Here is a 43,044-nt window from a genome sequence, read left to right on the forward strand (position 1 = left end):
GTTTGTCCCAGCAAGAGCAACATCAAGCTGTTCTAATTGTTCCCAACTGACATTGGAAAGAAGAACATAGGAAGTCTCGACATTACTAGGTTGTTCCAAAACAAGGGAAGACATAAGCTAGAGTATAGAGTTGCTTGTTTCTATAATAAAATCTAATATTAATCTTCAATAGAACGGTGTTGAACATAGGCAGTGTTGACTAAACATAGTCATTGTTTCTGTTGCTATTGTTCAACTCTTTACACTGCTTTGGTGAAACCATCTTTACTTTAGCGTAGGTCAATCATAGCTAAGGTAGCCGCCAAATTTTTATGCTGTTATCCATACTACCACGGGCGAGAGTTTTACCATCTTGACTGATGGCAACAGAACTAAACCCGTCGGAAGAAGATGAGAGAGTGCGGATTTCTCTTCCTATTGCGAGGTTCCAAATTTTGATAGTTTGGTCTCCACTAGCACTGGCAAGTGTTTTGCCATCTGGGCTGATGGCAATGGAACTAACAGATCCTAAATGACCTATAAGGGTGCGGATTAGCTGTCCTGTTGCAAGATTCCAAACTTTGATGCTTCTGTCAGCACTAGCACTGACAAGGGTTTTGCCATCTGGACTGATGGTAACAGAATTAACTCCGTCGGAATGTCCTTCGAGAGTGCGGATTAGCTGTCCTGTTGCAAGATTCCAAACTTTGATACTTCTGTCAGCACTAGCACTGACAAGGGTGTTACCATCTGGGCTAATGGTAACAGAATTAACCCCGTCGGAATGCCCTTCGAGAGTGCGGATTTCTTTCCCTGTTTCAGGATTCCACAATGTGATGCCAGAGTTTTTGTTACGACTAGCACTGACGAGAGTTTTACCATCTGGGCTGATGGCAATAGAATTCACTGAGTCGGAATGCCCTTCGAGAGTGCGAATTTCCTTTCCTGTCGCAAGATTCCAAACTTTGATAGTGTTATCACGACTAGCACTAACAAGAGTTTTACGATCTGGGCTGATGGCAATAGAACTAACCGACTTGGAATGCCCTACCAGAGTGCGGATTTCCTTTCCTGTCGCAAGATTCCAAACTTTGATGGTGTTGTCACGACTAGCACTAACAAGGGTTTTACCATCTGAACTAAAGACGACGGAACGAACTGACTTCACATGACCTGTGAGAGTTCCTGTTAGGAACATTTCGCTGGTTTTACCAGTTAATTCAAGAGCAATTACAGATATTGGATTAGTCGGAAACAAGCGATAACGGACATAAGCATATATTTGAAGTCCCACTAGGGTAATAACAGCACCCAGCAGTAATTGTATTGCTAACTTAGTATTTTTAGCTGGCTGTGGTGATACTTTGGAATTACCTGATAGCTCTTCTGAGATTTCTGGTATGGGTGCTTGAGTTTTAGAATCTGCTATGGCAGGTGGCTGTAACGTTGGGAGTGAATTTACTGGTAGTTGTGTTGCTGGAAAGTCTGCAAAGTCTGGCTGGATTTTGGTTATAGAAGGCTTTGGTGGTGGATTTAAATCTTTTAATAAGTCCTCCACTGACTCATAACGCTGATGAGATTCTTCTTGCAATAACTTATCTAGAATCCGTCCAAATTCTTGACTCACACTTTGCCGCAAATGATCTCTCCAACTAAAAACCCAACCATAACCTTGTCGTTTCCATAATTCCCAAGGATGAATTCCACTCAACAAATGAAAGCAGGTTGCACCAACACTATACAAATCACTGGCTGGATGAGCTTCACCACCCTGCATTTGTTCCATTGGTGCATAACCAAAAGAACCAATTTGAGTTCCGCCTTGCGTTATGGTTGTTGCGGTCAATTGCTTTGATGCACCAAAGTCAATGAGTACTAACTTGCCGTTATTGTGACGAATAATATTCTCTGGTTTAACATCGCGGTGAATAACTTTTTGGTGATGAACTGTCTTGAGAATATCTAGCAAATCTAGCAGGACTTCTCTAACTTTTTCTTCTGTGAAATGTCCTAGTTGTTGTAATTCTTTTAATAAATTCTGTCCTTCAATAAACTCCTGTACTAAGTAAAGGCGTTTATCTTCATTAAAATACGCTAACAGTGTGGGAATTTGCGGATGTTTACCTAACTGTTGTAGTCGTTTTGCTTCTTGTTCAAAGAGTTCTGTCGCTTTTTTCAGTGCGCCTGTTCCCTGGACTTGCGGTGCAAATTGCTTGATGACGCAACGCTCATTGAGCTTGTCGATATCTTCTGCTAGATACGTTTTACCAAATCCTCCGCCACCTATTGATTGAATTGGACGATAGCGGTTTCTTAATGCGATTAATGGGCTACCACAGCTAGAGCAGTGTATTACGCCTTCGGAATTGGGTGGGTTGTGGCAAGCTGGATCTAGGCAGCAGGTCATAACTGTGCATCTATCGGGAGGTATAGTTATTATCGCTTAAGCATGGCCTCATCTGAGTAGTTACCGCAAAATAATTAATAAATGGATGTCAAAATGGTTAAGTCAAGTCAATATTATGCTTGTTAAATGTTGGTTCATGCTGTTGCTTCATTAAACGCACTAGCGAGACTTATGATTACTTAGGTCACAATTGAGAAACAGACAATAAATCCCACAAACGAGCAAGCGCAAGCCTGTGTACGTGTCTGCCAAATTTTATCAAACACCTACAAAGACATTCACCTCTTTCGTTTTGATGTCTTAACTAGAGAAATATATATTCTGGCAGGCGAGAATATTCAAATCATCGTACCCTCTAGTGGATTTTGCAGGTTTTTAAGTGAAACCGAACTTTGAAGCAAGGGAGCATCCACTTTTGGAAGAAACACCGGGCGATTGGAAATCGCGGCTACACAAACCAAGTCCGCCTAAGCGGACTATCTCAAAACCCGCGCAGGCGGGTTTAGTTTGTATAGCCCCAGACTTCAGTCTGAGGGCTATTTGCCGAAAGTGAATGCACCTTGAAGCAATGACTAACAAAGAACTGACAGCTTATGTACTTACACACAGGGATGATGATGAAGCTATTCGGATCTTATTTAGTCGCCGTAACCCTCCAGACTCGGAAGCGACATGGTACGGGCCAATGTTTGCTGAAGATGGTACGCCAATTGAAGAGAATATTCGGATAGCGGAAGAAGCAATTAGACAACGTATTGAACAAGCAGAGAAAAGAAAACAAGATTCTCAAAGTTAGGTTATCCGCCAAATACTTGCGGCCAAGTTGTCACAATAAAAACGGCGACTGCGGCTATTGCTAACAAACCTTGAATCAAATTTCCGACTAATGTACCGACGACAATTCCAATACCTGCTTTCACTGCTGGCCATAATTCTCGGCGGTAAATAAATTCACCGACAATTGCACCTAATAGTGGCCCCAGTAACATTCCGAGTAACGGCCCGCCAAAGGGTAAAGCTGGTAAGAATCCCAAAATTCCTAATACTAACCCTACAACTGCGCCAATTTGTCCCCATTTACTAGCACCTGCTTGTTTTGCGCCGATATAACTGGCTAAAAAATCAACGCCTACACTTAATAGCAAAACAACGACTGTAACTATTAACGGTATCTTAATCGCTGCAAAAGAACCGCTAACAATTCCCCAAATAATAATGGCAGTTAAAATTAAGCTGCTACCAGGAATTGCTGGCACTACAGCACCAATAATTCCCACAACCATTAAGGCAATTAGTAACCAATAAATAATTTGCATAAGTAGTTTTTAATTATGAAGCATCAACGCTGATTTGTTGGAGAGTTACGGCTAATTTATCAGCAATGCCAGCAATCCAATTTTCATCTTGTTTGGTGTAACTTCTGGGTGCATTGGCTCCTAAAATCATCGCACCTTGATTGCTAATTGGTTGACAAATTACTCCTTGAGTATTTTCAGGTAAGTAATCAAATTCTATTCTGCCAGGGTAGAGGTTTAATGCTACTAAATAAACTGGCTGTTGTTTTTCGATAACCCGGTTAAAAATTGGCCCTGGTACGACTTCTGATTTAGAACCCAGAATACCGCGACGTAACAAAACTTTGCCTTGATATACAACTACCAGCGATCGCGTGACGGTATTCGTTAATATCAAGTGAGATGCCCAGGCTAGTTCTGTTTTCACGGCTTCTGGTAAGTCTTCTGACAGGATAAAACCTTCTTCCCCAATCAGTTCCACAACTTCAGGCGATCGCGGCTGTACTTGCTGCCAAATTAACCCTGTTAAAATTAACACAGCACTCAAAATTACTCCCAACACATCGCCACGGGATTGGGATTCTGTGAGTTCTGGTGTTAATACACGGTTAATCAGCAAAAGTATAGCGCCTAACCCACCAACAACTAGGGGTAAACGGCGCAGAACTCGATTGGGATCATCAGGTTTAGTCATCTTAAGTGCTGAGTGCTGAGTCACCGAAGTTTGCTCAACGCGGGGAACCCGCGCACGCAACTTCTCGCTGAGTGCTGAGTAATGAACGATAAGATTTCATACTTCACACTTCATACTTTCCTTTACTCTTCTCCAGGTTCGATTATGCGTTGAAACAGATAGCCTGTACCGCGTGCAGTCAGGATTAATTCTGGGTTACTGGGATCATCTTCTAATTTTGCCCGTAACCGAGAGATATGCACATCTACCACCCGCGTATCTACATGGCGTTCTGGTGTGTAGCCCCAAACTTCTTGCAAAATTTCAGAACGAGAAAAAGCTTCGCCAGAACGACTGACTAGCAATTCTAGTAAGCTGAATTCCATTCCTGTCAAGCGAATACGTTCATCGCCTTTGTAGACTTGCCGTTTGTTGGTATCGATTTTGATATTCCCTACGTGAATTACTCCAGAACTGGGAATTCCCGACGCACCTGTTTTATCGACACGGCGCAAGACTGAGCGAATCCGCGCTTCTAGTTCTTTGGGAGAGAATGGTTTAACTACGTAGTCATCAGCACCTAATTCTAAACCCGTGATGCGATCGGCAACGTCCCCCAAGGCTGTTAGCATAATAATAGGGACATCTGATTCCTTACGTAATTCTTGACACACGCCGTAGCCATCGAGCTTTGGCATCATCACATCCAACACTACTAAATCAGGATCAGATTTGCGAAAAGTGTCCAACGCTTCTTCACCGTCGCCAGCCGTCACCACATCGTAGCCAATCATCGAAAGGCGCGTTTCTAAAATCCGGCGAATGCTGGCTTCATCGTCTACCACCAGAATTTTTTCTTTATGACTTTCCAAGTTTCTCAACGCTCCTTAACTAAAATTTTTCATGATTAATTTTTAATACCATAATATTAAGATATCATTCCCACAATTGATTTGAAAAATGCGGTAGAACCTACTTTTCTTTGACTTTAGATTTTTGTAAGAATTAAGAAAAAATTAAGAATAATTAACTTAATTAAGATTTAAGAATGCCTAAGCCTAAAACCTTTTACATTTGTAACGAATGTGGTGCAGAATCTCCCCAATGGTTTGGTAGATGTCCTAATTGCGGAACCTACAATTCTTTAGAAGAACAAATTGCGATTCAATCTTCTGTGGATGTACCCACAAGAGGCGGAGTCGGCAGTTGGCATAAAGAGCAAAATAATGGTAAATCTAATGCTAAACCAGCAAAACCACGAGCTTCGCTGACTTTTGACCAAATTAGCGATCGCCAAGTCACTCGCTGGGAATCTGGCTATGGAGAATTAGATCGAGTCTTGGGTGGCGGCGTTGTTCCCGGTTCAATGGTATTAATCGGTGGTGATCCGGGAATTGGGAAATCGACATTATTGTTGCAAGTATCCAACCAACTGGCGCAGAGATACCGTATTCTCTACGTTTCTGGGGAAGAATCAGGACAACAAGTCAAATTGCGGGCTTTGCGTTTAGGTGTGTCTAAACCGATGAATGTAGTTGGGAATGGTAATGGTAAACAAGCTGAATCTGAGGAGGATACAGAAGAAGCAGAAACATCGGCGACTCCAGAAGTAGTAGAAGCAGAAAACCCTGAAGGGATAAGTGCAGACTTGTATGTTTTACCAGAAACTGATTTAGAAGAAATTCTGCGTGAAATAGATTCCCTCAGACCGAATGTCGCAATTATCGATAGTATTCAAACAGTGTTTTTTCCGGCGTTGACATCTGCGCCCGGTTCAGTAGCCCAGGTGCGGGAATGTACCGCCGCTTTAATGAAAGTGGCGAAACATGAAGATATTACGATGTTAATTGTGGGACACGTCACCAAAGAAGGTGCGATCGCCGGGCCGAAAGTTTTAGAACACTTAGTAGATACAGTGTTGTACTTTGAAGGCGATCGCTTTGCCTCCCACCGCTTATTAAGAACCGTGAAAAACCGTTTTGGTGCGACTCACGAAATCGGTATCTTTGAAATGGTAGAACACGGACTGCGAGAAGTTTCTAACCCTTCAGAGTTATTTTTAGGCAATCGTGATGATCCCGCACCTGGGACAGCCATTGTGGTGGCTTGTGAAGGTACACGCCCGATTGTGGTGGAATTACAAGCCCTTGTTAGTCCGACAAGTTACCCTTCTCCGCGACGGGCTGGAACTGGAGTAGACTACAACCGCTTAGTCCAAATTCTCGCCGTCTTAGAAAAACGTGTGGGGATTCCTATGTCTAAATTAGATTCTTATGTTGCTTCGGCGGGTGGATTGAGTGTAGTAGAACCAGCCGTAGATTTAGGAGTAGCGATCGCTATTGTTGCCAGTTTTCGCGATCGCATTGTTGACCCTGGTACAGTTTTGATTGGGGAAGTCGGCTTGGGTGGACAAGTCCGCGCCGTTTCCCAAATGGAACTGCGGTTAAAAGAAGCAGCTAAATTGGGATTTAAAAGAGCGATCGTCCCGAAAGGTACAAAATTTCCCGACCTTAACCTAGAAATCTTACCAGTATCCAAAGTAATTGATGCAATTATCGCCGCCATCCCCCATCAAACCCTAGAAGATAGCGATTTCGAGACCGATGATGACGAATAGGTAACTTTCTTCCCCACTCCCTAGCAAATATGACAGCCACCATCACCCAAACCTACCAAATCACTTGGGAAAAACTACCCGAAGATTACATTCTGCCCGATGAACCAGTGGACAACATCAACCAACCAGCCTTAGCCGCAGCCTTAACCCAAAGCCTAGAACTAGCGGGAAAACTCCCAGCTAATGCACTAACACCAACAAATTACGGCATTTGCGCCACTTTAAACGGTGCAACAGTTGTCAAAGCACCAGATTGGGCATATATTCCTAACATTACAGTCAGCAGAGAAGAAATAATTCGCAGTTACACGCCGCAATTAGAAGGAGACATCCCCATAATTGTGATTGAATTTCTTTCTGATAAAGATGGTGGAGAATATTCAATTAAACCAACTTATCCCCCTGGTAAATGGTTTTTTTATGAGTGCATTTTAAAAGTACCAAACTATGCAATTTTTGAACCAGCCAGTGGTAATTTAGAGGTTTATTTGTTAGATAACAACACAGGTAGGTATGCCATACAAAGTCCTAACGAAAACCAACATTACTTGATAGCCGACATAAATCTTTACCTTGGTGTATGGCAAGGTACACATGAAAATCGTACAGGTTATTGGTTGCGCTGGTGGGATGAAAATGGACAATTATTATTTTGGGGTTCTGAGTTAGTTGAACAAGAACGCCAACGCGCTGAACAAGAACGCCAACGCGCAGAAAGACTAGCAGCACAATTACGAGCAGCAGGTATTGAACCACAAGATTAAATTTTTGGTCAATACTTCATAACATAAATTTAAATCCCACACCCCACTCTTCCTCATCTGAAAGGTGGGGTTTACTATGTCTGTATGATTTCAGTTCTGGAAACTGCTTAATTGATATTGGATCTATAGCCATCCTCGATAATTTGCGCTCACAAATTAAATAGGATAGTGAAACTTATTTTGCATTGAGCAACAAAAATTACCTCTAAATTCAGTTGTTCAATTACTAACAATCTTAATTCAGTATTCATTATCGGTTTTCAGGTCAATATGCAGTTATCTAAAAACAACAAGAGCGGATATTTAGCAGTAATTATCGGTAGTTTTATCGGTGCTGTTCCACTTTTATATCTGGGCGGTTATTTAGGTAGAGAATACGTAATTAAATTTATGCCTAATGCCGAATTAGAAGGTATTATACCACCTTTAATGGGTCAATTTTTAGGTTGGTGGATTGGAGAAGTACTTGGATGTTGGATAGCTTTACGCTGGCAGAATTATAGAAAGGTAAATAAAACAGTTAAATTATTAGCAATACTAACTCCGATTGGGATAATTATTTGGGTTGTAACTTTTCTTTTTGCATTTCAATTCCTCAATCGTAGTTTTAGTGATACGGAAATTTTGCAATTACAAAATCAAATCAGACCAATATCTGTCGGTTTATGGATAATTGCTTTAGCATGGCTGGCGAGATTTTTAACAAAACCCCTGCCGCGCGATCGCTACACTTATGAGTAAGCAACCATCCGTGAGAAACAAGATCCCCGACTTCTTTGAGAAGTCGGGGATCTGAACAAACTCAATTTTCTGAGAATTGGACGTAACGCATTATCTTTCTCAGTGTGTTAAACTTTACTATACAGCATCCTAAAATTTAAGGTTTACTTTAATAAGTCATCTCTTAGTTATCATCTAGTTCTGCAAATAAACTTTCTAAGTCTTGACGACCACTAACAATTCGCAAAATAGTGACTCCATCATCAATAACTTGATACAAAATGATATAGCCTTTCCTAGTCTGCTGAGGTACAAATTTATCTGCGTCCATCTGCGGTTAATTAGGGCTTGCTTGTACTTCACTAGAATAAGAAACGCTATATATCCATTTAGTGGTAAGCCACGCAATGAATCTTTAACATGAGCATAGCTACGCCCCATATTGGGAAATTGAGCCAATTTTTGACACTTATTATGAAATTACCTAAAGATTCTTTCGCCAGCTTCCAAATTTTTATCAAGAAAGTAATTAGCAATATCATTTAGATCACGACTGGCAGACGGCGCAATAATATATCGACTCATTCCGTACCCTCACGCGCCTTTTGAAACCTGTTGAGTATTTCCATGACTACTGTTTCTCCATCCAAACCTTCCCCTCGTTCGATTTCAGCAATTGCAACATCAACTTTATAGCGAGTTTCTTCTATCCACGAAATGTAGTCAGTATTTAGTTTCTCTAGCAGTTGAAATGCTATATCAATAACCTCATCTGCATTAGTAAATCTACCACTAGCGATTTGAGCTTGTATAAATTGCTCATGTTCAGGCTTGAGTTGGATATTCATAATTGTTGCAATTAGCTTTATTTAAATAGTACTAATTCCAGAAACAGTTTAGGAATTAAAACAACTGTATAACCCCAACTTTTCATAGAAGTTGAGGTTATAAGCTAATCTATCAGATTCAAATCACGGCGATACAGTCAATTTCTACCATGACATCTTTTGGTAAACGCGAAACTTGGACACAAGCACGCGCTGGTGCAGTATCTTCAGGGAAGTACTTAGCATAAACCGCATTTACAGCAGCAAAATCATTCATATCAGCTAAAAATACTGTTGTTTTGACGACATTGGCAAAAGTCGCCCCAGCAGCTTTTAAAATTGCTTCTAAATTTGCTAATACTTGCTCAGTTTGCTTTTTGACATCATCTGTGTAAACAACATCACCAAGTCGGGGATCGATCGCAATTTGTCCAGCCACAAATATCATTTGTCCAGAAGCCGCGATCGCTTGATTATATGGCCCCACTGGTGCAGGTGCTTGATCAGTATTAATAACTTGTCGTGTCATAGATATTACTTTTTCTGGTGATACTACCTGTTTACCGACTTCTACCTCAGAGGCGATCGGTTTGTAAATTTCTCCATCAGGCATTATCGCACCAGTTAGGTCAGCATCTATAAAGCTGGCTCCATAAATATTCGCCCCGGTTAAATCAGCCTTCCTCAAATTTGCACCGTTGAGATTTGCCCTGATTAAATCTACTTTGTGGAGTTCTGCTTTTTCTAGATTGGTTCCTTGTAGTTTAGCTGTCCTAAAATTTACACCCTTGAGATTTGCTGCACCCAGATCAGCTTGCGATAGATTCATCCCTGACAAGTTATGGTTAGATAAATTGACACCTCTAATTTTTGCTTCCTGAAAATTGGCATCTTGAAGCTTTATAGTAGATAAATCTACTTGGCTAAAATCTGCTTTCTCTAAATTTGCACCGTTTAGATTAGCATTCTTCAAAATTGATCTAACAATTTTTGCTTCATTTAAGAAAGCATTAAAAAAGTTAGCCGATTCAAGTTTGCTATCACTTAAATTAGCATTATTTAGATTAGCATTACTAAAATTAGTACTATTTAAGCTTGATTGACTTAAATTAGCATTATTTAGATTAACATTACTAAAATTGGCACTATTCAATACGGCTTGACTTAAATTAGCATTATTTAGATTAGCATTACTAAAATTGGCGCTATTTAAGCTTGATTTACTAAAATCAGTATTCTCTAAATTAGTATCACTAAAATCAGTACTATTTAATTGTGATTCACTCAAGTTTGTACCATTTAGATTGGAATTACTAAAACTAGCATTATCTAAGTTTGCTTTGCTTAAGTCAGCACCTCTTAGTTCTGCATAACTTAAAATTAAACTCCTAGCATCATGCAAACTATTCAAATTTGCATTTCTTAAAGATGCTTTAGTAAAATTTGCTTTTTGCAGAATAGCATTACTTAAATTGACATCATCTAAATCTGCCCCTGTTAAATCAGCATTACTCAAGTCTATTCCACTCAAATCAACTCCTTCGAGATTTACACCTCGAAGATTTTCATTATGAAATTTTCTTTCCCCTGCGGCGTATTTTCCTAACAGTGTCTCAGCATCCATAATGCACCATTGAATACCACTGACACAGTATAATCGCTATGATTCTGTGTCACCAGTATTCTTTCTTCTCTTCCTTCGCGCCCTCTGCGCCTTTGCGGTTCGTTAAATCCCTAACCTGGGACGTATACCATAATGCCGATAATGCCAATAATCGCGCAGAATGCGGTCATGATCAAAACATAAATTAGTCGGTACAAGCCAAGACTCAAAAACACCTATACCCTTGGCATCATCTCCCGCCTTTGGTTCTCCGGTAGCCGTAGCCAAAAATACTATGCTAATCGTATGCTGACGCGGGTCACGATTGGGGTCAGAATATACCAAAAATTGTTCAATTAACTCAACCTTTAAACTGGTTTCCTCTTCAGCCTCCCGTTTAGCTGCGACTTCCACAGGTTCACCATAGTCAACAAAACCACCAGGAATTGCCCAACCAAATGGGGAATTAAGCCTTTCAATTAACACTATTGGCCGATGTGGTCGGTCAATTAATTCAATGATGATATCAACCGTTGGCGCAGGATTGCGGTAAGTCATAGTTATTGGTCATTAGTCATTAGTCATTTGTTATTAGATCATTAACTAAGGACAAATGACTAATGACTAAGGATACAAGACAAGAACTTCCTGTTCTGTGGTAAATTCAATGCGATCGCCCAGCGTATCCTCCAGACTTATACTTGAAATTACATAAATATGCCTTTTCCTAGATCAAGTGGCATTTTACTGCATCCTACTTCTTTCCCCAGCCGATTTGGTATTGGTGATTTAGGTTTAGCAGCCTACAAGTTTATTGATTTTCTCCGCGAGAGTTACCAGCAATATTGGCAAGTTTTACCTTTGGGGCCGACTGGTTACGGTAACTCTCCTTATGCTGCTTATTCTGCAATGGCGGGTAATCCTTTCCTCATCAGTCCCGAAAAACTCCAAGAACAAGGTTTACTCGCTGAACCAGACTTTGCAAATTTGCCAGAATTTCACACATCTCAGGTAGACTACGACAAAGTAATTGCCTTTAAAACCCAACTACTCAAAATAGCCTGCAAAAATTTTCAAAGCCAAGCAACGCCTCTACAACAAACTGAATTTGCGGGTTTTTGTGACAGTAAAGCTTATTGGTTAGATGATTATGCTTTATTCATGGCGCTAAAAGATGCCCATGAGGGTACAAGTTGGCATACTTGGGAACCAGAACTAGTCAAGCGCGAACCAACAGCAATTGAGCAAGCAAAGCAGCAGTTAAGTGCAGAGATTTTTTATTATAAATTCATCCAATTTGAGTTTTTCCGTGAATGGTCAGAACTCAAAGCTTATGCCAATATGAGTGGCATTCAAATTATCGGCGATATCCCGATTTATGTCGCCCAAGATAGTGCTGATGTCTGGTCGCATCCTGAAATTTTTTGTCTAGATGAAGAAACCAGAGAACCGAAACTCATGGCGGGAGTTCCACCAGATTACTTTAGTGCTACTGGTCAATTGTGGGGAAACCCGGTTTACGACTGGGAAGAATTACAAAACCAAAACTTTAAGTGGTGGATAGGTCGCTTTGAAGCGATGCTAGATTATCTAGATGTGATTCGCATTGACCACTTTCGCGGATTTGAAGCTTATTGGGCTGTTCCTCAAGGGGAAGAAACCGCAATTAATGGCGAGTGGGTGAAAGCGCCAGGAGATGAATTATTTGCTGCTATCAAAGAGGCTTTGGGTAAGTTACCTGTATTAGCTGAAGATTTGGGCGTAATTACCCCAGAAGTAGAAGCACTGCGCGATAAATATGAATTTCCGGGAATGAAGGTATTGCAGTTTGCTTTTGGTTCTGATCCCGGTAATCCCTTTTTACCATTCAACTATTCGCGGAATTTTGTAGTTTATACCGGAACCCATGACAACGATACCAGTGTTGGTTGGTTCGATAAAGCAAATGATTACGAAAAGCGTAACTTCCTACTTTATTTAGGTTGTATCAGTCCTGAAGGCGTGCATTGGGATATTATTCGCTTGGCCTTTAGTTCTGTCGCCAATCAAGCAATTATTCCCTTGCAAGATATTTTAGGCTTAGGAACCGACGCGCGGATGAATTTCCCCAGTGTGGCTGAAGGTAATTGGGGCTGGCGCTATCATACAGAAGCACTGACTCAAGAATTAAGCGATCGCTTAAAAACTCTCACCCAATTATACGGCCGCGCTCCACAACCAAAATAAGGGAACTTGGACAGGGGGCAGGAAGCAAGGGAAAAAATCTTTCCCCCTTGCTTCCTGCACCTCATCTCCCCAGCCTCTAGTTTCCCTCATCTGTAATTAAGATTGGGGTTTGGCGGCGGCAATTTTCACTTCTTCTGCTTTCCCTGGTTCTCCCATTTGTCTAGCTTCTTGCTGGTTCACACTCATCATCACACCTCCAGCATTATCAGTTTTGACGGTGAGTTGCTCTTGGGCTTTCCAAACCCGATGGCTTCCCTCTGGTAAAACTCCTTCAAACTCGGTTTTACCATCAGCCACTACCCGAATCCAAGAAGCGGCTTTTAAGGTAACACCAATCTGTACAGTTTGATTTTCTTGATTGTTGCTGACAGACTCGGCGGCTGTATTTTCTTGGTCAGAATTAGGCGCTGGCTGTGACACATTTTCCGGTTGTGACTGAAAATTATTACCAGCACTCAATTCTGCACTGTTTAATACTTTAGACAAGCTGCTGACAGAGCAAATAATGACAAATATGTACAGCAAGTAAAGATGAACTGGCCGTAATAGTCTCAGTGATCGATTCACAGGCGCAACCGATGTGGGAGTAGCTGGGATCACAGTGACAGGAAAAGCCTTCGCAAATTCTGTACCGTTAAAACCTAATGCGTCAGCATATTGACGAATAAATCCTTGAATGTAAACTGGTTCTGGTAAGTCTTCGAGATTACCTTCTTCAATCGCCTGCAACAATCGCCGCGAAATTTTGGTAATCACCACCATTTCTTCTAGAGATAAACTTTTTTCTTGACGCGCCGCCCAAAGTTGAGCGCCCATTTCTTTTAGCTTTTCGGCACGTTGTTGTTCTAGAGTTAGGGTTGGCTGCTCATTGTTTTTTCTTTTAACCTTAAACCACTTCATGCTTTAACTTCACTCCTTCCCTCAGCTGAGTCTTTAACAGTTCTGCCCTGAATGCTGTTGTGCAGAAAACGAATTTCTGCATCGCTCAAATACCGATATTGACCTTCACATAAAAAGGTTTGTTTTGGCTGTTTTAATTGAATTGTGCCTATAGCAGTTCGATGTAATTTAATGACTGGATGTCCCAAAATCTCGGCTACGCGCCGAATTTGGCGATTTCTACCCTCCTTTAAAACGATTTCCAAACAACTGTTTTCCGCAGAACTTTCTATAAGATTTACTTGAGCAGGCAGCGTTTTTCTTCCATCTAACATCACACCTTGAGACCACTTTTCGATTATTGCTGGCGAAGGATGACCTTTGACCACAACTCGATAAGTTTTTGGAATACTATGACGTGGATGAGTGAGTCCAAACGTTAATTCTCCATCGTTTGTCAGAATCAATGCGCCTGTAGATTCAGCATCTAAACGACCAACTGGATGAATCCCTAAACCTGCACGTAACTTTTTCGGTAGTAAATCCAAAACAGTCTTTCTGCCTTGGGGATCGGCGCAAGTCGAAACGACTCCTGGTGGTTTGTTTAGCAGCAGATATATTAAAGGGGGGCGTTCTGCGGCAGAAATTAGCTTGCCATCAATGGCGATCGCATCTTCTTGGGTGTTAACTTTTTGACCTAAATTTGCGACTACCCCATTTACCTGCACACGCGATTGCCGAATCATTTCTTCCGCTTCTCGCCGTGAGGCAATACCTAACTGTGATAGTGCTTTTTGTAATCTTACCTCCATGTGGAAATTACTTATGCTTTATTCAACCTTTAAATAATAATAATATTTGCATTTTGTCCTGAATCGCCATAGATGTTAAATTTAAGGCTTGTTTCAGTTTAGTTAGTTGATGAGCTAAAATTCATCAACACAATAGTTCCATGCCTGAAAATAATTCCCAAGCAAAGGGTGCAAATAAAATACGAATTATCACCAATGTCCTCACTACAGCGATCAAACTTTGGTTAAGGTCGCAAGTGAGTCATGTATCCGAGTTAGAGGTGGATATTCAAGCGAGCGATCGCCAACTTCTCTCAGGTCGTATTCCTTGGGTTTCTATTGCTGCAAGCGATGCAGTCTATCAAGGCCTCCATATTACACGAATTCAACTCGTTGCGGAGAACATTCAAATCAACATAGGCGCAGTACTGAAAGGCCAGCCCTTGCGACTGTTGGCAACAGTACCAGTGGTTGGCGAACTGATCGTAGATGAGAAAGACCTCAACAGTTCTATCTCATCAGAACTATTATCGACTGCTTTAAATGAAGTACTGGTTCAACTTGTACCAGAACACTGCCTAAAATCCAAGCAAGTAGCTTGGAAAAAAATTATTTTGGAGAATCATCGAATAATTCTGGGTGCTATACTAACACGTCCCAGCGACAATATACCTCTGGAAATATCTTTAAATTTAAATTTATTTGGTAATCAAGAATTACGGTTATCACAGATTAAAGTGATAGAAAATGGTTCACCTCTAACTTTAAGTAACGAAAATTACAATTTAGATTTAGGTTCTGATGTCGAAATTCAAGAACTAAAACTGATCTCCTCCCAATTAGTGTGTCGTGGGAAGATTAATGTGAATCCGTGAGAAGTGTGAAGTATGAAGTGAAAAATTCTTCATACCTCCTGCCTTCACTTAATCAACGGCAATAACAATGTGACGAAGTAGTAAACTAACGGGGCTGTGAAAATATAGCTGTCGGTGCGGTCTAAAATGCCGCCATGACCGGGGATCAGTTGTCCAGAGTCCTTTACCCCAGCATCGCGCTTCAGCATAGATTCTGTTAAATCGCCTAACAGACTAGCAATCCCAATTAGTAAACCCAAAGCTATACCTGTAAACAGAAATTGGGGTAACTGAAGATAATAGCAGCCTGCGATCGCCACAGCCACACTACCAGCAATGCCAAATACTGCGCCTTCTACAGTTTTTTTCGGGCTAATATCTGACAAACGAGTTTTACCAAAGAATTTACCAAACACATAAGCGCCAATATCAGCCGCCCAAATACATAAAAACGCCAATATAGTAAATGTGAAACCTGGTGGTATGGCAGCTAAATTGTTTGGGTTTAAAATCTCAGCCCAAGAATTAGGCCAGTAACCATTGAGGGGAATATTACTCAAGGCTGCACTGCCAATTCCCCGTAGTCTTACCCAATAGCTTGACAGATAAGCTACATAAAATAGTCCCATAATCGAAGCGGAAACATCAGCGATCGTCGCCATTTTGGGCTGAAATAGCAAGTAAAAACAAATCACAGTCCCACCCAGAGGTAATACTGCATCCGCTAAACTGCCATCGACTGTACAGATAATCAGCAAGACTTGGCTGACAAAAATGGTGGTTTTTGTCGCTGGGACAATGCCTCTAGCCTTGACTAAATTAAAATATTCCAGTTGCCCTAAAAAAATGCTGACGGCAATCGCAACGGTGAAGTACCAACCTCCTAAAAGGGTGGCTGCCAAAGCAAGGGCGATCGCAATAATTCCACTAATAATTCGAGACCAAGGCATAGAAGTATTTTAGATTTAGTCTAGTTTCTCACCACTGAGGATAAAAATGGGATCAACGGCGGTAAAAGTCTGAGAAAAGCCTTTTGTCTCTAGACGATTGACGGCAGACTGAACAACTTCAATATTTACTGCACGTAACTGAGAAAAGCTTTGAGAAATAGCATACAGACTTTCTAGATTACCAGCTGTCGCCACGACGCGGCCTGATGATGGCAAATAATCCCAGACAGTTTTTAAAATATCCTGAATATGTCGTCCGCCTTCAATGCAAACCCGGTGAGGTGCTGTCTGAATTTCATGTAAACATTCTGGGGCGCTACCTTCTATGACCTCCACATTTTTGACCTCAAAGCGATCGCAGTTACGCTTAATTAAATTCGCCACTTCTTCATCTCGTTCTACGGCAATAATCTTGCCCTGGGGACACAGTAGCCCAATTTCTACGGGGATTGTCCCTGTACCTGCACCGATATCCCAAAATACAGAGTCAGGTTTGAGGCGTAGTTGAGCAATCAACAACAGTCGCACTTCTCGTTGAGTAAAGGGTATTCCCGGCAAATGCTCAAATAATTCGTCGGGAATGCCGGGTGTAACGTAAGGCCAATGTTGGGTAGGCATATTAAAGATATATTTATACTAAAGATACTCGCTTGTTAAATTTAGACAAGTTATAGACCATCGAAAGTTTGACAACGTAGCATCATCAGCAATTATGATAACTGAGCAAATATTAGGCGATCGCTACGAAATTCAACAGCAATTAGGCAAAAAGGCAGGGCGACGGACTTTTGTTGCTCGTGATTTAACAACTCAAGAATTAGTCATCATTAAGTTACTTTCATTTAATAGTGACTTTGAATGGGATGATCTCAAGTTATTTGAGCGTGAAGCCGAAACATTAAAATCTTTATCACATCCTGCTATCCCTCGCTATATAGACTATTTTGAGGTAAATTCACCAACTATCAAAGGCTTTGCTCTGGTACAGACTTATATCCCGTCCCAAACTTTAGAGCAATGTTTACAATCGGGGCGGAGTTTTACAGAAGTTGAAGTTAAACAGATAGCCACAGCAATTTTAGAAATTTTGATTTACCTACACTGTTTAAATCCGCCTGTGATCCACCGTGATCTTAAGCCTAGCAATATTTTATTGGGCGATCGCTCTGGTAATAGTGTCGGTCAAGTCTATTTAGTTGATTTTGGTTCAGTGCAAACAGTCTTGGCTACTGAAGGGGGAACGCGGACTGTAGTTGGTACTTACGGTTATATGCCACCAGAACAATTTGGTGGACGCACCGTACCTGCATCTGATTTATACAGTTTAGGCGCAACTTTAATTTATTTAGTTACAGGTACTCACCCGGCTGATTTACCCCAAAAAGATTTGCAAATTCAATTTGATGGTGCTGTTCATCTGAGTTCGGGTTTGACTCGGTGGCTAAAGTGGATGACTGAACCGAGTTTAGACAGGCGATTGAGTAGTGCAAATGCAGCCCTAGCCGCTTTGGAACATCCACAACTTTTACAAAAACTCCAACCAGCAGGAATTAACCTGTCAGACTGGATTAGAGGTCATTGGTATTGGGATGGAAATCATTGGGTTTCTAATAATCTAACCATTGATGTTTCCAAACCTGTTGGAAGCAAAATTCAACTCACAAAAAATGAGGACTGCTTGGAAATTAGGATTCCCCCTAGTGGTTTTAAAGCGTCGATGCTATTTACTGGTACATTTGCGATCGCTTGGAATTCTTTTATTTTATTTTGGACAATCAATGTTCTGGCTATACCTTTCCCAGCAAATATTCCCTTTGCTTTGTTCTCACTGCCTTTTTGGGTTGCTGGCTTTTTCATGATATCGAACTTAATGTTCGGTTTGTCTGGCAGCATTCGATTGTATGTAGATTCCCAGCAAATTACTTACAACCGTAATTTATGGGGCTGGGCTTTTCATAAACCTCAGCTATCACTTAGACAAAATATCAGTAAATTAGTTTATATTCCCCAGCATTTGAGTAAATATAAAGATGATAATGGTTATCGAATCACAGTCCCGGCACAACTAGATATTTGGGTAGGAACTCAAAGATATTCTCTTGGTGGTCATACGGGTATTGTCTTATCAGCAGCAGAAATAGAATGGTTAGCTTATGAATTAAGCGATTGGTTAAAGATTCCCCTTTCCCAAGACTAGGCAAGATTGTTTTAGAAATAGCTTGTACAACATCGGTTTATATTTAACTACAGAAGCTTGAGAGAGGAAACTTGTATGTTTGGACTGGGATGGCCAGAGGTGGGTATCATTGCCATAGTCGCACTGCTGATTTTTGGCCCGAAAAAAATTCCTGAACTGGGAAATGCACTGGGCAAAACTCTACGGGGTTTTAAAGAAGAATTGAATAATAGCAATGATGAAAAGAATTCGGAAAAAGAAGAGGAATAAGGGATAGGTTACAGGTTATATCATTTCACGAAAAATATGATACAGATGTAAACCCTGAAAGCTTTGCTGTATCTAAGTTTTTTAATTGCGAATTGCGAATTGCGAATTGTGAATTGGTATTACAGGCTTGTTTTGATTGCCAAACAGCCCTGACGCTGTTGAGGTGAAAATATAAAGGCGCGAAATTTTCGCGCCTTTACTAATGAAAAATCCTAAATTGCATTTACAGCAGGGTACAGGTGAGTGAGGGACAAATTTTCAGAAAAAAGCATATATTAAAGAACTTTTAACCTGATACCTGTTCCCTGCTATAAAAGTGTGTTGATCACCGAGGAAGGTGACACCCCATTTTGACTTTCTGTAGCGTTTGTGGGAGTGTTTTGTAGAGGCACTTCTTCTTTAACTAGACCACGCACTTTAATTAACTTGATGGCGCGGCTGACGCTCTCTGGCAAAATTACTACCAGTCCGTTTTCTGGAGCCATATCCAAACCTTTGTTAATAGCTTGGGTTTCGTCCATAATGACTTCGCAACGGGCATCGGGTTTAACTTGTGTAATTCCCTTCATAATCAGTTGCGAAGCTGATCCCCGTGGTCTACCGCGCGTGTCATCATCTTCTTTGACAATGATGTAATCGAAAATATCGGCGGCTAGTTTACCTAAAGTCACAAAGTCTTCGTCGCGGCGATCGCCAGGGCCACCAACTACACCAATTCGCTGTCCTGTGTTCCAATTACGCACAAATGCACCAACCGCTTCGTAACTGGCTGGGTTGTGAGCATAATCTACTAAGGCGTGGAAGGTTCCTAAGTTAAATAGGTTCATTCTGCCAGGGGTTTGACTCACAGAAGCGCGGAATGTTCTTAAGCCAGCGCGAATTTGTTCAATGGTGACGTTTTGTACAAAGGCTGCCAAACTGGCGGCTAAGGCGTTGGCAATCATAAATGGTGCGCGTCCACCCATTGTCAACGGGATTTGTTCAGCCCTTTCGATGCGGTGTGTCCAATCGCCCTTGACAATTGAGAGATAGCCGTTTTCGTAAACTGCGGCGACTCCTCCTTGTTGAATGTGCTTGCGGACTAATTCTGAGTCCGGGTTCATGGTGAAGTAAGCGATATTTGCCTTGGTTTTTTCAGCCATTGCCGCCACACGGCGATCGTCAGCATTAAGTACGGCATAGCCATCAGGGTATATGGCTTCGGCGACTACACTCTTGAGGTTGGCTAATTGATCGATGGTATCAATATCGCCTATACCTAAATGATCAGCCGCAACATTCAGCACTATACCAACATTTGCGGCTTCAAAACCTAACCCAGAACGTAAAATGCCTCCACGGGCGCTTTCTAATACAGCTACTTCTACAGTTGGGTCTTGCAAAATCAGGTGGGCGCTTTGGGGGCCTGTGTTATCACCTGCTTCTACTAAGTAATCCCCGATATATGTTCCATCTGTAGTTGTGTAACCTACTACCTTACCTGTTTGTTTATAAATATGTGCCAGCAGTCGGGTAGTGGTGGTTTTACCGTTTGTACCTGTGATGCTGAGGATGGGAATCCGGCTGGACTGTTCGTTGGGGAACAGCATATCAATTACTGCACCAGCAACGTTGCGGGGAATCCCAGAACTAGGGGCAACGTGCATCCGAAAACCAGGAGCGGCGTTGACTTCCACAATCACCCCATCAACTTCGCGCAAGGGGCGGCTAATATCTGTAGTCACGACATCTAAGCCAGCAATATCTAAACCGATAGTTTTAACTACCCTTTGCGCCATCCAAATAGTTTCGGGATGGATTTCATCAGTCCGGTCTACAGCAATGCCACCTGTACTGAGGTTTGCGGTTGCCCGGAGGTAACAAATTGTGCCTTTCGGTAAAACAGTGTTGAGAGTATGACCTTGCCTTTCTAATAATTGGTAGCTAGTCCGGTCTAGTTCAATCTTGGTGAGAACTTTATCGTGTCCGTCACCACGATTGGGGTCTTTGTTGGTTTCTTCAATTAATTGGGCGATCGTGGATCTACCATCACCAACCACATGGGCAGGTACACGTTCCGCTACGGCCACTACTTTGCCATCTACCACAAGTACCCGATGATCGCGCCCAACGTAATACCGCTCAACAATGATTGACCGAGAAACTTGTCTGGCAGCTTCATAGGCTGCTTCTGCTTCTTCCCAGTTTCTAATATCAATGGTGATGCCGCGTCCATGATTGCCGTCTAGTGGCTTAATCACGATGGGATAGCCACCAACATATTCAATCGCTTCTTCCAAATCATCCAAAAAGTTAATCACAGTACCTCTGGGTACTGGGACACCAGCTGCTGCTAAGATGCGCTTTGTCGCCTCCTTATCACAAGCTAGTTCTACTCCCAGGATGCCGGTTTTATCCGTCATTGTGGCTTGCATCCGCTTTTGGTTCACGCCATAGCCTAGCTGAATCAAAAAGCGTGCGCCTAGCTGCATCCAGGGAATGCCTCTTTTTTCTGCTTCTTTAACAATTGCTTCTGTAGAGGGGCCTAAAGAAGCATCACGCCAAAAGTCTTTCAGGTCTTGGATATCTTGTTCTAATTCCGCCTTGGGATAGCGGCCGCGATCGACAATGCTTTGACACAGCCTAACTGCGGCTCTGCCTGCATAGCGTCCTGCTTCTTCGTTCAGGTATTCGATGACTACCTGATAAACTCCGGGGGTGGAAGTTTCGCGGGTGCGGCCGAAGCCGACGTGCATTCCTGCTAGTTCTTGGAGTTCTAAGGCTACGTGTTCCACAATGTGGCCCATCATGGTACCTTCTCGTACCCGCATTAGAAAACCACCATGACAGCCAGGCGAACAATAATGACCCTCCAGACTTGGCAGCGCCTCAACTAATCCTTCATAAAATCCAGGGATTTCATTTGAGGGCGTCTCGGCAAGGTTCTCTAAATCGAGGCGCATGACGATCAGTTTGTGGCGTCGAATGCTCCAGTAGTTTGGGCCGCGTAAGGTCTGGATCTTGAGGATTCTCATGGGAATAGGTAGATGGAGATTCGGAACCAAAATTCTAGTTTCATACTGGATTTGACCGCTAAACTGTTTACCGTGAACAGTTTTTTCTGTTTACATGGTATTCCGTTAATTTTTTCTACCGCTAGAAATATACGCGATCAACTCAGTGTAACCTCGGATACTCTATCCCGTCAGCTGGAGATCCGGTGTACCGCAGGCAACACAGTCCGTTGGTACAGGTGAAAGCGATCGCCATAGCTGAGGATATGCAGACGTAAGTTATGCAACGTCAATGGTTCATTTGCACCAACGTGAGGTTCATTGGTGTGGGTAAGTTCAGTGGGGTCAACAATGGTCACACTGCCTTTGCCCATAACTTGTAACCAACCATCGCGTTCAAATACAGCACAGGTATCTTCATCGATACCAATTCCCAGTCGGTCTGGATGAGAGGCGATCGCACTCAGCAGACGACCTATACGATTACGGTTGTGGAAGTGTTGGTCAACAATCACTTCGGGGATAAATCCCAAACCAGTCGCCATATCGACTAAAGAGCGATTGGGTGTTTCACCACTACCACCACCAGCAATCATGTGATGCCCCATTACGGCTGCACCAGCACTAGTGCCTGCTAAGGTTAACTGTCCCCCTCTCACCCGCTGACGGATAATTTCCATCGCTGGTGTATCTGCCAACACGCCACAAAGGCGCAATTGGTCTCCTCCTGTCAGAAATACCCCGCTACATGCCTCTAGAGATGCCTTTACCTGGGAGGATTCACATTGTTCCCGCTCACGAATATCTAAAATTTCAACTTTTTCAGCACCCATCTCCTCAAAAATGCGAATATACCGACCACCGATAATAGCGGGTTCGCGGGAGGCTGATGGAACAATTGTAATATAAGCCTTATTAGCACCGGCACGGCCGAAAAAAGTTCTTAGGATTTCGCGTCCATGAACTTTATCTTCAGCGCCTCCGATGACCATAACAGCGGTTTTAGTTGCTTGGGGTGTCCTCATTTCCAGCGATTTAGCTTTTAATTGCTGCATTTTGTCTCTCCTGTCAACAACTTCAGGAACCATTGCTTGGGGCGGGTTTCCCGGTATATAGCAAATGGCGTGGCCATTACTTGGGACGGGTTTCCTGGCTTGTAGCGAATGGTGTGTAAATTTAACAAGGTTAAGTATCCATTTTGCTTTCTTCAGAGGACACTTTTTGGAAGTTGCCAGGGGCAATTTCTGCCAACTTGGCTTCTTGCTTGAGCCACATAAAGTTGTGATTTTTCATGTGTCTCTTGCCTTTGTTCAAAGCCAGCGCCTTGTTGTTTCCCTGTCCACAGTTCCAGACTGGCAGAATATTGTTTCGGAGCTAGGGTTCCTGGGAGAATTGAGGAACTAAGTTTCCTTTCTGGGATTGGGTGTGAGCAGGTCTGAACACGCTGTTTTTTGGTCTGGCTCGGTAAATCCTGGAAGTTGTTAACTTTGGTCAGATTATTAATTTAAATGTAGTTGTGACAATATTTAAACATAAATTAAGTAATTAGAAAAACTTTGGTTGCCACTAAAAATCAATAGTTCTAGTACTTTTAGATACTATTGATTAAGCTTATCTGTAGTTGTAACCTACATTTGCTTCTTGTGTTTACTAGACATTCAACTTTAAGATTAGTGTTCTTGAATACGAATTACTGTGCGCTTTGATATAGTTACACTTTTTCCTGATTGTTTTACCTCAGTTCTTAGTTCTGGGCTGTTGAGTAAAGCTTTAGCCAAACAAATTGCCCAAGTTAATTTAGTCAATCCCAGAGACTTTACCAATGACAAACACCGCAAGGTAGATGATGAACCCTACGGGGGTGGCGTGGGAATGCTGATGAAGCCAGAACCAATTTTTGGTGCGGTGGAGTCCCTACCCTGTTTACCTCGCCGAGAAATAATTTTGATGAGTCCCCAAGGTCAAACCATAGACCAACCTCTGTTGCGGGAGTTGGCGACGAATTATGACCAGTTGATCGTCATTTGTGGTCATTATGAAGGGGTAGATGAGCGAGTGCAGAATTTAGTGACGCGGGAAGTGTCTTTAGGAGATTTTATTCTCACAGGGGGCGAAATTCCAGCAATGGCGTTAATTAATGGAGTGGTGCGCTTGTTACCGGGAACTGTGGGTAAGGTAGAGTCGCTGAAATCTGAAAGTTTTGAAGAAGGGTTGCTAGATTATCCCCAGTATACTCGTCCGGCGAATTTTCGCGGCTGGAAAGTGCCAGAGGTCTTACTTTCTGGGAATCATGCCGCGATCGCCCGTTGGCGTTATGAACAACAAATTAAACGCACTGGCGATCGCCGTCCCGATTTACTGGAAAAATGGCAAGAGGAGAAGAAGCAGGGGAGCAGGGAGCAGGGAGCAGGGGAGAATAATTGTTGACCATTGACCAAGGACAAATGACAAATGACTAACATCAGAATTGGTAACGGCTACGATATTCACAGATTGGTGAGCGATCGCGCTTTAATTTTAGGTGGAATTCAAATTCCCCACGAACTCGGTTTACTCGGACATAGTGACGCGGATGTGTTAACACACGCCATCATGGATGCTATGTTAGGGGCTTTATCCTTGGGTGATATCGGTCATTACTTTCCCCCCACTGATCCCCAATGGGCAGGGGCAGATAGTTTGATACTTTTAACTCAAGTACATCAGCTAATAAAAGACCAAGGTTGGCAAATAGGTAACATAGATTCAGTAGTGGTTGCTGAACGCCCAAAACTAAAACCGCATATCGAGACAATGCGGAGTAAACTTGCCACTGTTTTAGAACTGCAACCCAATCAAATTGGCATCAAAGCTACCACCAACGAAAAACTCGGCCCAGTAGGACGAGAAGAAGGTATTTGTGCTTATGCTGTAGTCTTACTCGTCGCTACTGATTAACTTAATTTACTATTTGACTATGGCGACTATAGAAGTAAACCAGATATTATTCAGTGCAACAGTAAATATTCTTGCATCTCAAAACTATGCAAATTTTTAATTATAACTTGTCTAGTATTAAACGTTCTTGGATACTGATAATTTTATCGGCATTTACAGCAATAACCCTTGCTGCTTGTAACCCTAGTAATTTTAAAAGTTCGGCGGCACAAATACCACAAGTAGTCAGTAGTATTCTGAGTGATCCCAAAACATTTAATTATGCTTTAAGCCAAGAATTTCCCAATATTTTTGGCTTGACTTATGAAGGCTTGGTTGACCAAAATCCTATTACGGGAAAAGTTGAACCAAAATTAGCAGAATCTTGGCAAATTTCCGAAGATAAATTGAAGTTTATTTTTACTATGCGTCAAGATTTAAAATGGTCTGATGGTCAGCCGCTTACAGCCGATGATGTTGTATTTACATACAATGATATTTATTTTAATGAAGCAATTCCCACAGATGTGAGAGATGCTTTCAGAATTGGCGTGAGTCGCAAACTTCCTACTGTCCGCAAAATAGATGAACGGCGGGTAGAATTTGCTTTACCAGAACCCTTTAGACCTTTTTTATTAAATACAGCCACTCCCATATTACCTGCCCACGCTTTGCAAAAGTATGTGCAGGAAAAAGACAGTGAAGGGAAACCATTATTTTTAGCTAAGTGGGGTGTAGATACTCCGCCAGCAGAAATTATCGTCAATGGCCCTTTCAAGTTAGAGCGATATGATACTAGCCAGCGTGTTGTATTTCGGCGTAATCCTTATTATTGGCGTAAAGATGCTCAAGGAAAATCCCAGCCTTATATTGAACGTTTAGTTTGGCAAATTGTCGAAAATACAGACACAGCTTTGTTGCAGTTTCGGTCTGGTGGTTTAGATACCATAGGTATTTCACCTGATTACTTTTCTTTGTTAAAGGTGCAAGAAAAACAAGGAAATTTCACGGTTTATGGTAATGAACCTGGAACTGGTACCAACTTTGTTCTGTTTAATTTAAATAAAGGCAAAAGAAATGGCAAGCCACTGGTAGATCCAATCAAATCACGTTGGTTTAATACAGTGGAATTTCGGCAGGCGGTTGCTTATGCGATTGACCGCCAAACAATGATTAATAATACTTTTCGTGGTTTAGGCAGACCACAAAACTCTCCAGTTACAGTCCAAAGCCCTTATTATCTTTCACCGGAAGAAGGGCTAAAAACTTACAATTACAATACCGAACAATCAAAACAATTATTGCTCAAAGCTGGATTTAAATATAATGAGCAAGGTCAATTATTAGATGCTGGAGGTAATCGGGTTCGCTTCACTCTGCTGACAAATTCTGGGAATAAAATCCGGGAAGCAATTGGGGCGCAGATTAAACGAGACTTGGCTAAAATCGGGATGCAAGTTGATTTTACCCCGATCGCCTGGAATACTTATACAGATAAACTCTCTAATACCCTTGACTGGGAAGCTTCTTTGCTCGGTTTAACAGGCGGTTTAGAGCCAAATGATGGGGCTAATGTTTGGTCTCCTGAAGGTGGGTTGCACATGTTTAACCAAAAACCCCAACCAGGACAAAAACCCATTGAAGGCTGGGAAGCTTCTCCTTGGGAAATCGAAATTGGCAAACTTTACATCCAAGCAGCCCAAGAATTTGATGAGGCAAAAGTTAAACAAATTTATGCCAAAACTCAACGAATTACCCAAGAAAATTTGCCTTTTATTTATTTAGTCAATCCCTTAGCGATGACAGCAGTACGCAATCGCTTTGAAGGGATTAATTATTCTGCCTTGAGTGGAGCATTCTGGAACATTTACGAAATCAAAATTACAAAATAGTCAAAGCAGAAAATGAGCGTCTTGACTATGTACTATGGACTATGGACAAATGACCAATGACAAATGACAAATGATCAGAATTTGCGATCGCTCCTAGAAGAAGTCGCAAATGGTAAAGTTACCCCAGATATAGCCTTCAATTCTCTGAAAAACTTAGCCTATGAACCTGTAGGTGAGTTTGCCAAAATCGATAACCATCGCGCCCTCAGAACTGGTTTCCCGGAAGTGATTTGGGGGCTTGGTAAAACTCCTGAACAAATCATTCGCATTATTGAGGTGATGCGCCAACGTAACCCAGTTGTGATGGCAACTCGTATTGAACCATCGGTTTATGCAGTGCTGCAATCAAAAGTCCGGGGTTTGCAATATTTCGAGTTAGCCAGAATTTGCGCCATTACTCCCGAAATTATTGAACCTCAGTTTCCGGGGGAAATTGGTATTCTCTCTGCTGGAACTGCGGACTTACCTGTGGCGGAAGAAGCAGCCATCACAGCAGAACTTTCTGGGTTTCGTGTCCAACGTCTCTGGGATGTGGGCGTAGCTGGTATTCACCGCTTGCTGAGTAACCGTCATTTGATTGAATCAGCATCAGTATTAATTGTTGTTGCGGGTATGGAAGGGGCTTTACCCAGTGTGGTTGCAGGTTTAGCCGATTGTCCTGTGATTGCTGTGCCTACTAGTATTGGCTATGGTGCAAGTTTTGGTGGTTTAGCACCTTTGCTGACAATGCTGAACTCTTGTGCTGCTGGTGTTGGTGTAGTGAATATTGACAATGGTTTTGGCGCAGCAGTGTTGGCGGGGCAAATTTTGCGAACGGCGGCGAAGTTGAGGCAAAAAGAGGATAGGGGCTAGAGATTAGTATTTTGTTCAATTTTCTTCTAGCCAGCTATTTATAGTCAGTGACAAGTTACAGATTTATCTCTACACTCTTACGCTCAGTTCCACCTGTACAAAAATCTCACAACTCAACATCCAAACCTATTTCTAACCCCTAGCCCCTAGCCTCTATTCTCACTCTCCAACTCTGTCAGCTTAAGTTGCTGGATATTTTATGCTGACAGACCTGTTACTTTGATGACTACTTCATCAGCTACTCCTTCCCGTAGAAGATTAAGGGCTACAAGGCGAACACCTTCTTCAATACCTTCAACTCGACCTTCAGCCCGACCTTCATTCATGAGTGCTTGATAAGTTACTGACTCTTGCATAAGTTCTCTCCGCAGCAACTGTTGGATAATATCTTGATTTAATACTAACCCAGCGAGAAATCCAGGGGTGTGGGAGGTGTGGGAAGTGTGGGAGGTGTGGGAGGTGTGGGAGGATGGTGAAGAAATCTTTCCCTCCAAACGCCCCTCTCTTCCCACACTTCCCCCTCTCCCCTCTCTCCCCACATTCCCCACACCCCCTACCCATACGTGAGAAATTCGGGTGATGGGTTCACCTAAAAGCCAGGTAGCAAAATCACTGGCAAAGTTTTCTACGAGAAATTCACAGATGTTATCAAACATAAGAAAACTTTACCAAGTAATGATCGTGCGATCGCTACCTTAAATACTCCCTCCAATTAAGTCAGCCAAACACTGGACATCACCTAGAACTAGAGGTTATGACATAGAGGACTTTACGAGAACTCGGTATGCACTACCTCAATGATTTAACTTTTCAGCTATTTTGGCATTTGCCGATGAATGTAATGGTGTTGGCGCAGCAAGTTAGTGACCCCAATCTTATGGGACAGGTGCAGAAAGCTTGGAATCACTTTATACAAACAGGTCAAGTCTGGGCTTTACTGATTGGTGTAGTGATTGGTTGGCTATTTCGCAATCTTACCAGCTACGGTTGACACAGACAGGGGGTTGGTAGTACGGATTAGAGTATTTGCCTACTTCCAATTCCCCTTTGTTTTATGACGCAACAACAAACCTGGAGTCAGCGATTTGAATCAGCCTTACATCCTGCGATCGCTCTTTTTAATGCCAGCATTAATTTTGATATTGAATTAATCGAATACGACCTAACTGGTTCTCAAGCTCATGCCAAAATGTTGGTGCATACGGGGATAATTTCTGCTGAAGAAGGCGAACAACTCGTTACAGGTTTGGAACAAATTCGCCAAGAATATCGCCAAGGCCAGTTTCAGCCAGGAATTGATGCTGAAGATGTACATTTTGCTGTAGAACGACGGCTTACAGAAATTGTCGGCGATGTGGGGAAAAAGTTACACACGGCGCGATCGCGCAATGACCAAGTAGGTACAGATACTCGGCTTTATCTCCGCGACCAAATTCAGCAAATTCGCGGACAATTGCGAGAATTTCAACAAGTTTTATTAGATATAGCCGAAAATAACGTTGAAACTCTCATCCCTGGCTATACTCACCTCCAACGCGCCCAGCCTTTGAGTTTAGCCCATCACTTATTGGCTTACTTTGAAATGACACAGCGCGACTGGGAACGTTTGGGTGATGTTTATCGCCGCGTGAATATTTCGCCTTTGGGTTGCGGTGCTTTGGCGGGAACAACTTTCCCCATAGACCGCCATTACACAGCCCAGTTGCTCAATTTTGATCATGTTTATGCTAACAGCTTGGATGGGGTGAGCGATCGCGATTTTGCCATTGAATTTCTGTGTGCGGCTAGTTTGATTATGGTTCACCTCAGCCGTCTTTCAGAAGAAGTGATTCTTTGGGCTTCGGAAGAATTTCGCTTCATCACTCTTAAAGATAGTTGTGCTACTGGTTCTAGCATTATGCCCCAAAAGAAAAACCCCGATGTCCCAGAACTAGTACGCGGTAAAACTGGGCGGGTTTTTGGTCATCTCCAGGCAATGTTAGTCATAATGAAGGGTTTGCCTTTGGCGTATAACAAAGATTTGCAAGAAGACAAAGAAGGTTTATTTGATGGCGTTAACACTGTCAAAGCTTGTTTAGAAGCAATGACAATTTTGCTACGGGAAGGCTTAGAATTTCGTAGCCAGCGTTTAAATGCAGCCGTCGCGGAAGACTTTTCTAATGCTACCGATGTCGCAGATTATTTAGCTGCTAGGGGTGTTCCCTTCCGAGAAGCTTATAATCTCGTGGGCAAGGTAGTAAAAACTAGTATTGCTGCGGGTAAACTTTTGCAAGACTTAACCTTAGACGAATGGCAACAAATACATCCGACATTTGCGGCTGATATTTATGATGCGATCGCCCCACGTACAGTTGTCGCCGCCCGTAACAGTTATGGTGGAACAGGTTTTGCCCAAGTCAGCAAAGCAATTGATCATGCCCGCAATCAAATCAGGGAATAGGTGATAGGTGATAGGTGATAGGTTACAGGGTAATATCACAATACGGTTCAGATAAGAAAACTCAATGACAGCAAAACCAACAAATAATGACTCAACAAAAAACAAAAAAATGATTTTGGAGGGGGTTTGGGGGACGCAACCGTCCCCCAATCGGGGGGCTTGGGAGATTCTCCCCCAACTCTTACTCATTATCTGAATAGTTAGAGCAGGAATTGAGAAATCAACTCTCATCACCTTAACTGAACCGTATTGTCATATATCTGACTATCGCTATACTTCAAAAAAATAAGAGCGTACATCTGTACGCCCTTAAAATTAGAATCACTTAGAGAATCAGAGACTAAGCCGGCGGCTTACTCAGCGTCAACTGCTGCTGCGCCTTCATCTTCCTCACTCTTCGGTGATCTTTGCTGGAATCTTCTTTGCATTCTTCCCGTTGTAGTCCGTTTACGAAACTTTCTGGCGTATGCCTGGTTCCGTAGCGCCTTTTCTTTTTTCGGGTTACGGCGCTTTGCCATGTTCACCTCATTAAATAAACAACAAAAAAGATAAACTAGGCATCTCTTAGGCATTATCAGCTACTAAGGCTGATGCTATTGATATGATTTTCCCCTAGTTTAACAGTTTAACTACTTTATTTGAACAGCATACAATTGTATCGCATTAATTTTAAGCATGTCAATATAAATTTTGCTGATTTCTATCAGGCGAACAAGTCGAAAACTGAGATATATAGATAAAAGCAGCAATTCGTAAAACTGGAGTTGGAAATTCTGATAATAAACTTATGTAAAAATCACAGGCGATCGCTCACCCAGAATTAGATCGATGATTTATATAATTTAGATAATGTTTTTCCACAAATAAATTAACTATTTTCTATGGATTAAATATCTCGTCGGGATAATTTCAATATCTTCTTATTTATTCATCCACCTAAATAAATAACGTATATAAGACTACAAAAACTTTTCTTTAATTCAGTGCTAAAATTGATCTATCATAGGACTTACGCAGAATCTACGATTTCTTGGCGTTCTCGGCGACTTGGCGGTTCGATAAATTAAGCTTTTTGCGAATTTTTGCGTAAGTCCTGTATCATACAAAAACTATTAGATGATATTTGAAAACCATGAAGTATTTTGCTTGATTTTCTTAGTATAATTCGGCTATATAGCAGTCCTAAATGAAATTCAAGTAACCCTATTTCCTGTTCTCTATCTTAACGAATTAACTTGTTAATCAAATAGGACTAGTCTATGTCAATAGTTATCAGTAAGCCAAGCCTTGTAGCAATTCTTTGGGGAAAGACTTAACTGAATAATTGTCGATGAAAGTAAATTCTCAATCAATTGCCAACAAGTTAGTATAGATGTATGCGTATATTAAACTACTAAGCAAATCAGCTAATACTTTTCAAATAACCTCTAAGAAGAAACTCTCAAAGCACAAGCATCTTTGTGTGAAATAAATCTCAATAATTAGCTATTTGAGTAAATGCGAGTGCAAGAAATCAAAAAACATAACACCAAAATTTTTAGCTTGAACGTTCTGGCTTTTTTTGCAGCATTTGTCCAGTCTACACGCGGTTTATGGCGCTACGGACAAACAGTATTAGGTATTATTTTTCGTCATCCTATTACTGGTACAAGTATTATTCCGTTATTACCTGACGGTCGAATTGTCTTAATTCGCCGACGAGATAATGGTCTTTGGTCATTACCAGGGGGAATGGTGGACTGGGGAGAAGATATTCCCAGTACAGTCGAGCGAGAATTGGTAGAGGAAACAGGACTGGAATTAGTAGAAATTAAACGTTTAGTAGGTGTTTATTCTGCACCAGACAGAGATCCTCGCATTCATTCGATTTGTGTTGTAGTGGAAGCCGAAGTCAAAGGAAAAATGGAGATTCAAGATACTTTAGAAGTTATGGAAATCCAAGCTTTTTCTCCGAATGCTTTACCAACAGGGCCAATGTCCCATGACCATTCTCGACAGCTACAGGACTACTTAAGCGGCTTGACAACGCTGGCGTAACAATACTTTAGATTTTCTCTGGGAGTTTTAATTACAAAATCCAATATAAAAACTACAATCTACTATGATGTAATTTTTATATATAAGATGGATACACTACTACGTAACTCCCGCAGAAAACTCTCCCAAGGATTGTTATTTTGGAGCGAAGCCGGTCAAGGTATTCCGGTGGTTTTGTTACATGGTGCTTGGAACGATAGTAGTCAGTGGTCATCAGTCATGGAAAAACTGGCGAAAAATTTCCATTGCTTTGCACCAGACTTGTTAGGCTTTGGGGAGTCTGACAAGCCAAATATTCATCACTCGATAGATTTACAAGTAGAGTCTATTGCTGAACTACTGCAAGCCTTAAGACTGGAAAGAGTGTACTTAGTAGGTCATTCTCTGGGAGGTTGGATTGCAGCGAGTTATGCTTTGAAATATCCAGAACAAGTAGAAGGTTTAGTGCTGTTAGCACCAGAAGGCGTAGAAGTTGAGAAACAAGAAAAACGTTGGCAGCAACGACGCAGATTATTAGAATTTTCTCCGTTATTAGTGAAATTTTTCAAATTTATCAGACCAATCACTAAAATGTTGGGTTGGCACGAAAAAATCGAGCAAGACCTAAAGCAACGTCAACATTTACTCAAATATCCCGCCGCTTGTCAGTTATTATTTCAAAGACAAACAGCAGAAATTAAGGCAGAGTTACTGCAAGATAAATTGCATTTAATAGAAGTTCCTGTGTTAATTTTGCAAGGCGGACAAGATACTTCTGATGCTGTCTTTCAAAGTCAAACTTATAAACAATTAATTTCCCAAGTTGATTTTAAATTAGTGGCTCATGCTGGCAATGATTTACCAGAAGAGTGTGCCGGCATTGTGGCGGAAGAGATTCATGATTTTATTAATGCAGTTAAACTGACTTAATTATATAAAGTGGATGAAGTTCAATTTGAAACTTTTGTATCTCAAAATATATTAATTATTCCTGAAGCCAAGCGCGGTTGTTTTACTCCTGTCGAGCTTGGCATCCGCATTACTAATAATACGCAGGCATCATTGCACTTTTCAACAAATTTCTACTCAATGTTTCCTGAAATGATTGCGCCAGGTGGTGAGTTAATGCGAACAGGTATATACTGCGCTCGATGTAACCAGCCAATGGCATCTGAATTTGTAGTGTTAATACCAGGAAGAGCAGTCACACTCTATCGAGATGCTTTTCTTTTTTGGGAACAGAAACACATAAAAAAGCGCGATCGCCATTTGTCATTATATATCCCTTATCCTGCTGAGGATATTTATTGTTTTTATCCACTGTATCCGGGTACATATCAATTTCGTTTCAGATATCGTGAACCTCCTGGAGCTAAAGAGGAACTTCCTCGATGGATTGAAACAAAAAAATTACAACCAATATTAGAAAACCTTTGGATTGGTGAGGTACTAACTCCTCTTGTAGATATTCATTTAGTTGATTCGTCCAGTTGAGGCAATATTTATAGATGATAATTACTTGTTGCTATTCCCCAAAAAATTAAATTAGGTTCAACAATTAAACGGGCTGTTATTTCAGGGTATAAAGTTTGCAGATAGTTAAATAATAAGGTGCGATCGCCTCCTTTAATCGCCACTTTACTATTAGGATATAAATCCCACCACGCGGTTATAAAATCTTTAATTCCAGCTAACAAGGTGTAGATAACACCACTTTGAATTGCATCTGGGGTATTTTGGGCAAACCTTGGCGGTAAAGATGTGAAAGTTTGCATTTCTAATTGTGGTAATTGACTGGTTTTTTGACCTAAAGTCGCAAATTGTAAACCTAGCCCTGGCAAAATTGCACCGCCAACTAAATTCTGTTGACTATCTGCACCTGTAAAAGTTAAGGCGGTTCCAGCATCAATTACTAATATGGGAAATCCCAACTTTATCCCCGCACCCCACAAAGCCAAGGCGCGGTCAATTCCTAATGTGGGATAAGTATTTTTTAAAGGTACATTTTCTAAGGTAATTACTTTGACATTGGGGTAACTTTGCCAAAGTGCGGTTTGACTGGGAACAACAGAAGCAATTACCAGGGGAAGGGGACAAGGAAGGGTAAAAATCTTGGCTGGGAAATTATCTAAGGTTCGACCGTTACCTAACTGCTGTATAACTGAATCAGGTAGATAGTCTGTATTCCATGTACAGTCAAGGGTTTCGCCTAGGAATAACCCCCAATGTAGTCTGGAATTACCTATCTCCAAAGCCAGCCAAGGTTTATGTATATTCATACCACCCGAACGATTAAAATCGCGGCTATACAAACAAAGTCCGCCTGCGCGGACTATCTTAAAACCCGTCTAATCGGGTTTAGTTTGTATAGCCCCAGACTTCAGTCTGAGGGCTACGTGCTGGATTTGCAAGCTTTATTCTTGTAGCTGCGACTCTAATGGTTAGCGCCAGATTTCAATATACGCGGTTTCACTCTTTTGATTTTTTTAAGACAACTATAGGTTTTTTAATAAAAATTTACATTTGAACCGTGTCAAAATAGAACAAGCGGAATAAATACTCATTGTGTTTGAGAGGGGATTTATGGTATCGCTCACCGAGAAAACGGAAAAACGGCTGACAATACAAACTGAGGAAATTTCTCAAGATACGACGGCAATTCGCTCTCTAGATTGGGATCGCGATCGCTTTGATATTGAGTTTGGGTTACAAAATGGTACTACCTACAACTCATTTTTGATTCGCGGTGAGCAGATTGCCTTAGTTGATACCTCCCATGAGAAGTTCCGTAAGCTGTATTTTGATACGCTCACAGGCTTGATTAATCCTCAAGATATCAATTATTTGATTGTCAGCCACACTGAGCCTGACCATAGCGGCTTAGTGAAAGATTTGTTACAAATGGCTCCAGAAATTACCGTTGTGGCTTCCAAAGTCGCAATTCAATTTTTGGAAGATTTAGTGCATCAGCCATTTAAACGGCAGATTGTCAAAAATGGCGATCGCTTAGATTTGGGTAACGGTCACGAGATAGAATTTGTAATTGCGCCTAACTTGCATTGGCCGGATACAATCTTCAGCTTCGACCATAAAACCCAAACCCTGTTTACCTGCGATGCTTTCGGGATGCACTATTGTTCCGATGCTACTTTTGACGAAGACTTAAAAACTATTGAAGCTGATTTTAAATATTACTATGAATGCTTGATGGGTCCGAATTCGCGCTCGGTATTGTCTGCAATGAAGCGGATGGGGGAATTACCAGCGATTAAAATGATTGCGACAGGTCACGGGCCGTTACTCTATCACAACGTTGAGGAACTCACCCAACGTTACCGCAAATGGAGTCAGAACCAAGCGAAACCAGAAACTACCGTTGGTGTATTTTACGTTTCAGAATACGGTTATAGCGATCGCCTCGCCCAATCAATTATCAACGGTATCAACAAAACCGATGTGGCTGTAGAAGTAGTAGATTTGGGTTCAGCCACAGATTTACAAGAATTGCGCGAACTGGTGGGGCGTTGTTCTGGTTTAGTCATTGGTGCGCCTCCATCGGCTGGTGATACCATTGCTCAAGCCGCACTCAGCACCGTGTTAGGCTCGGCTAAAGATAAACAAGCCATTGGTATATTTGAGACTGGCGGCGGTAATGATGAGCCGACTTATCCCCTATTAACAAAATTCCGGGCGTTGGGACTGCACGTAGCATTCCCGGTCATTCAACTGAGCGAAAACCCAAGTGAAAATACTTACAAGCAGTGTGAAGAAGCTGGCACAGACTTAGGGCAGTGGGTAACACGCGATCGCAGCATCAAGGCGATGAAATCCCTGAGTGCAGACTTAGATAAAGCTTTGGGTAGACTCAGTGGCGGACTGTATATTATTACCGCCAAAAAAGGCGATGTCTCCAGCGCGATGTTAGCTTCTTGGGTAGCGCAAGCCAGTTTCAAACCCTTGGGATTTTCTATTGCAGTCGCCAAAGACCGGGCGATTGAATCCTTAATGCAAGTAGGCGATCGCTTTGTGTTAAACGTCTTAGAAGAAGGCAATTATCAAACACTCATGCGCCACTTCCTCAAACGGTTTGCCCCCGGTGCAGACCGCTTTGCAGGTGTGCGGACTCAACCCGCCGAAGACGGTACACCCATCCTCGCCGACGCTTTAGCATACATGGAATGCGAAGTCGTCAGCCGGATGGACTGTGGCGACCACTGGGCGGTATACAGCACCGTCAACGGCGGCCGAGTTTCCAAACCTGAAGCACTGACAGCTGTGCATCATCGCAAGGTAGGAAATCACTACTAAGGAAGTCTGAAGTCTGAAGTGTCCTATTTTCGCTCAAGACTTTTCAAATGAAAAGACGTTGCACTGCAACGTCTTTTTCATTACTCAGCACTCAGCACTACTCATTACATCAAAATTTGCCGAGTTAGAATACTCATCACCTCATCTGGATTGTCGGTTGGAATCAGTGGACTCCAATCGGCAACATTAGCGTAGCCCAGCAGATGCAAGTGGTGAATTGTACTGGTGACAGCTTTGGGAGAACCGATAAGCAAATGTTTAATTGGTTCTCGCTGGGGAAATGGCTGTGGTGCGAATTGCTGGCGACTGGGGGAGTTGGTATTTGCGCCTAAGAACTGCACTAATTTGGATTGGGCAAATTGTAGTAAATATGCAATCATGGTGTTGAAACTCCGATTGAGGGTTTTTATAAAAGCGATCGCCGCCTTCTTGCCGGAATTACGCGATCGCTTTTATTCTGTTTAGGGTTTTAGATAAGGGCGATCGCTTTGTTCTTGATGGAATTGGGCGATCGCCTTTATCATGATTTTATATTAGAGTATAAAATTATACTTGTCAAGTACTAATGCGAAAAATTTTATGAAAAAACACACCATTTTTTTCCAAAAAAATAATGTTGAATCTCCAGGTAATTAATAGCATTTTCTAATTCAATAATTATTGACCGCGTATGGATTTCATAATATTAAACAAGAGAATTAATCAATAAAAAACTGAGTGCTGTTGTCACAACAAGTGATAATTTTGTTGTTGGATATATATAAAAAATCTTAATAATTAATAAACACCATCTCCCTTGTCTCCTTATCCTCCTTGCCTCTTTCATTCGGATATAAATAATGATAAAATTAACCTCAAAATAATTCGTATATTTAAATATTTCAGTGAAACGTGACTCTATTTATTACCAAATTTTCAAGCGGTTTCCAGCGTTAATATTTGAACTCGTTGATAACCGTCCTGCACAGGCGCAAGACTATCGATTTGAATCAGTCGAAGTCAAAGAAACCGCCTTTCGGATTGATGGTGTTTTCTTACCACCAGAAGACGCAACATCTAGAGTTATCTTTTTTGCCGAAGTTCAATTTCAGAAAGATGAAGGTCTTTATCATCGGTTTTTTACGGAATCAATGATGTATTTGAACCGCAATCAATCTCAATACGATGATTGGTACTGTGTGGTAATATTTCCATCACGCTCTTTAGAACCAAACGATAAAAGAACCCATCGCATATTTTTAAATAGCGACCAAGTACAGCGCATTTATTTGAATGAGTTAGGTACTTCTGATACTCTACCAATAGGCATCAACTTAATGCAGTTGACAACTGCATCTTCCGAAACAATGGCAGAGCAAGCCAAGCAACTAATTCAACGAGTAAAATTAGAAGAAACAGGCACACTGCCGAAAAACGAAATCGTAGAGATTATTACGACAATTGCTGTTTACAAGTTTTCGTCTTTGAGTCGAGAGGAAGTAGAAGCCATGCTAGGACTGAGTTTAGAGGAAACAAGAGTATATCAGGAAGCCAAAGCTGAAGGTCTAGAACAAGGTCTAGAACAAGGTCTAGAACAAGGTCGATCTGAAATTTTGAAAGTAGCTGTCCCACTGTTACTGAAAACTGGGATGAGTGTAGAACAGATTGCTCAACAATTTAATGTTGCTGTGGAATCTGTGGAGAAATACAGGTAAGATTACCTTTGATGAGTTATGGCGATCGCACTTCATCTTACCCAATAATTAACTAAACAGCCGCTAAGGGCGATCGCCTCCAGGTTTAACGCATCAGTAGTTTTACGAGTAGAATAGACACATAAAATTTTGACACTATTTGGTTTATTGATAGTGGATTTATGATAACTGTAAGCTTGACTGCTGTAGCTACTGCGATCGCTAACGTACTGTGGACTAAAGCACAGGAGAAAATCGGCGAGAACATTGGTGATGTTTTATGGACTGCTCCTGGTAAGTTGATAGAATTACTGCGCCGCAAGAATAAAGTACCATCTCTTACCAGTGATGAACCACAAAGATTAGATTATGGTCAAGCAGTGCTGGAACTGACACAAGCCGCACAAGATCCCGAAATTGCTCAAGCAGTTTTAGAAGTCGAAGCAGCAGTTAATAATGATCAGTCTGAAGTTGCTCAGGAAATTAAAAATAAAGCAGATGAAATCAAGTCTCAGCCGTCAGTTGTTAAAAATTTTACGAAGATGGCAGAGACCATAAAAGCAGAGAAAGGTGCAACAGTTGCCCAAAATATTGAAAATTTCACACAAAACAATACTTATAACTGACTACAGTCGTCTCAAGGGGAGGATGGGACAAAGTTAACTCCCGATGGCTGGCGTGAAGTCTGTCGTGAAATAATTGTAGAACGGCGTAAGCTGACAACAAATCCTTTGACATCATCAACACAGGGAGTTGCACTGCAAGTTGATGATGTTTATGTACCACTGGGATTAGTTGAGCGTAAAAAACAGCCGAAACCTCAAGGTGATATTTCTCCAGAACAGGGTTCAGAACTGTACAAGGAGACAGAAATCACCAAAACTTATGAACATGATGATTTTTTAGAAGAAGTTCTCAAACAGAAGAACACGCCGAAAAGCAAGGGTAAGCGAATTGCAATTATTGGTGAACCAGGCGCAGGAAAGACAACATTATTACAGCAAATTGCTGATTGGGTATCGCGTGATATTCAAAAGTCGATTGTGATTTGGGTATCTTTAGCAGATTTGCAAGGGCAAAAATTAGAGGAATATTTATTAAAGACTTGGCTAACTGCTGCTGTGAGGAAAAAAGGTAAAGCTAAACCTACTCAGCAACAGGAAAATGATTTTGTTGCTCTGTTTCAACAAAATCATGTCTGGCTAGTGCTAGATGGATTAGATGAAATGTCTGCATCTAATCCGCTAACAGAAATTGCCCGACAATTTCGTGAATCAGGATTAATTAGTCAAGCGCGAATTGTGTTAACTTGTCGGGTTAATTTGTGGGATGCCGGCATTAATGCACTTGATGATTTTGATATTTATCGCACTTTAAATTTTTCTTATCCAGAACAAGTAGAGAAATTTATTTACAAATGGTTTGCGGCTAATCCCGAAGCTGGAAAGCGGTTATGTAATGCTTTGAAAGAACCAGGTAAAGAACGGATTCAAGATTTAGTAAAAAATCCTCTGCGGTTGACACTGCTGTGTTTGAATTGGCAATCAGGCGATGGCAAGTTACCAGATACGCAAGCAGGACTTTATCAGCAATTTGTGGATGATTTCTACAAGTGGAAAAAAGAGGAAATTGTTACAAACTCTAACCAGCATCGGCAACTCAATCTCAAATTAGGGGAATTAGCGAAAGCAGCTATAGATAAAGAAGTAACCCGTTTTCGCTTACGTCAGGATATTGTTAGTCAGTTTTTGGGAGATGCTGATGATGATAATTCGTTGTTCAAATTAGCAGTAAATCGTGGCTGGTTGAATCAAGTAGGAATAGATACTACTAGAAAACCTGTTTACGCTTTCTTTCATGCTTCATTTCAAGAGTATTTTGCTGCTACAGCAATTGATGATTGGCATTTCTTTCTCAACCACGTTCCTAAAAATCCCAGTAAGGGAATTTATCGCATTTTTGAACCGCAGTGGAAGCAAACAATATTACTTTGGTTAGGAAGACCAGAAGAAAATTTAAAACGACAAAAACAACAGTTTATAAATGCCTTAATAAACTTTAAAGATGGATGCGGTAAATGTAATAGAGAAGATGTAGACAAAGGATTGTATGAATATCAAGCTTACTTTTTAGCAGCAGTTGGAATTGCTGAGTTTAGGCATTGTTCCCAAACAGACGAAATAGTAAACCAAATTGTTAAGTGGTGCTTTGGTTATTACAATACTAGAAAGCAGAAGTGGGTAAGATTTATTAATATAGCTGAGGAAGCTAGAGAAACATTGCGGCACACAAATCGTACAGAAGCTATTGCTGCTTTGGTAAAGCTATTGAACTTAAATCAGGTGGATGACTATATCCTCACTCAAGTGGCAGAAACTTTAAAGCAAATAGACTCAGACAATGAACAAGCAATTACTGTTTTACTACAACTTATTAAGGTCAGTAAATTAAATAACTATAATCCAATGTTGGTGTTGAAAACCTTAGGAAAAATTGGTCATGGCAATCACCAAGTGATTACTGTTTTGGTGAACCTTATCAATACCATTGCAGTGGATAATACAGTCGATAAATACATCTGTATGCAATTGTTGGAAACCTTAGGAAAAATTGGTTATGGCAATGAACAAGCTATTACTGCTTTGACGAAAATTCTCAAGTCTAATAAGGTGGATAACGCTATCCTTTTCCTGGCGGAGCAAAGCTTAAGCAAAATTGGTATTGGCAATGAAAAAGCGATCATTGCTGTGGTAGAGTTGCTTATATCTAATGAAGTAAATGACCCCCTTCGTAAGAAAAAAGCATCTGAAATCTTAGAGGAAATTGGCATAGGCAATAAAACGGCAATTAACGCTTTAGTGCAATTGGTAAAATCTAGTGAGATAGATGACTATATCCGTAGGCAAGCAATAGAAAGTTTAGGGAAAATTGGGACTGGTGATGAACAAGCTATAACTGCTTTGGAAAAATTACTGCAATCAAAAAATATAAATGACTACACTTTTAAGCTAGTTGTGAAAAACTTAGGGAGAATTGGCACTAGCAATCAAAAGGTTACTGCTTCTTTAGAGCAACTGCTACAATCACCGGATTTAGACAATAATCTTCTTTGGCAGGTGGCAGATAGCTTAGTAAAAATAAACCCTAGTCACCTACAAGCTATAAATGCTTTAGAGCAACTACTACAATCACCGGATTTAGACAATAATCTTCTTTGGCAGGTGGCAGATAGCTTAGTAAAAATAAACCCTAGTCACCTACAAGCTATAAATGTTTTAGTGCAACTACTACAATCAACGGATGTGGATAATTCTATTCGTAGTCAAGTAACAAATAGCTTGGGTAAAATTAGTGCTGGTAATTTACAGGCTATAAATGCTTTGGTACAACTGCTAACCTTATATGAGGTGAATAACTCTATTTTTGCTTATGCGGCTCAAAGCTTAGGTCAAATAGCTTTAGGAAATGAACAAGCTATTTCTAGTTTAGTACAATTACTAATTTCAAATGAAGTAGATCAGTTCACTCTTACTCAAGCGGCTAAAAGCTTAGAGCAAATATGCACTAATAACAAACAAGCTATTACTAATATAATAAAAGTAGTATCATCACATCAAGTTAATAAATACAACAAATTTTTAGCAGTAAATATATTAAAGGAAATCTTGCAAAATAATCAGTTCGGAAAAATTATTGCAGATTTACAACCATACTTAAATGATTCTCAACTATTTGTATCTTGCCACTCATTGATTTGGCATTTTACCCAGAATATGCCTTATCCCGATTTCTATCAAGCTTGGCATCAGCATAATTTTGCTACTCGTGCAATGCGAAGCTTAAAGAAAATCCTCTTCACCAAAATTATTTAAGCACTTTTACCCCAGTGACATTTTGTCCATTTATTACCAATAAAGAAGCTGACGTTAAGAATAAATTTGTTGTCGTTACCACAGCTTGCCTGTTCGTTACCAAAACAATTTTGTGTCGTTAAAAATGTTTATCTATACTTTGAGAAATGGATTGACAATCTGTAAGGCATTTTCAATCATTAAACCATCTTGCATATCTTCTGAATACAAAATACTTGCTTGTCCTAAAACTGCACTAGCCACAATCAGACTATCCCAAAACGATAGCAAATAGCGATCGCGCAATTTAACTGCATACTGAAGCGTTTCTAGTGAGACAGGCAAGATTTCACAACCTTCTGAAAAATCTTCAATTAAGTTTTGAATCTGAGAATTATCAAAACCTGCTTTACGTATTAAATTTGCACAAACTTCATTGATAACTTGTATACTAACAAGTAAGTTTTCTTGACTTGTAACGGTTGTAGCTATTTGTTGCTTTTGTACTGCACTTGTCTCGCTAGAGTTCAAGATAAAGCGATAAAGCCAAATATTGGAATCAACAAAGCATCGTCTCATCTCACCAGCGTTCATTTGCTTCTTCTCTGGTGAGTGGTTTGAAATCGGCAATCTGGATGGGATTTGCAGTTAGCTGGGCTATGATACTGGTTTGTGGAAAACGTTTCTTTTGTGACAAGGGTTTCAATATCACAATTTGCACTATTTCGGCGTTGTGTATCTCGTCTTGATACTCAACGGGAATCTCGATTTTACCGTCATTAACTTTAGCGTTAAACTGTATATTTGTAGTCATTGTTTACAAAATTTATAAAAACCACTCTACATCTATCTGACCTTATTTTAAACTTTATGATGTAGAAATGTGACTGAAATAAAGCGGTTCTCGGTTGGATAAGGTACATTTCAACCCCACCCCCAACCCCTCCCCGCAAGCGGGGCTACGGTGTACACACATCCTTACACAGAGCAAGTTTCCAGCCCTGAAAGAAGTATTCAAATTGACGTAGCCCACAAATCAAAGTAGAAATGCCGGGAGGTTTTTGAGAACGAT

Annotated in this window: 43 protein-coding genes (1 of these 43 cut by a window edge); 22 read left to right on the plus strand and 21 right to left on the minus strand. The window is 41.2% G+C overall.

Going from position 1 to position 43,044, the window contains the following annotated elements; genetic code table 11:
* Together H6G74_RS17455 and H6G74_RS17460 are read right to left on the minus strand one after the other, a co-directional pair.
* Positions 1–114, minus strand: the 5' portion of a protein-coding gene (locus tag H6G74_RS17455; RefSeq protein ID WP_190968872.1) for a Uma2 family endonuclease. The gene continues 483 nt to the left of window position 1, outside the view; only the first 114 of its 597 coding nucleotides appear in the window; the start codon lies at positions 112–114; its stop codon lies off the left edge, out of view.
* A gap of 175 nt (positions 115–289) precedes the next feature.
* Positions 290–2,386 carry a serine/threonine-protein kinase gene (locus H6G74_RS17460; RefSeq protein WP_190968873.1) on the minus strand — a complete coding sequence of 699 codons (2,097 nt, stop codon included), beginning with the start codon at positions 2,384–2,386 and terminating at the stop codon, positions 290–292.
* 204 nt (positions 2,387–2,590) lie between these two features.
* Between H6G74_RS17460 and H6G74_RS31840 the strand changes: the two genes are divergently transcribed.
* Both H6G74_RS31840 and H6G74_RS17465 read left to right on the plus strand, forming a co-directional pair.
* On the plus strand, positions 2,591–2,782 hold the full coding sequence (locus H6G74_RS31840; RefSeq protein WP_390849964.1) for a DUF6888 family protein: 192 nt from the start codon (positions 2,591–2,593) through the stop codon (positions 2,780–2,782).
* Between the two features lie 172 nt (positions 2,783–2,954).
* A complete protein-coding gene (locus H6G74_RS17465) occupies positions 2,955–3,182 on the plus strand; it encodes a DUF6887 family protein (protein ID WP_062298363.1) in 228 nt (75 codons plus the stop codon).
* Position 3,183: 1 nt separating this feature from the next.
* On the opposite strand, the gene H6G74_RS17470 is transcribed toward H6G74_RS17465, so the two are convergent.
* The 3 genes from H6G74_RS17470 to rpaB all read right to left on the minus strand — a co-directional run bounded on the left by H6G74_RS17470 (position 3,184) and on the right by rpaB (position 5,226).
* The gene (locus H6G74_RS17470) at positions 3,184–3,702 is read right to left on the minus strand and encodes a DUF456 domain-containing protein (RefSeq protein ID WP_190968875.1); all 519 of its coding nucleotides are present in this window, start codon (positions 3,700–3,702) and stop codon (positions 3,184–3,186) included.
* Between the two features lie 13 nt (positions 3,703–3,715).
* Complete coding sequence (locus H6G74_RS17475; RefSeq protein WP_190968876.1) at positions 3,716–4,375, minus strand: cofactor assembly of complex C subunit B; 660 nt, start codon at positions 4,373–4,375, stop codon at positions 3,716–3,718.
* 122 nt (positions 4,376–4,497) lie between these two features.
* Positions 4,498–5,226, minus strand: a complete 729-nt coding sequence (gene rpaB / locus H6G74_RS17480) for a response regulator transcription factor RpaB (protein WP_010997963.1) — start codon at positions 5,224–5,226, stop codon at positions 4,498–4,500.
* Positions 5,227–5,402: 176 nt separating this feature from the next.
* Between rpaB and radA the strand changes: the two genes are divergently transcribed.
* The 3 genes from radA to H6G74_RS17495 all read left to right on the plus strand — a co-directional run bounded on the left by radA (position 5,403) and on the right by H6G74_RS17495 (position 8,476).
* Positions 5,403–6,971, plus strand: coding sequence for a DNA repair protein RadA (radA, locus tag H6G74_RS17485; protein WP_190968877.1), 1,569 nt, complete (start codon positions 5,403–5,405; stop codon positions 6,969–6,971).
* 29 nt (positions 6,972–7,000) lie between these two features.
* Complete coding sequence (locus H6G74_RS17490; protein WP_190968878.1) at positions 7,001–7,735, plus strand: Uma2 family endonuclease; 735 nt, start codon at positions 7,001–7,003, stop codon at positions 7,733–7,735.
* A 270-nt stretch (positions 7,736–8,005) separates the two neighbouring features.
* Complete coding sequence (locus tag H6G74_RS17495; RefSeq protein WP_190968879.1) at positions 8,006–8,476, plus strand: hypothetical protein; 471 nt, start codon at positions 8,006–8,008, stop codon at positions 8,474–8,476.
* A 163-nt stretch (positions 8,477–8,639) separates the two neighbouring features.
* Here the strand turns inward: H6G74_RS17495 and H6G74_RS31235 are convergent, their stop codons facing one another.
* The 4 genes from H6G74_RS31235 to H6G74_RS17515 all read right to left on the minus strand — a co-directional run bounded on the left by H6G74_RS31235 (position 8,640) and on the right by H6G74_RS17515 (position 11,443).
* The gene (locus H6G74_RS31235; RefSeq protein WP_242051265.1) at positions 8,640–8,786 is read right to left on the minus strand and encodes a type II toxin-antitoxin system RelE/ParE family toxin; all 147 of its coding nucleotides are present in this window, start codon (positions 8,784–8,786) and stop codon (positions 8,640–8,642) included.
* Positions 8,787–9,036: 250 nt separating this feature from the next.
* Positions 9,037–9,303: a ribbon-helix-helix domain-containing protein gene (locus H6G74_RS17505; RefSeq protein ID WP_190591250.1), complete on the minus strand. Its 267-nt coding sequence runs from the start codon at positions 9,301–9,303 to the stop codon at positions 9,037–9,039.
* 118 nt (positions 9,304–9,421) lie between these two features.
* A complete protein-coding gene (locus H6G74_RS17510; RefSeq protein WP_190968880.1) occupies positions 9,422–10,906 on the minus strand; it encodes a Rid family detoxifying hydrolase in 1,485 nt (494 codons plus the stop codon).
* A 102-nt stretch (positions 10,907–11,008) separates the two neighbouring features.
* A complete protein-coding gene (locus H6G74_RS17515) occupies positions 11,009–11,443 on the minus strand; it encodes an NUDIX domain-containing protein (RefSeq protein ID WP_190968881.1) in 435 nt (144 codons plus the stop codon).
* Between the two features lie 159 nt (positions 11,444–11,602).
* Between H6G74_RS17515 and malQ the strand changes: the two genes are divergently transcribed.
* A complete protein-coding gene (gene malQ / locus H6G74_RS17520; protein WP_190968882.1) occupies positions 11,603–13,111 on the plus strand; it encodes a 4-alpha-glucanotransferase in 1,509 nt (502 codons plus the stop codon).
* 96 nt (positions 13,112–13,207) lie between these two features.
* Here malQ and H6G74_RS17525 read toward each other — a convergent pair whose 3' ends face one another.
* A complete protein-coding gene (locus H6G74_RS17525) occupies positions 13,208–14,011 on the minus strand; it encodes a helix-turn-helix domain-containing protein (RefSeq protein WP_190968883.1) in 804 nt (267 codons plus the stop codon).
* Positions 14,008–14,802: a pseudouridine synthase gene (locus tag H6G74_RS17530; RefSeq protein WP_190968884.1), complete on the minus strand. Its 795-nt coding sequence runs from the start codon at positions 14,800–14,802 to the stop codon at positions 14,008–14,010. The genes H6G74_RS17525 and H6G74_RS17530 overlap by 4 nt, the downstream gene beginning before the upstream one ends.
* 140 nt (positions 14,803–14,942) lie before the next feature.
* Here H6G74_RS17530 and H6G74_RS17535 point away from each other — a divergent pair, with 140 nt between their 5' ends.
* Positions 14,943–15,656, plus strand: coding sequence for an LmeA family phospholipid-binding protein (locus H6G74_RS17535; protein WP_190968885.1), 714 nt, complete (start codon positions 14,943–14,945; stop codon positions 15,654–15,656).
* 44 nt (positions 15,657–15,700) lie between these two features.
* On the opposite strand, the gene H6G74_RS17540 is transcribed toward H6G74_RS17535, so the two are convergent.
* Positions 15,701–16,585 (minus strand): phosphatidate cytidylyltransferase, encoded by an 885-nt coding sequence (locus H6G74_RS17540; RefSeq protein WP_190968886.1) that lies wholly within the window; start codon positions 16,583–16,585, stop codon positions 15,701–15,703.
* A gap of 15 nt (positions 16,586–16,600) precedes the next feature.
* A complete protein-coding gene (gene cbiT, locus H6G74_RS17545; protein ID WP_190968887.1) occupies positions 16,601–17,203 on the minus strand; it encodes a precorrin-6Y C5,15-methyltransferase subunit CbiT in 603 nt (200 codons plus the stop codon).
* Between the two features lie 94 nt (positions 17,204–17,297).
* Between cbiT and H6G74_RS17550 the strand changes: the two genes are divergently transcribed.
* The gene (locus H6G74_RS17550) at positions 17,298–18,782 is read left to right on the plus strand and encodes a protein kinase domain-containing protein (protein ID WP_190968888.1); all 1,485 of its coding nucleotides are present in this window, start codon (positions 17,298–17,300) and stop codon (positions 18,780–18,782) included.
* 75 nt (positions 18,783–18,857) lie between these two features.
* Positions 18,858–19,031, plus strand: coding sequence for a twin-arginine translocase TatA/TatE family subunit (tatA, locus tag H6G74_RS17555; RefSeq protein ID WP_190968889.1), 174 nt, complete (start codon positions 18,858–18,860; stop codon positions 19,029–19,031).
* A 308-nt stretch (positions 19,032–19,339) separates the two neighbouring features.
* Here the strand turns inward: tatA and cphA are convergent, their stop codons facing one another.
* Complete coding sequence (gene cphA / locus H6G74_RS17560; RefSeq protein ID WP_190968890.1) at positions 19,340–22,045, minus strand: cyanophycin synthetase; 2,706 nt, start codon at positions 22,043–22,045, stop codon at positions 19,340–19,342.
* 170 nt (positions 22,046–22,215) lie between these two features.
* Entirely contained in the window at positions 22,216–23,079 is an 864-nt protein-coding gene (locus H6G74_RS17565; RefSeq protein WP_190591683.1) for a cyanophycinase, read from the minus strand.
* A 640-nt stretch (positions 23,080–23,719) separates the two neighbouring features.
* On the opposite strand from H6G74_RS17565, the gene trmD reads away from it, so the two are divergent.
* The 4 genes from trmD (at position 23,720) to larB (ending at position 27,684) form a co-directional block, all read left to right on the plus strand.
* The gene (gene trmD, locus H6G74_RS17570) at positions 23,720–24,451 is read left to right on the plus strand and encodes a tRNA (guanosine(37)-N1)-methyltransferase TrmD (RefSeq protein WP_190968891.1); all 732 of its coding nucleotides are present in this window, start codon (positions 23,720–23,722) and stop codon (positions 24,449–24,451) included.
* Between the two features lie 24 nt (positions 24,452–24,475).
* Positions 24,476–24,961: a 2-C-methyl-D-erythritol 2,4-cyclodiphosphate synthase gene (ispF, locus tag H6G74_RS17575; RefSeq protein ID WP_190968892.1), complete on the plus strand. Its 486-nt coding sequence runs from the start codon at positions 24,476–24,478 to the stop codon at positions 24,959–24,961.
* A gap of 86 nt (positions 24,962–25,047) precedes the next feature.
* Positions 25,048–26,832, plus strand: coding sequence for an ABC transporter substrate-binding protein (locus H6G74_RS17580; protein ID WP_190968893.1), 1,785 nt, complete (start codon positions 25,048–25,050; stop codon positions 26,830–26,832).
* Between the two features lie 63 nt (positions 26,833–26,895).
* Positions 26,896–27,684: a nickel pincer cofactor biosynthesis protein LarB gene (gene larB / locus H6G74_RS17585; protein ID WP_190968894.1), complete on the plus strand. Its 789-nt coding sequence runs from the start codon at positions 26,896–26,898 to the stop codon at positions 27,682–27,684.
* A 197-nt stretch (positions 27,685–27,881) separates the two neighbouring features.
* Here the strand turns inward: larB and H6G74_RS31240 are convergent, their stop codons facing one another.
* Positions 27,882–28,340 carry a hypothetical protein gene (locus tag H6G74_RS31240; protein ID WP_242051266.1) on the minus strand — a complete coding sequence of 153 codons (459 nt, stop codon included), beginning with the start codon at positions 28,338–28,340 and terminating at the stop codon, positions 27,882–27,884.
* 128 nt (positions 28,341–28,468) lie between these two features.
* On the opposite strand from H6G74_RS31240, the gene H6G74_RS17600 reads away from it, so the two are divergent.
* A complete protein-coding gene (locus tag H6G74_RS17600; protein ID WP_190968895.1) occupies positions 28,469–28,675 on the plus strand; it encodes a hypothetical protein in 207 nt (68 codons plus the stop codon).
* Positions 28,676–28,738: 63 nt separating this feature from the next.
* Positions 28,739–30,124 carry an argininosuccinate lyase gene (gene argH / locus H6G74_RS17605; protein WP_190968896.1) on the plus strand — a complete coding sequence of 462 codons (1,386 nt, stop codon included), beginning with the start codon at positions 28,739–28,741 and terminating at the stop codon, positions 30,122–30,124.
* A gap of 353 nt (positions 30,125–30,477) precedes the next feature.
* Here the strand turns inward: argH and H6G74_RS17610 are convergent, their stop codons facing one another.
* The gene (locus H6G74_RS17610; protein WP_190968897.1) at positions 30,478–30,642 is read right to left on the minus strand and encodes a hypothetical protein; all 165 of its coding nucleotides are present in this window, start codon (positions 30,640–30,642) and stop codon (positions 30,478–30,480) included.
* A 1,024-nt stretch (positions 30,643–31,666) separates the two neighbouring features.
* Between H6G74_RS17610 and H6G74_RS17615 the strand changes: the two genes are divergently transcribed.
* The 3 genes from H6G74_RS17615 to H6G74_RS17625 all read left to right on the plus strand — a co-directional run bounded on the left by H6G74_RS17615 (position 31,667) and on the right by H6G74_RS17625 (position 33,634).
* Positions 31,667–32,161 carry an NUDIX hydrolase gene (locus tag H6G74_RS17615; protein ID WP_190968907.1) on the plus strand — a complete coding sequence of 165 codons (495 nt, stop codon included), beginning with the start codon at positions 31,667–31,669 and terminating at the stop codon, positions 32,159–32,161.
* Positions 32,162–32,248: 87 nt separating this feature from the next.
* Positions 32,249–33,070 (plus strand): alpha/beta fold hydrolase, encoded by an 822-nt coding sequence (locus H6G74_RS17620; protein WP_190968898.1) that lies wholly within the window; start codon positions 32,249–32,251, stop codon positions 33,068–33,070.
* 9 nt (positions 33,071–33,079) lie between these two features.
* Positions 33,080–33,634: a hypothetical protein gene (locus tag H6G74_RS17625; protein WP_190968899.1), complete on the plus strand. Its 555-nt coding sequence runs from the start codon at positions 33,080–33,082 to the stop codon at positions 33,632–33,634.
* Positions 33,635–33,642: 8 nt separating this feature from the next.
* On the opposite strand, the gene H6G74_RS17630 is transcribed toward H6G74_RS17625, so the two are convergent.
* Complete coding sequence (locus H6G74_RS17630) at positions 33,643–34,419, minus strand: pantothenate kinase (RefSeq protein WP_190968908.1); 777 nt, start codon at positions 34,417–34,419, stop codon at positions 33,643–33,645.
* Between the two features lie 304 nt (positions 34,420–34,723).
* Here H6G74_RS17630 and H6G74_RS17635 point away from each other — a divergent pair, with 304 nt between their 5' ends.
* The gene (locus tag H6G74_RS17635) at positions 34,724–36,448 is read left to right on the plus strand and encodes a diflavin flavoprotein (RefSeq protein ID WP_190968900.1); all 1,725 of its coding nucleotides are present in this window, start codon (positions 34,724–34,726) and stop codon (positions 36,446–36,448) included.
* 104 nt (positions 36,449–36,552) lie between these two features.
* Here H6G74_RS17635 and H6G74_RS17640 read toward each other — a convergent pair whose 3' ends face one another.
* Positions 36,553–36,828, minus strand: a complete 276-nt coding sequence (locus H6G74_RS17640) for a hypothetical protein (protein WP_190968901.1) — start codon at positions 36,826–36,828, stop codon at positions 36,553–36,555.
* A gap of 504 nt (positions 36,829–37,332) precedes the next feature.
* On the opposite strand from H6G74_RS17640, the gene H6G74_RS17645 reads away from it, so the two are divergent.
* From H6G74_RS17645 to H6G74_RS17655, 3 genes are all read left to right on the plus strand, one after another.
* On the plus strand, positions 37,333–38,142 hold the full coding sequence (locus tag H6G74_RS17645) for an Rpn family recombination-promoting nuclease/putative transposase (protein ID WP_190968902.1): 810 nt from the start codon (positions 37,333–37,335) through the stop codon (positions 38,140–38,142).
* Between the two features lie 161 nt (positions 38,143–38,303).
* Entirely contained in the window at positions 38,304–38,747 is a 444-nt protein-coding gene (locus H6G74_RS17650; RefSeq protein WP_190968903.1) for a hypothetical protein, read from the plus strand.
* Between the two features lie 105 nt (positions 38,748–38,852).
* Complete coding sequence (locus H6G74_RS17655) at positions 38,853–41,993, plus strand: HEAT repeat domain-containing protein (RefSeq protein WP_199341039.1); 3,141 nt, start codon at positions 38,853–38,855, stop codon at positions 41,991–41,993.
* A gap of 132 nt (positions 41,994–42,125) precedes the next feature.
* Here the strand turns inward: H6G74_RS17655 and H6G74_RS17660 are convergent, their stop codons facing one another.
* Positions 42,126–42,566, minus strand: a complete 441-nt coding sequence (locus H6G74_RS17660; protein WP_190968904.1) for a PIN domain-containing protein — start codon at positions 42,564–42,566, stop codon at positions 42,126–42,128.
* A complete protein-coding gene (locus H6G74_RS17665) occupies positions 42,553–42,786 on the minus strand; it encodes a hypothetical protein (RefSeq protein ID WP_190968905.1) in 234 nt (77 codons plus the stop codon). The genes H6G74_RS17660 and H6G74_RS17665 overlap by 14 nt, the downstream gene beginning before the upstream one ends.
* Between the last annotated feature and the right edge of the window lie 258 nt (positions 42,787–43,044).

The organism is Nostoc spongiaeforme FACHB-130 (genome assembly GCF_014698475.1).
GTDB lineage: Bacteria > Cyanobacteriota > Cyanobacteriia > Cyanobacteriales > Nostocaceae > Nostoc_B > Nostoc_B spongiaeforme.

Coding starts and splice junctions, on each gene's coding strand:
- H6G74_RS17540 (WP_190968886.1), bottom strand. CDS start 16,585: ATGCCTTGGTCTCGAATTATTAGTGGAATTATTGCGATCGCCCTTGCT.
- H6G74_RS17580 (WP_190968893.1), top strand. CDS start 25,048: ATGCAAATTTTTAATTATAACTTGTCTAGTATTAAACGTTCTTGGATA.
- H6G74_RS17635 (WP_190968900.1), top strand. CDS start 34,724: ATGGTATCGCTCACCGAGAAAACGGAAAAACGGCTGACAATACAAACT.
- H6G74_RS17460 (WP_190968873.1), bottom strand. CDS start 2,386: ATGACCTGCTGCCTAGATCCAGCTTGCCACAACCCACCCAATTCCGAA.
- H6G74_RS17515 (WP_190968881.1), bottom strand. CDS start 11,443: ATGACTTACCGCAATCCTGCGCCAACGGTTGATATCATCATTGAATTA.
- radA (WP_190968877.1), top strand. CDS start 5,403: ATGCCTAAGCCTAAAACCTTTTACATTTGTAACGAATGTGGTGCAGAA.
- H6G74_RS17640 (WP_190968901.1), bottom strand. CDS start 36,828: ATGATTGCATATTTACTACAATTTGCCCAATCCAAATTAGTGCAGTTC.
- H6G74_RS17470 (WP_190968875.1), bottom strand. CDS start 3,702: ATGCAAATTATTTATTGGTTACTAATTGCCTTAATGGTTGTGGGAATT.
- H6G74_RS31240 (WP_242051266.1), bottom strand. CDS start 28,340: ATGTTTGATAACATCTGTGAATTTCTCGTAGAAAACTTTGCCAGTGAT.
- H6G74_RS17660 (WP_190968904.1), bottom strand. CDS start 42,566: ATGAACGCTGGTGAGATGAGACGATGCTTTGTTGATTCCAATATTTGG.
- H6G74_RS17505 (WP_190591250.1), bottom strand. CDS start 9,303: ATGAATATCCAACTCAAGCCTGAACATGAGCAATTTATACAAGCTCAA.
- H6G74_RS17490 (WP_190968878.1), top strand. CDS start 7,001: ATGACAGCCACCATCACCCAAACCTACCAAATCACTTGGGAAAAACTA.
- tatA (WP_190968889.1), top strand. CDS start 18,858: ATGTTTGGACTGGGATGGCCAGAGGTGGGTATCATTGCCATAGTCGCA.
- H6G74_RS17650 (WP_190968903.1), top strand. CDS start 38,304: ATGATAACTGTAAGCTTGACTGCTGTAGCTACTGCGATCGCTAACGTA.
- H6G74_RS17535 (WP_190968885.1), top strand. CDS start 14,943: ATGCCTGAAAATAATTCCCAAGCAAAGGGTGCAAATAAAATACGAATT.
- malQ (WP_190968882.1), top strand. CDS start 11,603: ATGCCTTTTCCTAGATCAAGTGGCATTTTACTGCATCCTACTTCTTTC.
- H6G74_RS17665 (WP_190968905.1), bottom strand. CDS start 42,786: ATGACTACAAATATACAGTTTAACGCTAAAGTTAATGACGGTAAAATC.
- H6G74_RS17565 (WP_190591683.1), bottom strand. CDS start 23,079: ATGCAGCAATTAAAAGCTAAATCGCTGGAAATGAGGACACCCCAAGCA.
- cbiT (WP_190968887.1), bottom strand. CDS start 17,203: ATGCCTACCCAACATTGGCCTTACGTTACACCCGGCATTCCCGACGAA.
- argH (WP_190968896.1), top strand. CDS start 28,739: ATGACGCAACAACAAACCTGGAGTCAGCGATTTGAATCAGCCTTACAT.
- H6G74_RS17465 (WP_062298363.1), top strand. CDS start 2,955: ATGACTAACAAAGAACTGACAGCTTATGTACTTACACACAGGGATGAT.
- H6G74_RS17475 (WP_190968876.1), bottom strand. CDS start 4,375: ATGACTAAACCTGATGATCCCAATCGAGTTCTGCGCCGTTTACCCCTA.
- H6G74_RS31235 (WP_242051265.1), bottom strand. CDS start 8,786: ATGGACGCAGATAAATTTGTACCTCAGCAGACTAGGAAAGGCTATATC.
- H6G74_RS17600 (WP_190968895.1), top strand. CDS start 28,469: ATGCACTACCTCAATGATTTAACTTTTCAGCTATTTTGGCATTTGCCG.
- H6G74_RS17530 (WP_190968884.1), bottom strand. CDS start 14,802: ATGGAGGTAAGATTACAAAAAGCACTATCACAGTTAGGTATTGCCTCA.
- H6G74_RS17495 (WP_190968879.1), top strand. CDS start 8,006: ATGCAGTTATCTAAAAACAACAAGAGCGGATATTTAGCAGTAATTATC.
- H6G74_RS17630 (WP_190968908.1), bottom strand. CDS start 34,419: ATGAATATACATAAACCTTGGCTGGCTTTGGAGATAGGTAATTCCAGA.
- larB (WP_190968894.1), top strand. CDS start 26,896: ATGACAAATGATCAGAATTTGCGATCGCTCCTAGAAGAAGTCGCAAAT.
- H6G74_RS17610 (WP_190968897.1), bottom strand. CDS start 30,642: ATGGCAAAGCGCCGTAACCCGAAAAAAGAAAAGGCGCTACGGAACCAG.
- ispF (WP_190968892.1), top strand. CDS start 24,476: ATGACTAACATCAGAATTGGTAACGGCTACGATATTCACAGATTGGTG.
- cphA (WP_190968890.1), bottom strand. CDS start 22,045: ATGAGAATCCTCAAGATCCAGACCTTACGCGGCCCAAACTACTGGAGC.
- H6G74_RS17525 (WP_190968883.1), bottom strand. CDS start 14,011: ATGAAGTGGTTTAAGGTTAAAAGAAAAAACAATGAGCAGCCAACCCTA.
- H6G74_RS17510 (WP_190968880.1), bottom strand. CDS start 10,906: ATGGATGCTGAGACACTGTTAGGAAAATACGCCGCAGGGGAAAGAAAA.
- H6G74_RS17550 (WP_190968888.1), top strand. CDS start 17,298: ATGATAACTGAGCAAATATTAGGCGATCGCTACGAAATTCAACAGCAA.
- H6G74_RS17620 (WP_190968898.1), top strand. CDS start 32,249: ATGGATACACTACTACGTAACTCCCGCAGAAAACTCTCCCAAGGATTG.